The sequence below is a fragment of the Mesorhizobium comanense genome, assembly GCF_005503535.1.
GTDB lineage: Bacteria > Pseudomonadota > Alphaproteobacteria > Rhizobiales > Rhizobiaceae > Mesorhizobium > Mesorhizobium comanense.
In genome coordinates, this window is the sequence record NZ_SCNN01000003.1 from 224,757 (window position 1) to 278,770 (window position 54,014).

Annotated in this window: 59 protein-coding genes (2 of these 59 cut by a window edge); 28 read left to right on the forward strand and 31 right to left on the reverse strand. The window is 64.5% G+C overall.

Annotated elements, in window-relative coordinates:
- The 3 genes from FFS37_RS07670 to FFS37_RS07680 form a co-directional block, all read right to left on the reverse strand.
- Positions 1–442, reverse strand: the 5' portion of a protein-coding gene (locus tag FFS37_RS07670; protein ID WP_137930330.1) for a MarR family winged helix-turn-helix transcriptional regulator. It extends 14 nt beyond the left edge of the window; 442 of the gene's 456 nt are visible here — the first part of the coding sequence; its start codon is at positions 440–442; its stop codon lies off the left edge, out of view.
- On the reverse strand, positions 435–863 hold the full coding sequence (locus FFS37_RS07675; protein WP_137930331.1) for an SRPBCC family protein: 429 nt from the start codon (positions 861–863) through the stop codon (positions 435–437). Before FFS37_RS07675 ends, FFS37_RS07670 begins: the two co-directional genes overlap by 8 nt.
- A 155-nt stretch (positions 864–1,018) precedes the next feature.
- Positions 1,019–1,729 (reverse strand): DUF805 domain-containing protein, encoded by a 711-nt coding sequence (locus FFS37_RS07680; RefSeq protein ID WP_137930332.1) that lies wholly within the window; start codon positions 1,727–1,729, stop codon positions 1,019–1,021.
- Positions 1,730–1,867: 138 nt separating this feature from the next.
- On the opposite strand from FFS37_RS07680, the gene FFS37_RS07685 reads away from it, so the two are divergent.
- Complete coding sequence (locus FFS37_RS07685) at positions 1,868–3,286, forward strand: glycosyltransferase (RefSeq protein WP_137930333.1); 1,419 nt, start codon at positions 1,868–1,870, stop codon at positions 3,284–3,286.
- Between the two features lie 96 nt (positions 3,287–3,382).
- On the forward strand, positions 3,383–3,937 hold the full coding sequence (locus FFS37_RS07690; protein WP_137930334.1) for a DUF3291 domain-containing protein: 555 nt from the start codon (positions 3,383–3,385) through the stop codon (positions 3,935–3,937).
- 69 nt (positions 3,938–4,006) lie between these two features.
- On the opposite strand, the gene FFS37_RS07695 is transcribed toward FFS37_RS07690, so the two are convergent.
- Entirely contained in the window at positions 4,007–5,875 is a 1,869-nt protein-coding gene (locus tag FFS37_RS07695; protein ID WP_137930335.1) for a DEAD/DEAH box helicase, read from the reverse strand.
- Between the two features lie 589 nt (positions 5,876–6,464).
- Here FFS37_RS07695 and FFS37_RS07705 point away from each other — a divergent pair.
- Positions 6,465–7,499, forward strand: a complete 1,035-nt coding sequence (locus FFS37_RS07705) for an aspartate-semialdehyde dehydrogenase (protein WP_137930337.1) — start codon at positions 6,465–6,467, stop codon at positions 7,497–7,499.
- A gap of 194 nt (positions 7,500–7,693) precedes the next feature.
- Here the strand turns inward: FFS37_RS07705 and FFS37_RS07710 are convergent, their stop codons facing one another.
- A complete protein-coding gene (locus FFS37_RS07710; protein ID WP_137930338.1) occupies positions 7,694–8,098 on the reverse strand; it encodes an ACT domain-containing protein in 405 nt (134 codons plus the stop codon).
- A 184-nt stretch (positions 8,099–8,282) separates the two neighbouring features.
- Between FFS37_RS07710 and FFS37_RS07715 the strand changes: the two genes are divergently transcribed.
- The 4 genes from FFS37_RS07715 (at position 8,283) to FFS37_RS07730 (ending at position 10,763) form a co-directional block, all read left to right on the forward strand.
- The gene (locus FFS37_RS07715) at positions 8,283–9,188 is read left to right on the forward strand and encodes a bestrophin family protein (RefSeq protein ID WP_137930339.1); all 906 of its coding nucleotides are present in this window, start codon (positions 8,283–8,285) and stop codon (positions 9,186–9,188) included.
- 135 nt (positions 9,189–9,323) lie between these two features.
- Positions 9,324–9,734 (forward strand): DoxX family protein, encoded by a 411-nt coding sequence (locus tag FFS37_RS07720; RefSeq protein WP_137930340.1) that lies wholly within the window; start codon positions 9,324–9,326, stop codon positions 9,732–9,734.
- A gap of 122 nt (positions 9,735–9,856) precedes the next feature.
- Positions 9,857–10,384, forward strand: a complete 528-nt coding sequence (locus tag FFS37_RS07725; protein ID WP_137930341.1) for an SRPBCC family protein — start codon at positions 9,857–9,859, stop codon at positions 10,382–10,384.
- A gap of 118 nt (positions 10,385–10,502) precedes the next feature.
- Positions 10,503–10,763, forward strand: a complete 261-nt coding sequence (locus tag FFS37_RS07730; protein WP_137930342.1) for a glycine zipper domain-containing protein — start codon at positions 10,503–10,505, stop codon at positions 10,761–10,763.
- Positions 10,764–10,948: 185 nt separating this feature from the next.
- On the opposite strand, the gene FFS37_RS07735 is transcribed toward FFS37_RS07730, so the two are convergent.
- The 8 genes from FFS37_RS07735 to FFS37_RS07770 form a co-directional block, all read right to left on the reverse strand.
- The gene (locus FFS37_RS07735; RefSeq protein ID WP_137930343.1) at positions 10,949–11,347 is read right to left on the reverse strand and encodes a hypothetical protein; all 399 of its coding nucleotides are present in this window, start codon (positions 11,345–11,347) and stop codon (positions 10,949–10,951) included.
- Positions 11,348–11,490: 143 nt separating this feature from the next.
- A complete protein-coding gene (gene rpsP / locus FFS37_RS07740) occupies positions 11,491–11,889 on the reverse strand; it encodes a 30S ribosomal protein S16 (RefSeq protein WP_137930344.1) in 399 nt (132 codons plus the stop codon).
- 49 nt (positions 11,890–11,938) lie between these two features.
- Positions 11,939–12,265, reverse strand: coding sequence for a chorismate mutase (locus tag FFS37_RS07745; RefSeq protein ID WP_019862096.1), 327 nt, complete (start codon positions 12,263–12,265; stop codon positions 11,939–11,941).
- An 8-nt stretch (positions 12,266–12,273) separates the two neighbouring features.
- Positions 12,274–13,866: a signal recognition particle protein gene (gene ffh / locus FFS37_RS07750; RefSeq protein WP_137930345.1), complete on the reverse strand. Its 1,593-nt coding sequence runs from the start codon at positions 13,864–13,866 to the stop codon at positions 12,274–12,276.
- A gap of 348 nt (positions 13,867–14,214) precedes the next feature.
- On the reverse strand, positions 14,215–14,502 hold the full coding sequence (locus tag FFS37_RS07755; protein WP_137930346.1) for an addiction module antidote protein: 288 nt from the start codon (positions 14,500–14,502) through the stop codon (positions 14,215–14,217).
- A gap of 2 nt (positions 14,503–14,504) precedes the next feature.
- Positions 14,505–14,810: a type II toxin-antitoxin system RelE/ParE family toxin gene (locus FFS37_RS07760; RefSeq protein ID WP_332311470.1), complete on the reverse strand. Its 306-nt coding sequence runs from the start codon at positions 14,808–14,810 to the stop codon at positions 14,505–14,507.
- Positions 14,811–14,876: 66 nt separating this feature from the next.
- Positions 14,877–15,815 carry a CPBP family intramembrane glutamic endopeptidase gene (locus FFS37_RS07765; RefSeq protein ID WP_137930347.1) on the reverse strand — a complete coding sequence of 313 codons (939 nt, stop codon included), beginning with the start codon at positions 15,813–15,815 and terminating at the stop codon, positions 14,877–14,879.
- Between the two features lie 39 nt (positions 15,816–15,854).
- Entirely contained in the window at positions 15,855–16,913 is a 1,059-nt protein-coding gene (locus FFS37_RS07770) for a zinc-binding metallopeptidase family protein (RefSeq protein WP_137930348.1), read from the reverse strand.
- Positions 16,914–17,171: 258 nt separating this feature from the next.
- On the opposite strand from FFS37_RS07770, the gene FFS37_RS07775 reads away from it, so the two are divergent.
- The gene (locus FFS37_RS07775) at positions 17,172–17,969 is read left to right on the forward strand and encodes a lytic murein transglycosylase (RefSeq protein WP_137930349.1); all 798 of its coding nucleotides are present in this window, start codon (positions 17,172–17,174) and stop codon (positions 17,967–17,969) included.
- An 87-nt stretch (positions 17,970–18,056) separates the two neighbouring features.
- Here FFS37_RS07775 and FFS37_RS07780 read toward each other — a convergent pair whose 3' ends face one another.
- Together FFS37_RS07780 and FFS37_RS07785 are read right to left on the reverse strand one after the other, a co-directional pair.
- The gene (locus tag FFS37_RS07780; RefSeq protein ID WP_137930350.1) at positions 18,057–18,575 is read right to left on the reverse strand and encodes a hypothetical protein; all 519 of its coding nucleotides are present in this window, start codon (positions 18,573–18,575) and stop codon (positions 18,057–18,059) included.
- A gap of 2 nt (positions 18,576–18,577) precedes the next feature.
- Entirely contained in the window at positions 18,578–19,801 is a 1,224-nt protein-coding gene (locus FFS37_RS07785; protein ID WP_137930351.1) for an argininosuccinate synthase, read from the reverse strand.
- Between the two features lie 294 nt (positions 19,802–20,095).
- Between FFS37_RS07785 and FFS37_RS07790 the strand changes: the two genes are divergently transcribed.
- Positions 20,096–22,147, forward strand: coding sequence for a putative bifunctional diguanylate cyclase/phosphodiesterase (locus FFS37_RS07790; protein ID WP_137930352.1), 2,052 nt, complete (start codon positions 20,096–20,098; stop codon positions 22,145–22,147).
- 3 nt (positions 22,148–22,150) lie between these two features.
- On the opposite strand, the gene FFS37_RS07795 is transcribed toward FFS37_RS07790, so the two are convergent.
- Entirely contained in the window at positions 22,151–23,503 is a 1,353-nt protein-coding gene (locus FFS37_RS07795) for a hypothetical protein (protein WP_137930353.1), read from the reverse strand.
- Between the two features lie 432 nt (positions 23,504–23,935).
- Between FFS37_RS07795 and FFS37_RS07800 the strand changes: the two genes are divergently transcribed.
- The gene (locus FFS37_RS07800) at positions 23,936–24,577 is read left to right on the forward strand and encodes a LysE family translocator (RefSeq protein WP_027055181.1); all 642 of its coding nucleotides are present in this window, start codon (positions 23,936–23,938) and stop codon (positions 24,575–24,577) included.
- A gap of 42 nt (positions 24,578–24,619) precedes the next feature.
- Here the strand turns inward: FFS37_RS07800 and FFS37_RS07805 are convergent, their stop codons facing one another.
- The 4 genes from FFS37_RS07805 to rlmN are packed head-to-tail and all read right to left on the reverse strand — an operon-like array spanning position 24,620 to position 27,169.
- Complete coding sequence (locus tag FFS37_RS07805; RefSeq protein WP_137930354.1) at positions 24,620–25,072, reverse strand: hypothetical protein; 453 nt, start codon at positions 25,070–25,072, stop codon at positions 24,620–24,622.
- On the reverse strand, positions 25,069–25,518 hold the full coding sequence (locus FFS37_RS07810) for a hypothetical protein (RefSeq protein ID WP_137930355.1): 450 nt from the start codon (positions 25,516–25,518) through the stop codon (positions 25,069–25,071). Before FFS37_RS07810 ends, FFS37_RS07805 begins: the two co-directional genes overlap by 4 nt.
- On the reverse strand, positions 25,515–25,937 hold the full coding sequence (locus FFS37_RS07815) for a hypothetical protein (protein ID WP_137930356.1): 423 nt from the start codon (positions 25,935–25,937) through the stop codon (positions 25,515–25,517). The genes FFS37_RS07810 and FFS37_RS07815 overlap by 4 nt, the downstream gene beginning before the upstream one ends.
- Positions 25,934–27,169, reverse strand: coding sequence for a 23S rRNA (adenine(2503)-C(2))-methyltransferase RlmN (gene rlmN, locus FFS37_RS07820; RefSeq protein WP_137930357.1), 1,236 nt, complete (start codon positions 27,167–27,169; stop codon positions 25,934–25,936). The genes FFS37_RS07815 and rlmN overlap by 4 nt, the downstream gene beginning before the upstream one ends.
- Positions 27,170–27,471: 302 nt before the next feature.
- Here rlmN and FFS37_RS07825 point away from each other — a divergent pair, with 302 nt between their 5' ends.
- Positions 27,472–28,821, forward strand: a complete 1,350-nt coding sequence (locus FFS37_RS07825; protein WP_137930358.1) for a chloride channel protein — start codon at positions 27,472–27,474, stop codon at positions 28,819–28,821.
- A gap of 63 nt (positions 28,822–28,884) precedes the next feature.
- On the opposite strand, the gene FFS37_RS07830 is transcribed toward FFS37_RS07825, so the two are convergent.
- The 3 genes from FFS37_RS07830 to FFS37_RS07840 all read right to left on the reverse strand — a co-directional run bounded on the left by FFS37_RS07830 (position 28,885) and on the right by FFS37_RS07840 (position 30,462).
- The gene (locus tag FFS37_RS07830; RefSeq protein WP_137930359.1) at positions 28,885–29,388 is read right to left on the reverse strand and encodes an invasion associated locus B family protein; all 504 of its coding nucleotides are present in this window, start codon (positions 29,386–29,388) and stop codon (positions 28,885–28,887) included.
- A 273-nt stretch (positions 29,389–29,661) separates the two neighbouring features.
- Entirely contained in the window at positions 29,662–30,024 is a 363-nt protein-coding gene (locus FFS37_RS07835; protein WP_137930360.1) for a YkvA family protein, read from the reverse strand.
- 144 nt (positions 30,025–30,168) lie between these two features.
- A complete protein-coding gene (locus FFS37_RS07840) occupies positions 30,169–30,462 on the reverse strand; it encodes a 4a-hydroxytetrahydrobiopterin dehydratase (protein WP_137930361.1) in 294 nt (97 codons plus the stop codon).
- Between the two features lie 104 nt (positions 30,463–30,566).
- Between FFS37_RS07840 and FFS37_RS07845 the strand changes: the two genes are divergently transcribed.
- On the forward strand, positions 30,567–31,079 hold the full coding sequence (locus FFS37_RS07845) for a low molecular weight protein-tyrosine-phosphatase (RefSeq protein WP_137930362.1): 513 nt from the start codon (positions 30,567–30,569) through the stop codon (positions 31,077–31,079).
- Here FFS37_RS07845 and thpR read toward each other — a convergent pair.
- Complete coding sequence (gene thpR / locus FFS37_RS07850) at positions 30,989–31,579, reverse strand: RNA 2',3'-cyclic phosphodiesterase (RefSeq protein ID WP_137930363.1); 591 nt, start codon at positions 31,577–31,579, stop codon at positions 30,989–30,991. The genes FFS37_RS07845 and thpR overlap by 91 nt on opposite strands.
- A gap of 123 nt (positions 31,580–31,702) precedes the next feature.
- Positions 31,703–32,347, reverse strand: a complete 645-nt coding sequence (locus tag FFS37_RS07855) for an arylesterase (protein ID WP_137930364.1) — start codon at positions 32,345–32,347, stop codon at positions 31,703–31,705.
- A gap of 87 nt (positions 32,348–32,434) precedes the next feature.
- On the opposite strand from FFS37_RS07855, the gene FFS37_RS07860 reads away from it, so the two are divergent.
- The 4 genes from FFS37_RS07860 to FFS37_RS07875 all read left to right on the forward strand — a co-directional run bounded on the left by FFS37_RS07860 (position 32,435) and on the right by FFS37_RS07875 (position 37,373).
- The gene (locus FFS37_RS07860) at positions 32,435–33,130 is read left to right on the forward strand and encodes an ABC transporter ATP-binding protein (protein WP_137930365.1); all 696 of its coding nucleotides are present in this window, start codon (positions 32,435–32,437) and stop codon (positions 33,128–33,130) included.
- Positions 33,130–35,679: an ABC transporter permease gene (locus FFS37_RS07865; protein WP_137930366.1), complete on the forward strand. Its 2,550-nt coding sequence runs from the start codon at positions 33,130–33,132 to the stop codon at positions 35,677–35,679. Before FFS37_RS07860 ends, FFS37_RS07865 begins: the two co-directional genes overlap by 1 nt.
- Positions 35,680–35,909: 230 nt before the next feature.
- Positions 35,910–36,683: a Bax inhibitor-1/YccA family protein gene (locus tag FFS37_RS07870; protein WP_137930367.1), complete on the forward strand. Its 774-nt coding sequence runs from the start codon at positions 35,910–35,912 to the stop codon at positions 36,681–36,683.
- Positions 36,684–36,806: 123 nt separating this feature from the next.
- Positions 36,807–37,373: a GNAT family N-acetyltransferase gene (locus FFS37_RS07875; protein WP_137930368.1), complete on the forward strand. Its 567-nt coding sequence runs from the start codon at positions 36,807–36,809 to the stop codon at positions 37,371–37,373.
- Between the two features lie 81 nt (positions 37,374–37,454).
- Here the strand turns inward: FFS37_RS07875 and FFS37_RS07880 are convergent, their stop codons facing one another.
- Positions 37,455–37,841, reverse strand: coding sequence for a DUF2794 domain-containing protein (locus FFS37_RS07880; protein WP_137930369.1), 387 nt, complete (start codon positions 37,839–37,841; stop codon positions 37,455–37,457).
- Positions 37,842–38,372: 531 nt separating this feature from the next.
- Here FFS37_RS07880 and FFS37_RS07885 point away from each other — a divergent pair.
- From FFS37_RS07885 to FFS37_RS07910, 6 genes are all read left to right on the forward strand, one after another.
- A complete protein-coding gene (locus tag FFS37_RS07885; protein ID WP_137930370.1) occupies positions 38,373–39,050 on the forward strand; it encodes a helix-turn-helix domain-containing protein in 678 nt (225 codons plus the stop codon).
- A 35-nt stretch (positions 39,051–39,085) separates the two neighbouring features.
- Complete coding sequence (locus FFS37_RS07890) at positions 39,086–40,156, forward strand: extracellular solute-binding protein (protein WP_137930371.1); 1,071 nt, start codon at positions 39,086–39,088, stop codon at positions 40,154–40,156.
- Between the two features lie 23 nt (positions 40,157–40,179).
- On the forward strand, positions 40,180–41,049 hold the full coding sequence (locus FFS37_RS07895) for an ABC transporter permease (RefSeq protein WP_137930372.1): 870 nt from the start codon (positions 40,180–40,182) through the stop codon (positions 41,047–41,049).
- Positions 41,049–41,846 (forward strand): ABC transporter permease, encoded by a 798-nt coding sequence (locus tag FFS37_RS07900; RefSeq protein WP_137930373.1) that lies wholly within the window; start codon positions 41,049–41,051, stop codon positions 41,844–41,846. Before FFS37_RS07895 ends, FFS37_RS07900 begins: the two co-directional genes overlap by 1 nt.
- Positions 41,843–42,955, forward strand: a complete 1,113-nt coding sequence (locus FFS37_RS07905; RefSeq protein WP_137930374.1) for an ABC transporter ATP-binding protein — start codon at positions 41,843–41,845, stop codon at positions 42,953–42,955. Before FFS37_RS07900 ends, FFS37_RS07905 begins: the two co-directional genes overlap by 4 nt.
- A gap of 80 nt (positions 42,956–43,035) precedes the next feature.
- Positions 43,036–44,421: an NAD(P)/FAD-dependent oxidoreductase gene (locus FFS37_RS07910; RefSeq protein WP_137930375.1), complete on the forward strand. Its 1,386-nt coding sequence runs from the start codon at positions 43,036–43,038 to the stop codon at positions 44,419–44,421.
- Between the two features lie 15 nt (positions 44,422–44,436).
- On the opposite strand, the gene FFS37_RS07915 is transcribed toward FFS37_RS07910, so the two are convergent.
- The gene (locus FFS37_RS07915; protein ID WP_137930376.1) at positions 44,437–45,231 is read right to left on the reverse strand and encodes a DUF1223 domain-containing protein; all 795 of its coding nucleotides are present in this window, start codon (positions 45,229–45,231) and stop codon (positions 44,437–44,439) included.
- A gap of 180 nt (positions 45,232–45,411) precedes the next feature.
- Between FFS37_RS07915 and FFS37_RS07920 the strand changes: the two genes are divergently transcribed.
- Positions 45,412–46,077, forward strand: a complete 666-nt coding sequence (locus FFS37_RS07920) for a ceramidase domain-containing protein (RefSeq protein WP_137930545.1) — start codon at positions 45,412–45,414, stop codon at positions 46,075–46,077.
- Between the two features lie 69 nt (positions 46,078–46,146).
- On the opposite strand, the gene acnA is transcribed toward FFS37_RS07920, so the two are convergent.
- Entirely contained in the window at positions 46,147–48,837 is a 2,691-nt protein-coding gene (gene acnA, locus FFS37_RS07925; RefSeq protein WP_137930377.1) for an aconitate hydratase AcnA, read from the reverse strand.
- 285 nt (positions 48,838–49,122) lie between these two features.
- On the opposite strand from acnA, the gene ccmA reads away from it, so the two are divergent.
- From ccmA to FFS37_RS07945, 4 genes are all read left to right on the forward strand, one after another.
- A complete protein-coding gene (gene ccmA / locus FFS37_RS07930; RefSeq protein WP_137930378.1) occupies positions 49,123–49,785 on the forward strand; it encodes a heme ABC exporter ATP-binding protein CcmA in 663 nt (220 codons plus the stop codon).
- 61 nt (positions 49,786–49,846) lie between these two features.
- Positions 49,847–50,512 (forward strand): heme exporter protein CcmB, encoded by a 666-nt coding sequence (gene ccmB, locus FFS37_RS07935; protein ID WP_137930379.1) that lies wholly within the window; start codon positions 49,847–49,849, stop codon positions 50,510–50,512.
- 132 nt (positions 50,513–50,644) lie between these two features.
- The gene (gene ccmD / locus FFS37_RS07940; RefSeq protein WP_137930380.1) at positions 50,645–50,818 is read left to right on the forward strand and encodes a heme exporter protein CcmD; all 174 of its coding nucleotides are present in this window, start codon (positions 50,645–50,647) and stop codon (positions 50,816–50,818) included.
- Positions 50,815–51,393, forward strand: a complete 579-nt coding sequence (locus tag FFS37_RS07945) for a DsbE family thiol:disulfide interchange protein (protein ID WP_137930381.1) — start codon at positions 50,815–50,817, stop codon at positions 51,391–51,393. The genes ccmD and FFS37_RS07945 overlap by 4 nt, the downstream gene beginning before the upstream one ends.
- A 107-nt stretch (positions 51,394–51,500) precedes the next feature.
- On the opposite strand, the gene FFS37_RS07950 is transcribed toward FFS37_RS07945, so the two are convergent.
- Entirely contained in the window at positions 51,501–51,668 is a 168-nt protein-coding gene (locus FFS37_RS07950; RefSeq protein WP_137930382.1) for a hypothetical protein, read from the reverse strand.
- 265 nt (positions 51,669–51,933) lie between these two features.
- Between FFS37_RS07950 and FFS37_RS07955 the strand changes: the two genes are divergently transcribed.
- On the forward strand, positions 51,934–52,854 hold the full coding sequence (locus FFS37_RS07955) for an SMP-30/gluconolactonase/LRE family protein (protein ID WP_137930383.1): 921 nt from the start codon (positions 51,934–51,936) through the stop codon (positions 52,852–52,854).
- Positions 52,855–53,044: 190 nt separating this feature from the next.
- Here FFS37_RS07955 and FFS37_RS07960 read toward each other — a convergent pair whose 3' ends face one another.
- Positions 53,045–53,578 carry an NADPH-dependent FMN reductase gene (locus FFS37_RS07960; protein ID WP_137930384.1) on the reverse strand — a complete coding sequence of 178 codons (534 nt, stop codon included), beginning with the start codon at positions 53,576–53,578 and terminating at the stop codon, positions 53,045–53,047.
- 88 nt (positions 53,579–53,666) lie between these two features.
- Positions 53,667–54,014, reverse strand: partial view of a pyridoxamine 5'-phosphate oxidase family protein gene (locus tag FFS37_RS07965; RefSeq protein ID WP_137930385.1) — the 3' portion only. It continues 273 nt past the right edge of the window; 348 of the gene's 621 nt are visible here — the last part of the coding sequence; its start codon lies beyond the right edge, outside the window; its stop codon occupies positions 53,667–53,669.

Below are 54,014 nucleotides of genomic sequence, written 5' to 3' on the forward strand. Positions count from 1 at the left end.
CGGCAAGCTGTTGCAGCAGCCCGACGAGTTGCGCCTCGTCCACCGGCCCGAAGAAAGCCGCGTCGGCGGTCTCGACGGCGACGATGGCGCGCTGCGCCACCGCCGCTCCGGCTGGGGTGACGCGGATCACCTTGGCGCGGGAGTCCCTGGGATCGGTCTCCCGCGCGATCAATCCCTTCGCCTCGAGCCGGGCAACGACATCGGACGTCATCTTCACCTCGGTGCCGGCCTGGGCGGCGAGCTGCACCTGGTTCGGCGGCTCGCCATTGCGGCCGAGCCACATCGCCGAGGCCAGCAGCACGAACTGGACATGGGTCAGGTCGAGGGGTGCCAGCGCCGCCGTCATGACACGCTGCCAGCGCATGGTGGTTCGCCAGAGCAGCAAGCCGGGGCTCTCCGAAGGTCCGCTGAAGCGCGTGTTCAGATCCTGCCCGTCAGCCATTTTTCGCCAACGCCTCCGCCTGTTCGAACAGTTTGGCCATCGAGACGTCGAAATCGCCGCTGATCTGCGGTCCGAGTTCCGGTCCGACCTCGGCGGCCGAGGGCCCTGATATTTCCAGCCTGTGGGTCACCTGCGTGCCGCCCTCGACCGGCAACAGCGCATGCCGGAACAACAGTCTCGTGTCACCGAACGAGGTCTCGTCGGCGTAGGTGACGTTTTCGACGAGATCGACGATAACAGATTCGAACGTGTCCTGCCCGACCGGCGTCACCGAGACACGGGTGCCCTTGGCGAACGGGCCGTGCAGAACGAAGGTGTCCGATCCTTCATAGGCGAGGCGACCTTCATGCAACGCCTTCAACGCGTTCCAGATGGCCGCCACGGGAAGGGAGGAAATCGCGGTGTATTCATTCGTCCACATTGTCTGGGTTCCATTTATCCTGGTCGATCGACCGATTTGATCTGTGCGCAGATTATCTGTGTGCGGATCAAATTGCAAGCTAATCTCACCATAGCGCCTGTATGGCGCCAACCCTTTGTTTTCATGCAGCTTTAGACAGTGTGCTGCCGGAACCGCTATAGGCGGACGCCCGCCGGTACCGGGCCCCACTGGTTCTCGCGTGCCTGCGTCGGCATCAGCGCGAAGACCAGGATGATCAGGCTGCCGAACGTGGGGATGAAGATCACCAGATAGAGCCAGCCAGACAGGCCGATGTCATGCAGCCGGCGCACGGTCATGCCGAGGCCGGGCAGGAATGTCGCCAGCAGGAAGGTGCCGCAGAGGCCCACCGTGACCGCCGCCGAGACGTCGGAGTCGAAATTGCCGAGCGCGACATCGGTGAAAATGCCGATGCCGCCGACGATCAGCAGGCAGACCACCCAGAACAGGCAATAGCCCCAATATTCCTTGCGGCGCGCGCGGCCGGCGAAGTTGAAGTAGTTTTGCGTGAGGCCGCGCCAGAAATAGCCCCAGAGATCGGTGGGCTCGCCCGGTTCGGCCGACCGCCCGAAATGCTGTGCCTGCGCTGCCGCGGCCAGGGGCCTGGAGACGGCCTGGGCCGAAGGCGCGCCTGTGCCGGCATCGACGGCCGGGCCCGTGGGCTGGGCGGCGGTGGGAAAGACATCGCGCGCCTGGCCGCCACCGGCCTGGAATTCGACCGTTGTCCCGTTGGGCATCGGGGTCGGGCGGCGCAGGTTCTCGCGGGTGAAGGTGTAGCGGTTGCCGTCGGCTCCGGTGATGAAGCCGAAACCCTGATCCTCGTCATAGTGGAGCACTTCGCCGCGCATCACCCGCCCCCTTTGTCGCCGCGTCCGGCCAGATGTGGCACAGGCACAAGTCGGCGGGCAAGGCCTGCGGGCTACCATGTCGCCGACAAATCAAGCATAAGGCTCACCGAGTGCATCCATCCTCGCCAGAACGGGACAATGAAACCTGAACCCCTCCATCCCAACGCCGTGCCAGGGAGCGGAGGGCCGCCGTCGAAGCTGAAATCCCCTATCCTGGCCATCGACGCCACAGGCCTGATGTTCTGGCCGCCGCGCAAGGGTCTGGCCGGTATCCCCCGCGTGGAAAGCTTTCTGGTCAACGCGGCCCTCGCGGATCCCGACCCAAACGTGGAAGTCGTCGCGTTCAGGCCGGGAGAAGGCCGGTTCGAACGGCTTGCCCCTTATGAGCAGGACCATGTCGCGGCGGGCGAGATTCCACCGCACCGCGTCAAACGGTGGCCGGGGACACGCGCGGCGCTGGCGCAGGCGCTCGAGGCGGTGCGGCAGGGGCCATGGGGCAAGCGTGACACCGACCGTCATCTCGCCAAGACGGTGACCAACGGCCGCAAGGGGGTCACATACGAGGCAACGCGGCTGCTGATCCGCGCCTATCGCCTGTACCAGCGGGCAGGGATCAAGCTTGGCCTGCGCGAGGACGCCGTGCGCCAGCCGGTGGAGACTGGACAGGGTCTGGTGCTGATCAGCCATCATATCCAGACTCAGGAAGATCGGTCCGCCGTCTCCGGTCGCGCCGGCAAGCTTGCCTTCCTCTGCCACGATATCATCCCGGCATTGCGCCCGGATCTGCTTGGCGCGGGTACCAGTGAAGGGCGCTTCGGGTCCTATCTCGAGCACCTCGTGCGCTCGGGCGCGCCCGCCTTCTGCGCCTCCGACGAGGTCGGCGCGACGCTGACGGATCACATGCGCAAGGCGGGTATCGCCGCGCCTGTCGTCCACCGGTTTCCGATGCCCTCCATCCTGCACGAGACGGCTTCGCGCATGGGGACGACCTCGCGCATCGAGAGTGACGAACCGTTCGTGATCTACTGCTCGACCATCGAGGTGCGCAAGAACCACATCCTCCTGGCCAAGATCTGGCAGCAGGCGCGCGAGGAAGGGGTGAAGCTGCCGAGGCTGGTGTGCGCCGGGCGCTGGGGCTGGATGATCGAGCCGCTGCGCGCCTTCCTGAAGGAGCACCCCGAGGTGCTGGACCAGGTCACCTTCGCCGGCCTGGTCAGCGACGAACAGCTCATCCGCTATTATCGCAGCGCCACATTCGGGGTCTTTCCCTCGCATATAGAGGGCTGGGGCTATGGCGCCTCGGAATGCCTCGATTTCGGCGTCCCGGTCATCGTTTCGACCTCGCCGTCGCTGATCGAGGCGACCGGCGGGCTGATGCCGGCGATCGATTCCAACGACCAGGCGGGCTGGTATGCCGCTATCCGCAGGATGGCGGAAGACCATGACTGGCGCCACTCGCTGGCCGAGCGCATCGCCAGACAGCACCGGCCGACGCCGGCTTCCGCAAGCTGGGCCGCCATCAAGGCGGGGCTGCAGGCGTCGGCCTCACATGCTTGACCGAATTGGACCACCCGGCCGATCGGTTTGGACCCGTTACTGGCCTGGGACAATGAGGAAAAACCAAGTGGAACAGGGTTGTCTGGCGGAGGCAGAATGAAGAGCAAAAGACTTGCCCTGTACACGTTCGGCATATTCCGTGCGCCAGCCAGCGATGCCGTGAACCAAGGCTTTCATGACCGCAACGATCGCAATTTTCTGATTGCCGAAACGAGCGAGGGATTCATCGCCAGGTCGGGCTATGAGGAAGAACCCGGTCCGGAAAGCTGGGGCACGCAGGTTTTTCCGCGCTTTTACCTCGAGCAGGGGGACGGCTGGACGCCATCGACGCTGTCCCTGTGGAAGGACCTGGCGTCACCAATGGCATTCTCCTACGGCGGAATTCACATGGAGGCGATGCGGCATGGGCGAGAATGGTTTCTCAAGCCGGCATGGCCACCTTACGTGCTTTGGTGGGTCGAGTGGGACCATACACCCAGTTGGGCGGAGGCCGTGGTCAGACACGAATTTCTCCACGACCACAAGGCCAGCTCTTTTGCCTTCGATTTCAAGACCTGTTTCGATGAAGATGGCCGCCCGACGACAATCGACAGCCAATTGGTCAAACAGAATATGCGTTTGAATGAAAAGCGGCAGCAGCAACCAAGTTGATCCGACGCCAAGGCGGCAATCCGCCCTGGAGCTGGCGCAACGCTTGCGCCAGCAAGCCGCAGCCGTTTTCTACGATGGCCGCTTCTTCGTCTTCTTGTGCTCTGGCGGACCGGCATTGTCGAATTTCGGCTTGCCCGGCTTCTTCGCCCAAGGCTTTGCCTCATGCGCGGCTGCCGGGCGCTGGTCGGCCGCGGCCGGCGCACGCTTCTCGAATTTGCGCTTCGGCGCGTTCGGATCGAACGGCGCCTTGCCGCGATGCGGTTTCTTGTCCGGGCTTGGCGGCTGATAGCCGGCTCGCGACAGGTCCGGCGTGCCGTCCAGCCGCTTCACCACGATGTTGCCCTGCAATTTGCGGTCGGGGCCGATCGCCGCGGAAAACCGCTCGGCCCAGTCGGCCGATATCTGCACGAAGGTCTCTTCCGGCTGCATCTTGATGGCGCCGATCTCGCGCTTGGAAATGCTGCCGGCGCGGCAGAGCATCGGGATCAGCCAGCGCGGCTCGGCATTTTGCCGGCGTCCGACCGACAGCGAGAACCAGACGCTGGCGCCGAAATCGTCGCGCCGGCTGGGGGCCTCGTCGCGGGGCGCGAACTTTTCGCCCGCCGGCCTTTCACGCGACGGCGTGAAAGGTGCTACGTCCATCAGATCCTCGGGCGCCGAGCGGCTGGCGCGGCATTGGCGCACGAAGGCGGCGGCCACCTGCTCGGCGCCATGTTTGGCAAGCAGCGCCTCGATGAAGGCGCGCTCGTCATCCTTGACCGGTTCGTCGAAGGCGGCATCGGCAAGGATGCGCTCGTCGTCGCGCTTGATCACCTCGTCGGCCGAAGGCGGGCTTGCCCAGGTCGCCTTCAGCCCCGCACTCTGCAGCAGCCTCTCGGCACGCCGGCGGGCGCTGCCAGGCACGATCAGCGCGCTGACGCCCTTGCGCCCGGCCCGCCCGGTGCGGCCGCTGCGGTGCAGCAGCGTTTCGGGATTGGTCGGCAGGTCGGCGTGCACCACCAAGTCGAGATTGGGCAGGTCGATGCCGCGCGCGGCGACATCGGTGGCGATGCAGACCTTGGCGCGGCCATCGCGCATCGCCTGCAGCGCGTGGCTGCGCTCGTTCTGGCTGAGTTCGCCCGACAGCGCCACGACCGAAAAATTGCGGTTGTTGAAGCGCGCGGTAAGATGGTTGACGGCGGCGCGCGTGTTGCAGAACACCAGCGCGTTCTTGGCTTCGTAGTAGCGCAGCACGTTGATGATGGCGTTCTCGCGGTCGGCCTGGGCAACGCTGAGCGCCCGGTATTCGATGTCGAGATGCTGTTTTTCCTCGCCGGCCGCCGAGATGCGCACGGCGTCGCGCTGATAGCCCTGCGCCAGCGTGGCGATGGAACGTGGCACTGTGGCCGAGAACATCAGCGTGCGGCGGTCGGCCGGGGCGGCGTCGAGGATGAATTCGAGGTCCTCGCGAAAACCGAGATCGAGCATCTCGTCGGCTTCGTCGAGGACAACCGCCCTCAGCGCCGACATGTCGAGCGAATTTCGCGTGATGTGGTCGCGCAGGCGGCCGGGCGTGCCGACGACGATATGGGCGCCGCGTTCCAGCGCGCGCCGTTCGGTGCGCATGTCCATGCCGCCGACGCAGGAGGCCACGGTGGCGCCGGTCAATTCATAGAGCCATTCCAGTTCTCGCGTTACCTGGAGCGCGAGTTCGCGCGTCGGCGCCACGGCCAGGGCCAGCGGTGCCGAAGCGGCGTCAAAGCGCTCGGCGCCGGACAGAAGCGTCGGCGCCATGGCAAGGCCGAAGGCGACAGTCTTGCCCGAGCCGGTCTGGGCGGAGACCAGCGCATCGGCCTGGCCGAGTTCCAGCACCGCCTTCTGCACGGGCGTCAGTTCGGAATAGCCGCGTTTTTCCAGCGCCTTCGCCAGCGCGGGAACGATACGTTCGAAGTTGGACATTTTTCTCTTTCGGAATTCGGGGTTCTGCGCTCATCGTGGAGCACAAGGCCGGGGCCGGCAGCGCCAGCCAAACAATCTTGGCCGTTCGTACTTCCTGCCGCCGCACTTGTACAGGGCGAGCGGCGCTGCCTTCCCTTCTCCCCTTGTGGGAGAAGGTGTCGCCGAAGGCGACGGATGAGGGGTGTTCCAGGGAACGCCGACGCCTCACTCCGCTGGAACACCCCTCATCCGTCTCGCCGCTAACGCGCCGATCCACCTTCTCCCACAGGGGGAGAAGGAAAGCCGCGCCTCGTCCCGATTGACTCCTGCCGCAAACCGCGTAAAAGCCCGCTTCGAACGGGATCGTTTTTCGATGCGCGGCCTCTTGATGGCTCTTCTTGCATTCGATGCCCCCGGCCTCAATGCGAACCATTGGGCCGGGCGCTCAGACGCGTCCGTCCGTTCCAGCAAAACCATGGCCAAAACCACCACCAAAACGGTGTGATTCCCTTGGCCTAACCACCCTCTCCCGGGTTCGGCCCGGGGGACGGAACCCGCATCGGCCGGCGGGTTTTCTCCAACAACCAAGCGGAGAGGGACAGGAGATCTTATGAGTTTCAAGGTTGCGGTAGTCGGCGCCACGGGCAATGTGGGCCGCGAAATGCTCAACATTCTGGAAGAACGCGGCTTCCCGGTCAGCGAAGTGGTGGCGCTCGCCTCGCGACGCAGCCAGGGCACCGAAGTGTCCTTCGGCGACCGCACGCTGAAGGTCAGGGCACTCGACCAGTATGATTTTTCCGACACCGACATCTGCGTCATGTCGGCCGGCGGCAACGTTTCCAAGGAATGGTCGCCCAAGATCGGCAAGCAGGGCTGCGTCGTCATCGATAATTCCTCGGCCTTCCGCTATGATCAGGACGTGCCGCTCATCGTGCCGGAAGTGAACCCGGACGCGATCTCGCTGTTCACGCGCAAGAACATCATCGCCAACCCGAACTGCTCGACGGCGCAGCTTGTCGTGGCGCTGAAGCCGCTGCACGACGTCGCCACCATTAAGCGCGTCGTCGTCGCCACCTACCAGTCGGTGTCGGGCGCCGGCAAGGAAGGCATGGACGAGCTGTTCACGCAGACCCGCGCGGTGTTCGTCGCCGACAGCGTCGACGTCAAGAAGTTCACCAAGCGCATCGCCTTCAACGTCATCCCGCATATCGACGTCTTCCTCGACGACGGCTTCACCAAGGAAGAGTGGAAGATGGTCGCCGAGACCAAGAAGATGCTCGACCCCAAGATCAAGCTGACGGCGACCTGCGTGCGCGTGCCTGTCTTCATCGGCCATTCGGAAGCGGTCAACATCGAGTTCGAGAAGCCGATCACCGCCGATGAGGCGCGCGATATCCTGCGTGACGCCCCCGGCTGCCAGGTCTTGGACAAGCGCGAGGACGGCGGCTACATCACGCCGCTCGAATCGGCCGGCGAGGACGCGACCTTCATCTCGCGCATCCGCGAGGATTCGACCGTCGACAACGGTTTGTCGATGTGGGTCGTCTCCGACAATCTGCGCAAGGGCGCAGCGCTGAACGCCGTACAGATCGCCGAGCTGCTTATCGAGCGCGGCCTGATCCAGCCGAAGAAGAAGGCGGCCTGAGGGCTGTTTGTTTTCGCTCACGGGCCGTATCGCCGCTGCCGCGGCGGGCCCTCCGCGGGGGCGCCGGACGACCGGCGGCCCGCAGTCGCGGGCTCGGCCTTCGGCCGTTGGAGTTTCCTTCTCCCCGTTCACGGGGAGAAGGTACCCGAAGGGCGGATGAGGGGCGGCGCCAGCGTCTCAAAAAGCCAGTGTTGTCACCGGCTCTCTTTCGCCAATTCCATCAGCAACCCCATCGCTTCCTCCGCTCGGTCGGCCGGTACGAACAGGTGGTCGTGGTAGAAGGCCGAGACCGGATTGACGCCCATGCCGGCGGTGGCCAGCCGCGTGGTGATGGCGGCAAGGAAGCCGACTGCCTCCAGCGACGAATGGATGTTCAGCGTGATCATCCGGCAGCGGAAAGAGGCGGTCAGTCCCGCGGCGCCGGCCTGCTCCTCGGTCACGATCAGCGTCAGGCCCTCGCGCTCGCGGAACACCATCACCGGGTCGAGGTCCTCCGGCTGCGGAACGCCTGAGGCCAGCGTGGCGAAGACGTAGGTGCCGTCGAGCAGTTCCGGCGTCATCGACGCCAGCAATGTTTTGAGATCGGTCTCGCCGGCCATTTTTCCCGCCTGAACAAGGATGGGCCACGGCCCGCAGACCTTTCAATATCCGTCCCGGGCGGCCGCCGATAGTGTGCAGGCCGCGCGAACGACATGACGATGTCGCTGGCGACCGGGCTTGCGGACACGCCGCGTCGCACAATAGAGGAACTGAGGGCCGGCGCCGGTCCCTGAAAGGCCTTCGATGATCGTCCGTCCGCGCCCCACATTCCTGCAGCTGTTCTTCATCATGCGCGGCTCCGTGGTGCCGCGCATCCTGCCGCAGATCTTCGGCTTCGCCATCTATTCGGCCGTGATCCTTGCCCTGGCGCGCTGGTTCCAGCTCGATCTCGGCGTCTTCAACATCACGCCGTTCGGCCTGGTGGGGGTGACGCTGTCGATCTATCTCTCGTTCCGCAACAATGCCGCCTACGACCGCTGGTGGGAGGCGCGCAAGCTGTGGGGGGCGCTGGTCTTCGAAATCCGCAACCTGGCGCGCGCCACGACGAGCCTCATCGACGATCGGGGCGAACAGCGCGCTTTGCTCATGGAGGCGCTTGCCTTCTGCCATTTCCTGCGCGGACAGTTGCGCAAGATCGACAGCAGAAAGGACGCCAGCGCGTTCATCGCCACCGAGGCGGATACGGCGGCAGGCTTCGCCAACCCGGCCGATGAAATGGTCAGGCGCATGGGCCGCCGCGCCAATGCGCGGCGCCGGACCGGCGATGTCGACCCGATCGGCTTCCGCATCCTGGATGAAAGGCTGGCGGCCATCACCGCCATCCAGGCGGGCTGCGAGCGGATCGCCGGCACGCCGCTGCCTTTCGCCTACACGCTTCTGGTGCATCGCACGGCCTATATCGTTTGCCTGCTGCTGCCGATCGGGCTGATCTCGACCACCGGCTGGGCAACGCCGCTGTTCACGGCGCTGATCGCCTATACGTTCTTCGGCCTCGACGCGCTCTCGGAAGAGCTCGAGGATCCGTTCGGCACCGAGGCCAACGACCTTGCGCTCGATGGCTTGTGCCGCGTCTGCGAAATCTCGGTGTTCGAGGCGCTGGGCGAGACGCCGCCGAAAATGCTGCCGGCGGAGAAGTTCTATTTTTCGTAAGAGCGCAGGATCGGACAGCGCTGTCCCAGCCAACGATTTTTGCCCTAAAAGAACCCTGTCCTGTAGGATTTCCGCTTCACCGCACGTCCTTGGTCTGACCCCCGATGAAGGGGCGAACCATCTGGAGGGACAACAATGAGTATTTCCGAAACCGCGCCCATTTCTTCGGGCGCCCTGTGGACCGGCCGCGTGCTCAGCGGTCTCATCGTGCTGTTCATGATCTTCGACGGCGCCATCAAGCTGCCGCCGCTCGACGTGGTGACCCAGACCATGGTGCCGCTCGGCTGGCCCGCAGATCCCGGCGTGGCGCGCATGCTGGGCGTCATCGGCCTGATCGCGACGGCACTCTATGCGCTGCCGCGCAGTTCGGTGCTCGGCGCCATCCTGCTCACCGCCTACATGGGCGGCGCCATCGCCACCAATGCGCGGATCGGCAATCCGCTGTTTTCGCACACGCTGTTCGGCGTCTATCTCGGCATCATCCTGTGGGGCGGCCTCTATCTGCGCGATCCCAGGCTGCGCGCCCTGATCCCGTTCAGCCGATAGAGCGTTACCGGCGAAAACGGAATCGCCGGCAATGCTCTATCTTTTTGTTTTTCAAGCAATTTCCGGACGCAAAACCGCTTCGCACTTTTGCTGGAATTGCTCTAGGCACGAGGGAGAGAAACATGTTCAGCACCATCCTCATCATCCTGCTCGTCATCGTCGCGGCGGTCCTCATCTATGCCGCGACGCGGCCAAATGATTTCGTCACCACGCGCACGGCCACCATCAAGGCCCGGCCGGAAGCCATTTTTCCGCTGATCAACGATTTCAGGCGGTGGCCGGAATGGTCGCCATACGAGAAACTCGATCCCGGCATGCGGCGCACGCTGTCGGGTTCCGAAAGCGGCCAGGGCGCCGCCTATTCCTGGGAAGGCAACGGCAAGGCCGGCAAGGGGCGCATGGAGATCGTCAAATCGGTGCCGTCCTCGCTGGTGGCGCTCAAGCTCGACTTCGAAAAGCCGTTCCGGGCCAACAACAGCGTCGACTTCACCTTGACGCCGTCGGGCGACGGCACCGCCGTCTCCTGGGCAATGCGTGGCAGCCGGCCCTTCATTGCCAAGCTGATGGGCCTGTTCATGAATTTCGACACGCTGATCGGCAGGGATTTCGAGGCCGGGCTCGCCAATCTGAAGCGCCTCACCGAGGCATGATCGCCACGGACCATTCGTCAGCTTCCATTTCTATTGTCGTCGATCGGGATCAAATCAGCCGTTCGGGAGTTAAGCACGAGGCGGCGAAACGGCCATGCCTTGTGTGAGAGGAACGACAATGAAGAAAATCATGACCATTCTGGTGCTGGCGACGGCTCTGGGCGCGTGCTCGCAGACCGAAAAAGGCGCGGCTGTCGGCGGACTCGGCGGTGCCGCGATCGGCGCCGCAGTTGCCGGAGATCCCGTCCAGGGAGCCGTGGTCGGCGGCGCGGTCGGCGCTATCGCCGGGGCGTTGATCGGCCGCGCGAACGAACCTGGCGAATGCCGCTACCGTCGCCATGGCCGCGTCTACATCGATCGCTGTCCGAGCGGCTACTGACCGGCGGACGGGAGAAAAAAACGGCGGGCCTGTGCCCGCCGTTTTTCTGTGCCGGGCGCTAGTCTAGAGGAGCTTGCCCGCCGGCTCCGGCAGGCATTTCGCATCGCCACCCGACTTGTCCCCGCCTCAGCGAGGTGTGATCGTCCGGGACCTGCCCGCGCGGAACCGCGCTACATCAGGCCAAATCATGGAATGCTGAAGGGCGCCGAGTCCACAACCGTTCCGTCGATGGCCAGATCGACACGATAGGTGCCAACCGGCCACCCCGCCGTGGGCTTGCTGAGTTGCGTATCCGCCTCGGTGTTCTCTCCGACAGGGAGGTCAACCTTGTCGATCGTATAGTTGGCTGGCGCAGCGCCATGAGAATCGATCGAAATCCAGGAGAATGTGATCGTCGACGTGGCGGGGATGTCCACCAGGTCCGCCGACAAATAGATGACCGGTGTGTCCGCGGGGAATTCGTTTTGGGGCTCGCCCCCCTTCGTCGCTGAAACGACGATGTTGTCGAACCCGGCCGCCTGGGCCGGCATGGCAAGGGTTAGCGCCGCGATGGCCGCGATGGCCAGAACCAGAACTGATTTCAAGACTCACACCTCTCTGAGGCCGGCAGAAAATCAACGTCGGGGTGCTTCGTCAAGTGGGGCGCAGGCGATGCCGGGGCGAGATAGGCTGAACAGCAAAACGGCGGGCACAGGCCCGCCGTTTCGTCGGTGCGATGAAGCAATATTTACTCGGCGGAGGCGGCTTCCTCGGCCGGGGCCGCGGCAGCGGCCGCAACGGCTGCTGCTGCGTCGTCCTGCGCCTTCTTCAGAAGCGCGGCGCGTTCCTGCGCCTTCTTGCCCGGCTCGGCCTTCTTCGGGTTGGAGCGGGCGTCGCGCTTGGCAAGGCCGGCCTCGTCGAGGAAGCGCAGCACGCGGTCGGTCGGCTGGGCGCCGTGCGACAGCCAATGCTTGACGCGGTCGGCGTCGACCTTGACGCGCTCGCCGTCCTTCGGCAGCAGCGGGTTCCAGGAACCGAGCGCCTCGATGAAGCGGCCGTCGCGGGGCGAACGGGCGTCGGCGACGACGACGTGGTAGTAGGGACGCTTCTTCGAGCCCGCACGGGCCAGTCTGATCTTCAGTGCCATTCTTTTTCTCCTAAAAGCTCTGATTCCGTTGATTGATCTCGGTTGGGTCTCAACCGGTTTTCGTCACGCCGTTTGCAGCGGCGATCTGTTCGTGGTGGCGGATCACTTCGCGGACGACGAAGTTCAGGAACTTCTCCGCGAAATCGGGGTCGAGATGCGCGTCCTTGGCCAGCTGGCGCAGACGGGCGATCTGCTGCTGCTCGCGCGCCGGATCGGCAGGCGGCAGGCCATGCTCGGCCTTCAGCACGCCCACAGCCTTGGTGCAGCGGAAGCGCTCGGCCAGCATGTGGATGAGGGCTGCGTCGATGTTGTCGATCGAAGCGCGGTAGCCGGCCAGGATGGTGCGGGCGTCGGCCATGTCCTTTTCTTCGTTCATGCGTTTTCTCACTTCTTCTTGCCAAGGCCGGGCAGTCCGCCGCCGCCCAGGCCGGGAAGCCCCGGAAGTTTCATGCCGCCGGGCAGGCCCGGCAGTCCGCCGCCGCCGGGAAGCCCGCCGGGCAAGCCCTTCATGCCGCCCAGACCCGCGGCCTGCGCCTGCTTCTGCAGGGCTTCCAGCTGCTTGGGGTCCATCTTCGAGAGATCAGGCATGCCGCCCATGCCACCCGGCATCATGCCGCCGAGGCCCATCTTCGAGGCGAGGCCGCCCATCATGCCGCGCATGAGGCCGCCGCCTTTGCCCTTGCCGCCCATCGCCTTCATCATGTCGGCCATGCCGCGATGCATCTTCAGGAGCTTGTTGATCTCGGCGGCGTCGGTGCCGGAGCCGGCTGCAATGCGCTTCTTGCGCGAATGCTTGAGCATGTCGGGGTTGGCGCGCTCGGCCTTGGTCATCGAGGAGATGATGGCGAGCTGGCGACCGAACATCTTGTCGTCGAGGCCGGCGGCGGCCATCTGGTCCTTCATCTTGCCCATGCCGGGCATCATGCCCATGATGCCGCCCATGCCGCCCATTTTCGACATCTGCTGAAGCTGCTGGGCGAGATCGTTCAGGTCGAACTTGCCCGACTGCATCTTCTTGGCCATCGCCGCCGCCTGCTCGGCGTCGATGTTCTCGGCGGCCTTCTCGACCAGCGAGACGATGTCGCCCATGCCCAGGATGCGGTCGGCGATGCGCTTGGGGTGGAATTCTTCCAGCCCGTCCATCTTTTCGCCGGTGCCGATCAGCTTGATCGGCTTGCCGGTGACGGCGCGCATCGAAAGCGCGGCACCGCCACGGCCGTCGCCGTCCATGCGGGTCAGCACAAGGCCGGTGATGCCGACGCGCTCGTCGAAGCTTTTCGCCAGATTGACGGCGTCCTGGCCGGTCAGCGAATCCGCGACCAGCAGGATTTCGTGCGGGCTCGACACCTTCTTGATGTCGGCCATCTCGACCATCAGCGGCTCGTCGATATGGGTGCGGCCGGCGGTGTCGAGGATGACGACGTCATGGCCGCCCAGCTTGGCCGCCTGGACGGCGCGCTTGGCGATATCGACCGGGCTCTGGCCAGCGATGATCGGCAGCGTCGCGACCTTGGTCTGCTCGCCGAGCTGGCGCAACTGCTCCTGCGCGGCGGGACGCCGCGTGTCGAGCGAGGCCATCAGGACCTTCTTGTTCTGGCGCTCGGTCAGCCGCTTGGCGATCTTGGCAGAGGTCGTCGTCTTGCCGGAGCCCTGCAGGCCGACCATCATGACGACGACAGGCGCCGGCGCGTTGAGGTCGATGGCGACGCCTTCGGCGCCCAGCATGTCAACCAGCTCGTCATGGACGATCTTGACGACCATCTGGCCGGGCTTGATCGACTTCAGGACGGCGGCGCCAACAGCCTTCTCGCGCACCTTGTCGGTGAAGGACCGCACCACTTCCAGCGCCACGTCGGCCTCGAGCAGCGCACGGCGCACCTCGCGCAACGCCGCCGAGACATCAGCCTCCGACAGCGCGCCGCGGCCGGTGAGGCCGTTCAGGATGGAGCCAAGGCGCTCCTGCAGCGATTCAAACATCTATCGTCCTTCGATCTCGGTTCGGGTTCGATCCGAGAGGTAATGCGTTCGCGCCAAGTGTCCAAGCAAAAGCAAAGCCCAAAACCAAAAAGCACCCGGGGGCGCTCAGCGCTGCCGGGTGTTGGCCTCCAGGATCTCTTTACAGCACCTGCCTCAAAAAGGCTTCGGCGTCCTGGTCGGCTTGCTCGGAGGAGTACTCGTCGCGGAATTCGGGGCGTGTAGACAGGAAATCGGCGGAAGAGTCAAGGCAAGCGCCAAGCGCCAAGGCGTGCGACCCTTGTGTCGGTGGTCTGCTTTGCGCCGTTTCAAGGCAAATTCACCTTGGAAGATCGTCTCCAAGGGGCAGCATCAGTTGGCCGGCTCTGCCGTGATCTTCATCCCGAGCGCTTTCGTGACCCCCAGGAGCGTCGAAAGGCGTGGATCGCCGTCGGGCCTCAGTGCCTTGTAGAGAGCTTCACGCGTGACGCCCGCTTCCTTTGCAACCGCGGTCATGCCACGCGCCCGGGCAACGATGCCAAGCGCGTTGGCGATATAGCTGGGATCGCCGGTCGCAAAGGCATCAGCCAGCAGTTCGGCCTGTCCTTCGGCGCCGCCAAGATGTTCGGCTGGATCAAAGGGGACGGTTTCGATTGCCATGATCATAACTCCTTGGCCATCTGGATGGCCTTCTTGATGTCGCGACCCTGGCTGGACTTGTCGCCTCCGCAAAGCAGGATAATGATTTCGTTGCCGCGTCTGACGAAATAGAGCCGGTATCCCGGCCCAACATCCAGCCGAACTTCGCCGATGCCATCGAAGTACTTCACGTCACCCATGAGCCCGGACTGGATACGGGCAATGCGGATTGCAATCTTTTCGACGGCTCGCTTGTCTCTCAAGCTACCTAGCCAATCACGAAAGTCAGGGGTTTGGCGGACCTCAATCACCTGTGAACTATAGTTCACATGGCTGATGTGTCAAGCTGTGTGTGAAAAATAGTTTACAGACGGTCGCCCTTCATTTGGGCATGCTTACGGAAGTTTGGCGCCGACCCTGAGCGGCGAGCGCGGATGCAGCAGCAGGGCGATCGTCAGCAGGCTGCAGCCGATACCAATCAGGGCGATGAGGAATGCATCCCAGCTCGTCCAGCCCGGTCCCTCCAATGGCTTGGCGGTGAAGAGGGCGAAGGAATTGTAGCTCTCCTGATGCGAGATGATCAGAAAGCCGGTCAGATTGTTGGCCAGATGGGCGCCAAGTGCCGCGCCGAGATTGCCGGTGGCATGGACCACCAGCGTCAGAAGCAGCGCGAAGGCGGCGATCGAGGCAAGCACGCAGGCATTGATTGCGGCGCTCGAACTGGTGCTCCAGTGCAGCGAGGTGAACAGCAGGCCGGGCAGCAGCGCCCAGATGACGGGGCTCCTGAACCGGCTGGCGAGGCCGCGCAGCAGGTAACCGCGAAACAGCACCTCCTCCGAGGATGTCTGCAAGAAGGTGAGCAAGACGATCGGGATCAGGAACAGCAGCCAGGACGACAGGCTGATCGGGCCGCGCTCGATCCCGGGCTGCAGCGCATAGAGCAGGATTTCGGAGACGAGCGAGGTGATCAGAACCGCGATCAGCCCTTTCAGGAAATCCGGCCATGACACATGCCGGCTCGCGCCAAGCAGCGCAGACAGTTTCTCGCCATGCACCCAGCGCATGGCGACCCAAAGACCAACCCAGATGCCGGCGAAGGAGGCGAGCGCGCTGAGGATGCCGATCGGCGAGGCGAGGAACCCTTGCATGGCGTATGGCGAAGCGGCCGCTTGCTGCCAGGCGAAATAGACATAGGTGCCGCCGAAAAGCACGATCGCCGTCGTCAGGGCCCAGAACACCACGACAATCACCGTGCCCGCGAGCAGGCGCGGCAAGGTTGTCCTGGCATTCGGCGAGCGCCGATAGCGTTCGAAGGCGTCGTCGTCGGTCGTCACGCAGGCTCCCCGGCAGAATCCATCGGCTCGCCGGCACCCTTATCGCGGTCTGGTCAACAGATCGTGCACGAAGGCGAGCTTGCCGGCCGTCACGTCGGAAATGACGAAAGGGTAGAGATCTGGCAGGCCCATGCAGCGGTTGATCGAATTGGAGGCTTCGGACAGCACCAGCCAGCGGGCGAGAATCCTGTCGAAGGGCTCAGGCGTGTTCGCCGGCTCCGAAGGCGCCGCCTGCAGCCCGCCGCCTGTATCGCCTTGCGGCAAATCATCAGCCTCCACCGTCTCCAGCCGGCCGAGCGGGAAGTTCAGGGCATAAACCATCTCGAGCGTGTCGGTGATGTGCAGGTGATGGGCCCAGGTTTCCGCCCAGTCCTCCCAGGGGTGCGAGGTGGCGTAGGCCGAGATGTGGCTCTGCTGCCAGTCAGGCGCCGCGCCATTGGCATAGTAGGTCTTCAGCGCCTGTTCGTAATCGGCGCGTTCGTCGCCGAACAAGGCGCGGAACGCGGCAAGCCTGTCCGGATCGTCGCGAATCAGCCGGTCCCAGTAGTAATGGCCGAGCTCGTGGCGGAAGTGGCCGAGCAGCGTGCGATAGTTCTCACCCATCTCGACGCGGCGTTTCTCGCGTTCGGCCGAATCGGCCTCGGCGACGTTGAGCGTGATCAGGCCATTGTCGTGACCGGTGAGGATGCGCTCGCCGCCCGGACCGCCGCCGATCGGATCAGCCAGGAAGTCGAAGGCCAGGCCGACCTCGTCCGTGGGGTTCTGCTTGGGTGCGACCGGCAGGCCGAAGGCGAGCAGCGAATAGATGGCGCGCTTCTTCGCCGCCTCGACGCGGATCCAGCGCCGGCGGTTGCCGTCGACGGAAAGATCGGGGATCAGCTGGTTGAGCGCGCAGGCGCGGCAGAAAGCCTGCCCCGGCTCTGCCATCCAGTTGCAGGCGCACTCATCGGCATTGGTGCACGCCAGGACGCCGTCCGCTCCCGACAGCGCGAAGCGCGCATGGTCGGGGTCGTAAAGAACGAGGCTGGAACAGTTCAGGCACTGCGCGTTCTCGAAATAGAGGCGGTGGCCGCAGTTCGGGCAGTCGAAGAGCTTCATGTCGGTTTCGGACCATCGCGCTATGGGAAAGGACGTCGCCTCGGAAACGCCGGCCTTCGCGTGTCGTTCCCGCGGTGACGCCGATCGGCAACACGGCGGATGGATTGGCCAAGGCTTGTCTCATTTGCCACAATAATCACTTGATCGTAGGCAAATTCCCTCTCATTGGCCAGCTTGGCGCGGGGGACGGTGACAAGAGCGTGTTTCGCTGGCAAATTCGGCGTCAGGGACGTGAATCAGGCAACTCAGGAGAACAACATGGCATTTCTTGCCAAGGGTAGGATTTTAGCGGCCGCTGTCATCGCGGTGCTTGGGCTGGCGACGGGGGCCCAGGCCGCCGGCAGCTGCGGCAAGAACGGCGCGGGCTTTGATGCCTGGAAGCAGGAATTTGCCGCGGACGCCAAGGCCGAGGGTGTCGGCTCGAGGGGGCTGGCCGCTCTGGCCGGCGCGACCTACGCGACGCGCACGATCGCCGCCGACCGCGCCATCCACAAGGCGTTCAGCGGCTCGGTGGAGGATTTCATGAAGCGTCGCGGCGCGTCGGCGATCATTTCCAAGGGCCGCTCGCTTAAGAAGTCGAACGCGGCGCTGTTCAACCAGATCGAGAGCAATTACGGCGTCTCGCCGGGCGTGCTGCTGGCCATCTGGGGCATGGAAACCGGCTTCGGCGCCTCCATGGGCAACCAGAACACGGTCTCGGCCATTGTGACGCTTGCCTATGATTGCCGCCGCCCCGACTATTTCCACCCGCATGCGATCGCGGCCCTGAAGCTGGTCGATCGCGGAGCGCTGACCTCCTCGTCGGTCGGCGCCATGCATGGCGAGATCGGCCACACGCAGTTCCTGCCCGGAAACGTCCTGAAATACGGCGTGGGCAATGGCAATCTGCGCGACAAGGCCACAGCCCTGGCTTCGACCGCCAACTTCCTCAAGGGCCATGGCTGGCGGGCCGGCGCCAGCGCGCAGCAGAACATGGGCGCGATCGCCGGCTGGAACGCGGCCAATGTCTATCAGCAGGCCATCGCCCGCATCGCCACGGCGATCGACGCCCCCTGATCGAGGCCTTCTGTGCGGACAACAAAAGCCCGGCCATGCGCCGGGCTTTTTCGTTGATGCGGTGGAGATCAGACCTCCGGCCGGGACTTATTTCACATCCAGCGCGTAGGAGCAGCCGGCCAGCGTCTGGCCGGGGTGGGACTCCACGGTCGAGACGTTGAGTGTGATGCGGGTAACGAGGCTCACGCCGCCCGTGTCGTCCGTGCTTTCGGCCACGACCTTCTCGCCCAGGAATTTGCCTGATGTCGAGATCGTCGCCGGGACGTCGAGCTGCCAGGCGAGGTCCGGCGCGGAAACATCGTCGAAAACGGCCATCGGCCCGGTGGCGGTAAAGACGATTGTCTGCGCCTCGCGTCCGAAAACATGGACCGCGGCGGGCAGCCGATACTGGCTGAGGAAAGGATTGCCTGATGCAACCTCCTTCCAGCCCAGCTTCTGCGCCGCGCCGGGCTCGCCGGTCAGCCAAAGGGCAAAGCCGTTATAGGCCGGCACGTCGACCCTGCACTCGATCAGCGCGGCAAGGTCGAGCGAGCCGGGGTCGAAATTCCCGGCCATGGTCGGCGCCGCCAGAAGGACCAGCGGCACCAGGTGGCCGAGACGGCGCATGCCTATTTGCCGCGATTGCGCGCCGCTAGCGTCCTCAGCCTCAGTGCGTTGAGGCGGATGAAGCCGGCGGCGTCCTTCTGGTCGTAAGCGCCGCGATCATCCTCGAAGGTGACCAGCGCGTCCGAATAGAGCGTCTTCCTGGACTTGCGGCCGGTGACCATGACATTGCCCTTGTAGAGCTTCAGCCGCACCGTGCCTTCGACGTCTTCCTGGCTCTTGTCGATCATCGCCTGCAGCATCTGCCGCTCGGGCGAGAACCAGAAGCCGTTGTAGATGAGTTCCGCATAACGCGGCATGAACTCGTCCTTGAGGTGGGCCGCGCCGCGATCGAGCGTGATCGATTCGATGGCGCGGTGGGCGACGATCAGGATGGCGCCGCCCGGGGTCTCGTAGACGCCACGCGATTTCATGCCGACGAAACGGTTCTCGACCAGGTCCAGCCGGCCGATGCCATTGTCGCGGCCGAGATCGTTGAGGGCGGCCAGCATGGTCGCCGGTGACAGTTTCTTGCCGTTGAGCGCGACCGGATCGCCCTTCAGGAACTCGATCTCGATCTCGGTGACGGCGTCCGGCGCGTCCATGGGCGAAACGGTGCGCTGGTGGACGAATTCCGGCGGCTCGCTCCACGGGTCTTCCAGCACCTTGCCCTCGGACGAGGAGTGCAGGAGGTTGGCGTCGACCGAGAACGGCGCCTCGCCCCTCTTGTCCTTGGCCACCGGGATCTGGTGCTGTTCGGCGAAGTTGATCAGGTCGGTGCGCGACTTGAACGACCAGTCGCGCCACGGGGCGATGACCTTGATGTCGGGGTTCAACGCATAGGCCGAAAGTTCGAAGCGGACCTGGTCGTTGCCCTTGCCGGTGGCGCCATGCGCGATGGCGTCGGCGCCGGTCTCCCTGGCGATCTCGACCAGATGCTTGGAGATCAGCGGCCGGGCGATCGAGGTGCCGAGCAGGTAGGTGCCTTCGTAAACGGTGTTGGCGCGAAACATCGGGAAGACGAAATCCGAGACGAATTCTTCGCGCACGTCGACGATGCGGATGTCCTTGATGCCCATCATCTCGGCTTTCTTGCGCGCCGGCTCCAGTTCGCCGCCCTGGCCGAGATCGGCGGTGAAGGTGACGACTTCGGCGCCGAGCTCGGTCTGCAGCCATTTCAGGATGATGGAGGTGTCGAGGCCCCCGGAATAGGCGAGCACGACCTTCTTGACGTCTTTGGCCTTGGACATTTCTGCTCCGTCTGTGGCGGACGCCGCAGGCGCGGGCGTCACGGATTGTCGGAGCGCCTTTTAGCAGGAACGGCAAAGCGAGCAAGCGCGCGGGCCGCCAGACTGCTGATCCAGCGCGCGGCGGCGCTGGGGAAACAACCCGCTACAATCATGAGCTGCATTTGTGCCGGGGATTTAAGTAAGTTTTCATGCCCTGCCGCTAAACAAGCAAGACAGGGCTGAGGCGGCCGCCTGTGCGCGCCGAAGCAGCCTTTCCCGTCCGTCGCGGGCATACTCGGGCTTGGGCCGTTCTTGATGCGCGTCATATCATGTATCGTCACGGAGCATAATCTGTGGCTCGTCCTGCTGGCGGCACTGATGTGCGTCACCGGTTGCTGGGTAACGATCGGCCTTCTCGATCGCGCGCGGAAAACCGTCGGCCTGCAGATGCGGGGATGGCTGTTCCTGACGGCGGTCGCTGCCGGATCCTCGATCTGGTGCACGCATTTCATCGCCATGCTCGCCTATCAGCCCGGCGCGCCGATCACCTTTGACCCGGCGCTGACCATGATATCCTTGGTCATCGCCATGGCAGGAACCGGGGCCGGCTTCGCCCTCGCGCTGGACAAGCGCCAACGCGTGGCGCCGGAATGGGGCGGGGCGGCTGTGGGTCTCGCCATCTCGGCCATGCACTATACCGGCATGATGGCCTATCACGTGGCGGGCATCGTCGAGTGGGACGTTGCCTATGTCGCGGCCTCGGTGCTGATCTCGATGGCCTTCGGCGCCTTGGCCATCGGCCAGGCGGTGCGCCGGCCCTATCGCTGGTCGCAATATCAGGCCATCGGCCTCTTCGTGCTCGCCATCGTCGGATTGCATTTCACCGCCATGACCGCGGTGGCGGTAACGCCATTGTCCTTCATCACCACCGGCACCAATCCCGATATCCTCGAAGCGATGGCCGTCGCGGTCGCCGTCGTCGGCCTGATCGTCGCGGCCACCGGCTTTGCCAGTTACCTGATCGACGAACGCGGCCGGATGGAGAGTTTCGAGCGGCTCCAGCATCTGGCGCTCAACGACGCGCTGACCGGCCTTGCCAATCGTGTTTCCTTCAACGACCGCCTCGACCACGAGATCGAGCGGGTGGCCGAGGACCAGGAAACGATGACGGCCGTCATCGTCATCGATCTCGACCGCTTCAAGGAGATCAACGATCTCAGGGGGCATGCGGCCGGCGACCAGGCGCTCAAGATCGTGGCGCGCCGGTTGGCCAAGCTTACCGGCGACGGCGAATTCGTCGCGCGGCTGGGCGGCGACGAGTTTGCCGCCATCAAGCGTTTCAAGGACCAGAACGACCTGCTCGGGTTTGTTTCCCGGCTGGAGAAGTCCCTGTTCGAGCCGCTGCGGATCGACGATTTCGAGATCGTCACCGGCGCCAGCATCGGCATTGCCGTCCATCCGCGCGACGGCGTGGACCGCGAGCGGCTGGTCAGCAATGCCGACCTGGCCATGTACCGGGCCAAGAACGATGTGACGCGTGCTGTCTGCTTCTACGAATCGACCATGGACGAGACGGCGCGGGCTCGCCGCGCGCTGGCCACGGACCTGCGCCGGGCGATCGATCGCGGCGAGCTTTCGCTCCACTATCAGGTGCAGACCTCGGTTCCGACCGGCGCCACCTGCGGCTACGAGGCGTTGCTCCGCTGGACCCATCCTGTGCACGGCATGATCGCGCCCACAGAATTCATTCCGATCGCCGAGGAGAACGGCTCCATCCTGGCCATCGGCGAATGGGTGCTGCGCACCGCTTGCCGGCAAGCGGCGTCCTGGGACAAGGCCCACAAGATCGCGGTCAACCTGTCGCCGGTGCAGTTCGCCCATGCCGATCTCGCCAAACTCATCCACCAGATCCTGGTCGAAACCGGCCTGTCGCCGAAGCGGCTGGAGCTCGAGCTGACCGAATCGACCATCGTCGCCGACAAGGCGCGCACGCTGCATGTGCTGCGCCAGATCAAGGCGCTGGGCGTGACGATCGCCATCGATGATTTCGGCACCGGCTACTCATCGCTCGACACGCTGCGCTCCTTCCCCTTCGACAAGATCAAGCTCGACCGCTCCTTCATGGCCGATGTCGAGCGCAGCCCGCAGGCCAAGGCAATCATCCGCGCCGTGCTGACGCTGGGCCGCAGCCTCGACATTCCGGTGCTCGCCGAAGGCGTCGAGACGCATGTCCAACTCACCATCCTGCAGGTGGAGGGCTGCAACGAGGCGCAGGGCTATTTCCTTGGCCGGCCAAAGCCGATCGACCAGATCCTGCAGCCGGCGCCGGTTCTCAAACTGCCAGAAATGGACCAGTCGGCGGCTTGACCGTCACGCCCCCGGCTTGGCCAGGACAAGCTCCAGGAACATGCGCACGAAACGGGTCTGCACGAACGCGTTGTGGACCGCCGCGCTGGTCTTCTTGTCGCATCCCTCCCGGCCGTCATCGACCTTTGGAAGGCAATCATTGGTCGCGTCGGACGTGTTGATGCCGACTTTGTCGGTGCGGATATTCCACATCCATCTCGGCATTCCGGGATAGTCCTGCCTCGGCGGGACGGACTTGAGATCCACGAAGTAGAACCGGGAATCGCATTGGGTGGTTTTGCCGAGGTAAAATAGCCGAGAGACTTTTTCCTGTTTGCCGGAATCGATCCGATACCATTGCGTCTGCCGGATGTCGGCGCCAGCCGCTGCAAAATATGCCTGCCATTTCTTCTCGAGGTTCGAGATGAAGCAGCCCTGAAATTCAAAACAGCCACTGGTATCGGTACATTTTTTGGCTGCTCGGACGTAGGGCATCTCCAGCCTATGCGTCAGATATGGATCGTAGTGCCCGATCGACCTGTAGGCGCTTGACGAGAAAACCTTGTCGGTGATGCCGATCTCGAAGCCGACCGCCCGGCCAAGTGACGCTGCAACGGGCAGCACTATGCCGGTGGCCCAGTCGTCAGCGGACGTGACATTGATCCAATACGGCAGATCGGGGCCGTCCTGGTGTCCTGCGCGCATCAAGTCGTCAAACGCATCCGCGCCGATCGCCGGGTTGACGGTCGCTACCAGGCCCCTTGGGCCGAAGGGCTGAACCGGCCCTTTGGCCTTCTCTACCTGCTTCAGCATGTAGCGCGACAACAACCGGCCTCCGAATGAATGGCCGATCGCCAGCACGGGGGTGATGACGCCGCCTGGCGGGTTCACCGCCAGATTGATCCGCTTCATGTCGGCCGCAAAGTCCTCGGAAGCGCCGATCCGGTCGGCTGCCCGGCCAATCCTGGCGGCGTTCAGGTAACTGCTCGCCGGGCCTCCATTCCAGCCGATGTAAATTCCAAAGACCGTTCGAGGAGGCTCCCCCTGAGCTCGGGATTCGTAATTGGCCTTGGCCAGAATGTGTTTGAAGGCCAGCAGGTTGAGGTTCTGGTTGTAGGGCCGGTCGCCTGTTGCCTCGATGTTGTCCGCTTTGGCCGGGTCGTGGTTTTCATAAGCATTGTGGTGCCAGCCATGCGCGAAGATGACGAGCAGGATTGGTCTGTGCTGCCCCACCAGTTCATTCAGCCGCCCGACGATCGCGTCGGCTTGCCGCGTATCGAAAAGCTTGCCGGCCTGAGGTCCGTTGGAACGATACTCCAGCGTTGCGTATTCGAATGGTTGCGGCTCCAGGCTACTGTTGTTCTTCCAGCCATCCATGCGAAGAGTGTCCCAGCCATCGTTGCCGACGCCAAAACACCTGTCCCTATCGACCTTATCCTCGGTACACCTGTCTCTGTGCTGCACATAGGCCGAAAGTGGAACACAGCCGACTTCGCCGGTAGTGTTGCATATCGGGTGATAATTTATGTCTGGTCCCGAATAGGATGCTTTTGAGGAAAGGATTAAAAAGAGCGGCAAAATCCAGGCGGCAGCAACAAGCCATCTCCGCAACCTGCTCTTCATAGCTGTCCACCTCCGGATGCCATCCCTCGACACAAAACGTACAGAGGAATTGGTAGCAGGTAAATGCAATACCGAAGCTATTGTTTGGAAGTATTGAAGCCATGAAGAACGGGCGGAACCCGGCCAGCTATTGACGAATGGCGAGAATGGCAGAATGGTCCGGCTCGCCAAAAAGCAGGAACCCCCATGTCCTTCATCCCCGACACAGCCACGCTGATCCAGTTCGCCATCGCCACGGTCATCCTGGCGATCACGCCCGGTCCCGACATGACGCTGTTCGTGTCGCGCACGCTGAGCCAGGGGCGCGCCACCGGCTTTGCCTCCATGGCGGGCGCGTTGTGCGGAACGCTGATCCACACCACGCTGGTCGTGGTCGGCGTTTCGGCGCTGATCGTCGCCTCGCCGATGGCTTTCTTCGTGCTGAAGATTTTTGGCGCCGGCTATCTCGTCTTCCTGGCCTGGCAGGCGATCGCCAAGGGCTCGGCGTTTTCGCCGGAGAAGAAGACAGGGCCGCAGATCTCGCTGTTGCGTAGCTGGGCGGCGGGGCTCGGCGTCAACCTGCTCAACCCCAAGATCATCCTGTTCTTCATGACCTTCCTGCCGCAGTTCGTCTCCGCGCACGATCCGCACGCGCAGGGCAAGCTGTTCTTCCTCGGCGCCATGTTCATCGTGCTGTCCATTCCCGTGACGGCGCCGATGGTGCTGGCGGCCGAGAAATTCTCGGCGGCGATGAAGGCGAGCCCGCGCGTCACGCGGGTGGTGGATTATCTTTTCGCCGGCGTCTTCTCAGCCTTCGCGCTCAAAATCCTGACGGCGCAGGCGAAATAAGCTTCCATACTTCCTTCGCGTTCACCGATCTCCGGTCCGCAATCACGGATCGCTGCGCCACCAGCTTCCGGCCCACCGGCCGGCGGCGAGCCAGTAAAAGATGCCGCCGACCATGCCGCCGCCGAACACCGCCATGATGGCGCTGGTGCCGGTGACCGCGAAGGTCGTGTCGTCGGCATGGTCGACAAGGCCGAGGAAAACGCCCGCCACCACAGCGCCCGCCAGGGCGTAGAACAACCAGTCGCGGCGGCCGAGGAGTTCGGCGACCAGGATGACGACTATAGACGGCATGAAGGCGAAATAGGCGACGAACAGGGCCACGAAGGGGATCGAGAAAAGCAGCGAAGCCGGCACGGCATGCGGCGCTTCCGGTGCCATCAATCCGCTGGAGGCGAGGAAGAGGATGTTGAGGAAGGCGCTCGCCGCCAGCGAAGCCACAACATAGCCGAACAGGATGATGGCGAACCGCACGACATAGGCGACGAAGCGGGTCATTGCGCGTCACCGCCGGTGAGGGAACCGGAACTGCGCCCGGCCAGCAGCCAGTAGACCCAGCCGGCAGCCGTGCCCGCCGTGGCCAGAAAGCCGAGAAAGCCCGGATTGAAGACAAATCCGCCAGCCGAGCCTGGAACCAGGACGCCAAAGGCGATGGAGGTGACCGCGCCGGTGACGGCGAAATAGAACCAGCCGCGAAGCGCACGCCGTTCGGCGACGAAGATGGCCGGGCCGACGATCAGCAGCGCGCAAACCATCACCGCCAGGACGGCGAGCGGGAAGGAGACCAGCCAGTCGAATTCGAAAACCATCGACCAGTTTCCATATTCGATGCCTTCGAGCAGCACGATCAGCAACACGGGCACCAGGATCGAGGTCAGCACGGCGGCGACATAGCCGACCGCTATCGTGATGAAGCGCTTCGACCGGGCCATGAGACGGTTCATGCGGATTGTCTGGACGCTTGTGTGAGCCTGCCCTCGACGGAGTAATAGACAAATCCCGCGAAGCCGGCAGCGACAATCGAACGCACCAGTTGGGCCGTGCCGGGGGTTTGTCCGAAGGGATAGGCGACCCTCAGGGCGAACACGCAAATCCCGACCAACATCCCGCCCAGCACGAAATGGGTCCAGCGCCTTGTCTCGAGCATCTGCGAGGCGACGATCATGGGAATCGCCGGAAGGGCGGCATACTGGCCCAGGATGACGGTCTCCAGCGCCATCACCTGCAGCCCCTGGATGCCCAGCAGCGAGGCCGGACCGTGACCGCCGATCAGCCGTCCGGAGACGAGGTAGACCAGGCTCATCGCCCATGCGGCCACCCCATAGCAGAACAAGATTGTCGCCAGCCGCCTGATGGAGATCACGCCTCGCCGTGCCCCGCGATCATCATGGCTTCCAGCGCCAGCCGGTCGACCTTGCGCATGCGCTCCGATTCCGACTTGAGCTGGCCGCAGGCGGCCAGAATGTCGCGGCCGCGCGGGGTGCGGATCGGCGAGGCATAGCCGGCATTGTTGATGTAGTCGGCGAATTTCTCGATCGTCTCCCAGTCCGAGCACTGGTAATTGGTGCCCGGCCACGGGTTGAACGGGATCAGGTTGATCTTGGCCGGAATGCCCTTGAGCAGCTTGATCAGCGCCCTTGCGTCGTCGAGGGAATCGTTGACGTCCTTCAGCATCACATATTCGAAAGTGATGCGCTTGGCGTTGGAGAGGCCCGGATAGGCCTTGCAGGCCGCGATCAGGTCTTTCAGCGGGAATTTCTTGTTGATCGGCACCAGCAGGTCGCGCAGATCGTCATTGGTGGCGTGCAGCGAGATCGCCAGCATGACGCCGATCTCCTCGCCGGTGCGGGTGATCTCGGGCACCACGCCCGAGGTGGAGAGCGTGATGCGGCGCTTCGACAGCGACAGGCCGTCGCCGTCGGAAGCAATCAGCAGCGCCTTCTTCACGGCCTCGAAATTATAGAGCGGTTCGCCCATGCCCATCATGACGATGTTGGACACTTTGCGGCCCTCGGCCGGCACGATGGCGCCGTCGGGCGTGTCCCGGTCGGGGAAGTCGCCGAGGCGGTCGCGCGCGGTGAGCAACTGCGCCAGGATTTCTTCCGCCGTCAGGTTGCGCACCAGCTTCTGCGTACCGGTGTGGCAGAACGAGCAGGTCAGCGTGCAGCCGACCTGCGAGGAGATGCAGAGCGTGCCGCGCCCTTCCTCGGGGATGTAGACGGTTTCGATCTCGACCGGACGGCCTGCGCCGCGCGGCGGAAAGCGGAACAGCCACTTTCGCGTGCCGTCGGCGGAAATCTGCTCCTCGACGATCTCGGGCCGGGCGACGGTGAAATGCTTGTCGAGCTCGGCGCGCAGATCCTTGGAGATGTTGAACATGCCGGCAAAGTCGGAGACGCCGCGCACATACATCCAGTGCCAGAGCTGCTGGGCGCGCATCTTGGCCTGGCGCTCCGGCACGATGCCGGAATCCACGAGGGCGGCGGCGAGCTCGGCGCGCGTCAGGCCGATCAACGACGGCTTTTCGGCCGTCATGGCGCGGGCGCGCAACGCGTCGCGGGCACCCTCGGTGGTGAGGTCGAGTGAAAGGGTCATGGTCGCACAGATATAAGCGGTTTGCGGCCGATTTCATCCATCGTGCCGGTCATGGTGCCGGGCGCATAGCACAGGTTGAGGCCGGAGTCATGCGGCGCTTCTTCCTTCTCCCCTTGTGGGAGAAGGTGTCGCCGAAGGCGACGGATGAGGGGTGTTCCAGGAAAAGCCAACGTCTCACTCCGCTGGAACACCCCTCATCCGTCTCGGCGCTGCGCGCCGATCCACCTTCTCCCACAAGGGGAGAAGGGAAGACGCGCCATCTTGGCTATGTTAGAGCGGAACACCCCATTCCGAGGACAGACATGGCCCCCCAATCGCGAAAATACCCGTTCCTGCGGCGTTCGCGCGCCATGTGGGGGTCGCGGCGCGTCTGGCAGCCGCGCTTGGTGTTCTGGGCGGGAGCCATTTCGATCGGCGTCATCAGCGTCCTGTTCGCGGTGCTGGCCGACAAGGCGCAGGCGCTGTTCCATGCCATGACCGGCACCGGTGGCGGCTGGCGTTTCTATCTGCCGCTCGTGATCACGCCGCTCGGCTTCGTGCTCTGCGCGTGGCTGGCGCACGCCTTTTTCCCGGCCTCGCAAGGCAGCGGCATTCCGCAGGCAATCGCCGCGCGGCATCTGCGGGACGACGAGGACCGCAACCATCTGCTGTCGCTGCGCCTGGCGGCCGGCAAGATCGCGCTCACCGTCGTCGGCCTGTTTTGCGGCGCCTCGATCGGCCGCGAGGGGCCGACGGTGCAGGTCGGCGCCTCGCTGATGCTGCAGGCGGCGCGCTGGGGCGGCATGGCGCAGGCGCGGGGCCTCATCCTGGCCGGTTCGGCCGCCGGCATCGCCGCCGCCTTCAACACGCCGCTCGCCGGCATCGTCTTCGCCATCGAGGAAATGGGCCGCACCTATGAGGCGCGCACCAACGGGCTGGTGCTGACGGCGGTGATCCTGGCCGGCATAGCCTCGCTCGGCCTGCTCGGCAACTATACCTATTTCGGCGTTTCGAAGGACACGATCGCCTTTGCCGCCGACTGGCCGCTGGTGCTTGGCTGCGGCGTCATCGGCGGCGGCTTCGGCGCGCTGTTTTCGCTGCTGGCCCTGAAGACGACGCGGCGGATCCGGCGCTGGAACGCGCTGCAGCCGCTGTGGCGCGCGCTGCTGGTGGCCGGCGTCTGCGGGCTTGCCGTGGCGGTGATCGGCATCGGCTCCGGCGGGCTGACCTTCGGGACGGGCTACGCCCAGGCGCGCGGCGCCGTCGAAGGCACGCCGCTGCCCTGGTTCTTCTTCGCCGAAAAGTTCCTGGCCGGCCTGCTGTCGATGGTGTCGGGCATTCCAGGCGGCATTTTCGCACCGTCGCTGGCGGTCGGCGCCGGCATCGGCAGTTCGCTCGGCCTGCTCTTCGGCGCCAGCACCGGGGCTGCGGCGCTGCTCGGCATGGCCGGCTATTTCGCCGGTGTCGTGCAGGCGCCGATGACCGCCTTCGTCATCATCCTGGAGATGACCGGCAACCACGACAATGTCATCGCCCTGATGCTGGCCTCGATGCTGGGCTACGGCACGGCGCGCATGATCTCGCACGAGCCGCTCTATCACGCGCTGTCGCGTGTCTTCATCGCCGAGGCGATCCGGCGGCGGCGGGCGGAGGCGGTGCCGGCGCAGGGCTGAAACGCAAAAGGCCGGACTTGCGGCCCGGCCTTGCGTTTCAAAAACGAGTTTTGCCTGTTTTGGCTACTTGCACTTCGCGATCGAGGCGAGCGCGGCCGAGATGCCCTTGAGCGAGAAGACGTAGGAGGTCGGATTGCCGCGGCCGGACTTGGCCGTCACCTTCATGTCGGTGCCGGTCTTCATGGCGGCGATCAGGACGGGCTCCTCGGCGGCGTTCTCGACCCAGGCCGACTTGCCGCGGGTGAACATCGAGAAGGACTTCTTGTCGATGGTGACGGTGGCTTTGGAGCCTTCCTGGAAATTGTAGCCGGCGATGAACTGCGGCTCGTAGGACACCTGCTGGCCGGGACGCTGGCTGACGAAGAAGAACATGTCGCCATGGTCGAGCGTCGTCGGCTGCTTGTCGGTCGGCACGGTCAGCACGTAGCAGACCTTGCCGCCCTGGGCCTGATAGCTGTAGGTGCCCCAGGCATTGTGCTGGCCGATCTTGGTCGCCTGCTGCGCCATTGCCGGCACCGCCGAGGCCGCCAGGACCAGGCTCGAAACTATAGCTATCAATCCGCGCATCGTTTTTCCCGTATTCCCAAATGGTGCGGAGGCGGGCCGCCTTGCGTCCTGCCGTCGCTTCATTTTGATTTAATCTGGGTTACCAAACGGTGAATTTCCTTCGAGAAATGGACCTTCACCCCAGGAAACCGCCGCCATATCCGCGCCGCCGCCCTTCAAGCGGCCGGCACGACGTCCCTTCGGCGACTTGGAGGCCACGAAAACGGCAAGAGTTTGACTTTCGCCTCGGCTGAACGCCAGCATCCGGCCGGCCGCGCGAAGCAAGCCGGCTGATCAGCTTTTGTCGGCGATCGCATCCCTGGCGGCCTGGCGGTGGGCCGGCGTGATGTGGGCGCTGACGGCGGTGATCGCGGCGGTCAGCACGGCGATGTCGTCGGTGAAGCCAAGCCCGACGACGAAGTCGGGGATGAGGTCGATCGGCAGCACGAAATAGCCGAGCGCGGCGATCAGGATGCCCTTGGCGCGCAGCGGCGTGTTCTTGTCCATGGCGCAGTAATAGGCGGCCACGACATCTTCCATGAACGGAATCTGCCGCGCGGCTTTCTTCGCCGTGCGCCAGAATTTCTCGCGCACCTCGCCCTCGCCGCCGAGCTTGTCGCCAAAGCCGAAGAAATCAAAACCGGATTCTTGCGCCATCAACATCTCCTCGCGGGCTTTTGCGCGCAATGACGCACGCCCGCGGGCAAAATGTGGTGAAAGCAGAACCCGGGTACAAGAGTTCATGCGTTGCCCCGGCCTGAAAATCGGACATCGCCGCCAAGGCGAGCAGGCGGCAGCGTGCTACTCGAAATAGCGGTTCATCTTTTTGGCAAGTTCGATGTCGAGCGCGGTGACGCCGCCGGCGTCGTGGGTGTTCAGCGTCACGTCGACGGTCTTGTAGACATTCGACCAGTCGGGGTGGTGGTCCATCTTCTCCGCGGCAAGCGCGACGCGGGTCATGAAGGCGAAGGCTTCGGAAAAATTCCTGAAGACGAAGCTGCGCCTGATCGAGGCGCCGTCCGTGGCGAGCGACCAGCCGCCGAGTTCGGCAAGGGCTGCGGTGATGGCGTCCTTGCTGAGTTTTTCTCTCGTCATGATGATTTCCCGTGCTATCTCGGATTTGACCCCCACCATAATGCAAGTCGCCCAAGAGTGCTTTGCGGTTTTGGGGGCTCCAATGCACGAATGGCGCATACCGAATGAGCAAAAAGCCCATAAATTCCATTCTCTTCGTCTGCCTCGGCAATATCTGCCGCTCACCGCTGGCCGAAGGCGTTTTCGGCGACGTCTGGGCGGCGCGCGAGGAGGGGCGCCATATCCTGCTCGATTCGGCGGCGACCAGCGGCTGGGAGGTCGGGTCCGCGCCCGATCCGCGCTCGATGGCGATCGCGGCGCATCACGGCATCGATATTTCCCGGCAGCGGGCGCGCAAGGTAACGCCGCAGGATTTTCATCGCTTCGACCTGATCCTCGGCATGGACCGATCGAATGTGGCCGACCTCAAGGCAGCGGCTCCGGCCACCATGCGCGACCGCGTGCATCTGTTCCTGGAGTTCGCGCAGGGCAAGGCGGGCGATGTGCCGGACCCTTACTATGACGGACCGGAAGCCTTCGCCGAGGTCTACCGCATGATCCGAGAAGCGTCGGAGGCGCTGGCGACACGGCTGGCGGCGCGCGCATCCGACAGCGGCCAGGCCTCCTCGACGATGTAAGGCCCGCCGCCGACCGAATCACGCGACGACATCAGCACGAAGCGGCCGATGCGGAAGGGCAGCGTCGAGAAATTGCCGCGCGCCGACAGATACTGGGCGACATCCAGCGGGCTCGAATTGCGCAGCCGCGCCAGCGTCACATGCGGCATGAACTTGCGGGGATCTGCGGGAATGCCGAGCCGCTGGCAGATGCGCTCGATCTCGGCCTGCAGGGCCGCAAGGTCCGGCGAGGGGGCCGCGCCCGCCCATACCGCGTGCGGCTTCTTCTGGCCGAAAGCGCCCACACCCGACAGGGTCAGCGAGAAGGACGGGCGGTGGACGCGGTCCAGCGCGTTGGCGATCTCGTCGGCCACGTGACCGGGGACATCGCCGATGAAGCGCAGTGTCAGATGGTAGTTTTCGACATCGATCCAGCGGGCCCCGGGCAGGCCGCCCCTGAGCAGGGACAGCGAAAGGGCGGCGTCACGCGGAATTTCGAGGGCGGTGAAAAGACGCGGCATGAAGAGCCTCCCTTCCTCGAATCGAACTGTAGCCATAGCGAATCATCGATAGGCTGATGGAGCAAGAGGTTTATTGGTCACAGGGTTTGCTAAAAGTTTCCCTTGGGGAAAGCCACCTTGGGCTCAGGATCCTCCCGGCGCGGCGGCGATGGCCTTTTCCACTGAGGGCAGGATGCGCTCGACCATCTGGTCGACGCCCTTGGCGTTCGGGTGCATGCCGTCCTCCAGTTGCAGGCCCGGCTGGCCGGCGACGCCGTCGAGGAAGAACGGGTAGAGCGCGACATCGTATTTCTTCGCCAGTTCGGGATAGATGGCGTCGAAGGCGGTCTGATAGTCGGCGCCGAGATTGGGCGCGGCGCGCATGCCGGCGAGCAGAACGGGAATCCCGCGCTGCTTGAGCCTGCCCAGCATCTGGTCGAGGTTTTTCCTGGTGATGTCGGGCGCGACGCCGCGCAGCATGTCGTTGGCGCCAAGTTCAAGGATGACCAACTGCGTGCCGTCCGGCACCGACCAGTCGAGCCGCGCAAGGCCGCCGCTGGAGGTGTCGCCCGAGACGCCGGCGTTGGCGACCGTCACGTCGCGACCCCTGGAGCGGAGCGCGGCCTGGAGCCTGTCGGTGAAACCCTCGTCGGGCCCGAGCCCAAAACCCGCCATCAGGCTGTCACCGAAGCCGACGATCTTGAAGGGCTCCGCGCCGGCCGACGAAATGGCGCCGCAAATGACAAGGAAAAGGGTGAGCCCTGCGGCAATCAGGCGTTTGAAAGACATGTTGCAGGCCCCATATGACCAAGGATTCTTCCGGGCGACGGCTTCCGGCCAGCGGAGCCATCATTCTCCATATAGGACGCTTTGATTTTGACAGAAGCCGTGATCGCGCTGAAAGACGTATCCCTGACGCTCGGCGAGGGCGCCTCGTCGGTCCATGTCCTCAAGGGCGTCAGCCTTGAAGTGGCGCGCGGCGAGGCCACCGGTATCGTCGGCCCTTCCGGTTCAGGCAAGTCCACCCTGCTGATGGTGCTGGCCGGACTGGAACGGGTCGATTCGGGCACGGTACGAATAGCCGGCGAGTTGCTCAACGGAAAAAGCGAGGACCAGGTTGCCTCGTTTCGTGGCCGAAACATTGGCATCGTGTTTCAGTCCTTTCATCTCATCCCCAATATGACGGCGCTCGAAAATGTCGCGGTACCGCTGGAACTGGCGGGCCACGCCGATCCGTTTGCGGTGGCGGCGCGCGAACTCGCGGCCGTCGGCCTGAGCGACCGCGTCACGCACTATCCCGGCGAGTTGTCGGGCGGCGAGCAGCAGCGCGTGGCGATCGCACGGGCGCTGGCGCCCTCGCCGCGCATCCTGATCGCCGACGAGCCGACCGGCAATCTCGACCAGGCGACGGGCCGGCAGGTCGCCGACCTCCTGTTCGCCAAGGCGGCCGAACGCGGCATGACGCTGGTGCTGGTCACGCATGATCCGGCGCTCGCGGCGCGCTGCTCGCGTCAGGTTTCGATGCGTTCGGGCCGGATCGAGGCGCCGGCGCCGGTCAAGGTCATCGCCTGATGCCGCTGGCGCAGACGCTGAAGCTCGCCGTCCGCTTTTCGCTGCGCGAGATGCGTGGCGGCCTGTCGGGCTTTGCCATCTTCCTGGCCTGCATCGCGCTTGGCGTCGCGGCCATCGGCGGCGTCAATTCGGTGGCCCGCTCGATCAGCGCGGGCGTTGCCAGCCAGGGTCAGACGCTGCTTGGCGGCGATCTGCGCTTCCAGATCAACCAGCGCGACGCCAGCGAGGCCGAACGCGGCTTCCTCGAGGGGCTCGGCGTCGTCTCGCGTACCGCCAGCATGCGTTCGATGGCGCGCCTGGCCGACGGGTCAGACCAGGCGCTGGTCGAGGCCAAGGCGGTCGACGACGCCTACCCGCTCTACGGGACGCTGGAAACCGAACCGGTGCTGTCGAAACAGGAACTGTTCGCGGAGCAGGCCGGCGTTTTCGGCGCGGCGGCGCCGGATCTTCTGTTCGAACGGCTTCATCTCAAGCCCGGCGACCGGCTGAAACTGGGCAGCGCCACCTTCGAACTGCGCGCCAGGCTGGTCACCGAGCCGGATGCCGTGTCCGACGGATTCGGCTTCGCGCCCAGGCTGCTGATCTCGACCGAGGGCCTCGCGGCCACCGGGCTGGTGCAGCCGGGCAGCCTGGTCGAGAACGCCTACAAGGTCCGGCTGCCCGCCGATGCCGGCGAGGCGCGGCTCAAGGCCATCCAGGACCAGGCAGCGCGGGATTTCCCGGAGGCCGGCTGGTCGATCCGGACGCGCGAGAACGCGGCGCCCGCGCTTTCGGCCAACATAGACCGCTTTTCGCAGTTCCTGACTCTGGTCGGGCTGACGGCGCTGGTGGTCGGCGGCGTCGGCGTGGCGAACGCGGTGCGCGCCTATCTCGACGGCAAGCGCGGCGTCATCGCCACCTTCAAGAGCCTCGGCGCGTCGGGCGGTTTCGTCTTTGTCGTCTATCTCGTGCAGATCCTGATCATCGCGGCGCTCGGCATCGCCGTCGGCCTGGTGCTCGGGGCGCTGATGCCGTTCGCGGCGAGTGCGGCGCTTCAATCGGTCATTCCGGTGCCGGCGCAAGGCGGCTTCTATCCCGGCGCGCTCGCCATGGCGGCGCTGTTCGGCCTATTGGTGACGCTGGCCTTCGCGCTCTTGCCGCTCGGCCGCGCGCGCGACGTGCCGGCGACGGCGCTGTTCAGGGAGATGGGCCTGGAAGGTCGCGGCTTTCCGCGTCCGGTCTATGTCGCATTCGCCCTCGGCATCGCGCTGGTGCTGGCGGCGCTGGCCATCCTGTTCTCGGGCGACCAGCGCATCGCCTCGATCTTCGTGGCCGCCACGGTCTTCGCCTTCCTGGTGCTGCGCCTCGTCGGGGCGCTGGTGCAATGGGCTGCGAGGAAGAGCCCGCGCGTGCGCTCCGTGGCGCTCCGGCTTGCCGTCGGCAACATCCACCGGCCAGGCGCGCTGACGCCCTCGGTGGTGCTGTCGCTGGGGCTTGGACTGACGCTGCTGGTGACGCTGGCGCTGATCGATGGGAACCTGCGGCAACAGATTTCCGGCAGCTTGCCCGAACGGGCACCGAACTTCTTCTTCGTCGACATCCAGAGCAGCGATGTCGATGCGTTCTCGGCGCTGATCGGCAAGGAGGCGCCGCAGGCGACATTCGCCAAGGTGCCGATGCTGCGCGGCCGGGTGATGGCGCTGAATGGCATCGACGTCGACAAGGTCAAGGTTCCGGCGGAAGGCGCCTGGGTGCTGAAAGGCGATCGCGGCCTGACCTATGACGCTGCAAAGCCTGAAAACGCGACGCTGACCGAAGGCAGCTGGTGGCCAGCCGATTATTCCGGCGAGCCTCTGGTGTCGTTCGCGGCGCAGGAAGGCAAGGAGATCGGGCTGAAGCTCGGCGACACCGTCACCGTCAATGTGCTCGGCCGCAACGTGACCGCCAGGATCGCCAATTTCCGCCAGGTCCAGTGGGAGACGATGGGCATCAACTTCGTCATGGTGTTCTCGCCTAACACCTTCACTGGGGCGCCGCATGGCTGGATGGCGACGCTGACCGAGAAGAACGCCACGACGGCCGACGACGCCCGCATCCTCAATGCCGTGACGCGAGCCTTTCCGGCGGTGACGACGGTGCGTGTCAAGGACGCGCTCGATGTCGTCAACCGGCTGGTCGGCCAGCTCGGCACGGCGATCCGGGCGGCGGCCGGCGTGGCGCTGATCGCCTCGGTGCTGGTGCTGGCCGGGGCGCTCGCCGCCGGCAACCGCGCGCGCGTCCACGACGCGGTGGTGCTGAAGACGCTGGGAGCCACGAGGCGAACGCTGATCACGGCGTTCTCGCTCGAGTACATGCTGATCGGACTGGCGACCGCGGTGTTCGCGCTGGCGGCCGGCGGGGTCGCGGCCTGGTATATCGTGGCACGCATCATGACGCTGCCCTCGCATTTCATGCCCGAGGTGGCGGTGGCGACCATCGTCTTCGCACTGGTGATCACGGTCGGCATCGGGCTTGCCGGCACTTGGCGCGTGCTTGGCCAGAAGGCGGCTCCGGTGCTGCGCGATCTCTGAGTTGGCGGGCTTCAGACCGCCTCCGTCGATTAAATCTTGGTAAGGATGCCGTCCGGAAAGCCCGGGAATCGGCGGTTTGCCCTCTCACGAACCGTTACATCCCGTTACGGTCTTGTTCTTGACGCGAATAACCATCATATTTCGCCACAGGCATGCTGGAGCCCCGCCAGCGGCGCCTGGGTCCGTAAGAGGCCCGACACCGGACGGGGCAGTAGCAACAGAGGTTTCCAATGGCTGATCCCATTCGCAATTATCAGACGTCGGCGGTGCCCGGCGTCCGTGCTGACATCGATCAGGGCCTGCGCGCCTATATGATCCGTGTCTACAATCTGATGGGGCTTGGCCTCCTCATCACCGGCCTTGCCGCGATCGGCACGATCATGCTGGCCACCACCACCGATCCGGCCTCGGCTGTCGCAACGCTGCCGAGCGGCGAGATGCTGACGTCGTTCGGCTACGCGATCTTCGGGTCGCCGCTGCGCTGGGTCGTCATGCTCGCCCCGCTGGCCGCCGTGCTGTTCCTGTCGTTCCGCGTCCAGTCGATGAGCGTATCGGCGGCGCAGACGACGTTCTGGGTCTATGCCGGCCTGGTCGGCCTGTCGCTGTCGTCGATCTTCCTGGTCTACACCACGGCAAGCATCTCGCAGACCTTCTTCGCCACCGCCGCCGCCTTCGGCGCGCTGTCGCTGTTCGGCTACACCACCAAGCGCGACCTGACGGCCATGGGCTCGTTCCTGATCATGGGCGTGTTCGGCATCATCATCGCGTCGGTGATCAACATCTTCCTGCAGTCGTCGGCGCTGTCCTTCGCCGTGTCGGCGATCGGCGTGCTGGTCTTCGCCGGCCTCACCGCCTACGACACGCAGAAGATCAAGGAGATGTATTTCGAGGGCGACGCTTCCGATGTCGCCGGCCGCAAGGCCATCATGGGCGCGCTGACGCTCTACCTCGACTTCATCAACCTGTTCATGTTCCTGCTGCAGTTCATGGGCGACCGCCGCTAAGGCCTGGTCTCTGCCATGGTCTGACTGGACCATCGGGTTTGGAAAGGGCGGCCCAAGGGCCGCCCTTTTCTTTTTCGACATCCTTTGCTCTTATCGTCAGCAGATAAGAGGGTTGCATAAATAATGAGCAGTATCGTGATACGCGCGGCTATCCCGGCTGACCTCGACGCCATCACCGAGATCTATGCCGACGCGGTGCGGAACGGCACGGCAAGCTACGAGCTGGAGCCGCCAGGCCGCGCCGAAATGGGCGCGCGGTTCGAAACGCTCGCCGGCGGCGGCTTTCCCTATCTGACAGCTGAAAGGGACGGAGCTGTGCTCGGCTATGCCTATGCCGGTCCCTTCCGGCCGCGCCCGGCCTATCGCTTCATCGTTGAGGATTCGGTCTATGTCGCGCCTGAAGCCAAGGGCCAGGGCGTCGGCCTGATGCTGATGCGGGCATTGATCGCGGCGGCGGAAGCGGCGGGCTTCCGCCAGATCGTCGCCGTGATCGGTGACGGCCGTCCCGACAGCGCTTCGGTGCGGCTACACGAAAAACTCGGCTTCCGTCACTCAGGTCGGCTCGAAGGCTCCGGCTACAAGCACGGGCGCTGGCTCGACACGGTGTTCATGCAGCTGGCGCTGAACGGCGGTGCGTCGCTGCCGCCCGATCCGGACTCGTTGCCGGAGAGGAAGTTTCGCGGGACCTGAGAGAAAATGGGGAATTGAGGAAGACACTCGGCCTTTCGGCCAGTCGTGTTTATTCCTCAATTCTCCAATCCAATTGTCCGCTCAAGCCTCCACGACCCTGAGCTTGCTGTCGAAGACGCCGAGCACGCGGCCGAGCTCCTGGCCGCGCTTGAGGATGCGGCCGCCTGCCGCGATGACGGCGAAAGCGCCCTGCTTGCGGGCCAATTTCGGGTCCTTGACGATCTGGAACAGCGGCACCTCGCTGGCGCGGCGGAAGACCGAAAACACAGCCCGGTCGGTAAGATGATCGATGGCGTAGTCGCGCCATTCATTGGCGGCGACCATGCGCCCGTAGAGCCTGAGGATCTGGTCGAGTTCACGCCGGTCGAAGCGCACGGGCTGGTCGAGGCGTGCGTTGCGCGCCTCGTGCAGCGGGATCAATATTGCGGATGCGTCACCATCCCCCGTCCCGCCGCTGTCGTCCGTCATGCCTCGATCCCTCGAAAATGAATCTTTGCCAACCAAAGTTGGCCCCTTCGCGGGGCAATTGCAAGAGCCGGCGAAGCGAAGGCGGCAGTGCGCCCTTTCGGTGACGTCCAGTCACTTTTGTAACGTTGCGTGTTGGAATTGGTGATGCTTCGCCACATTCTCGCCATTTTTTATCCGCGCTCATGCCCCAATGTCCGACGAATTTACCGGCGTTGCCTGAGACGGTTCGGTCCGGCACCGGCTCGTAAACCCCAAGCCCCCCGCCCACGGGTCTGCGTCGGATCGAACCAACCTCGGTTTTTCCTTGGAAAAATCGGGTGCGACGATCCCAAAACCTGAATGACCGACGTCAGAAGCAAGCTGACGTCGGTTTTTTCATGGCTGCTTCCAACCCATTTCCGTAATCTTCCGGGAAAGCGTCGCGCTTTTCCCGTAGAAGCCGTTTCACGCTTTCCTGGATCTGTTCCGGCGAAGCCCCGCTTGCCATTCCCGTTTCCACTTAATAAGGTGTTAAGTGAGATGGGAACGATAATGCCACGAGCTTCGAACTCCACGGCAAAAGAATTGGACAGTGCTGCCACCGGCGCGCAACAGGCAACCGGCCAGGAAACGGGCGGTGTCGGCGCGCGCATCAAGGCGCTGCGCACCGCAAGGCGTGTTTCGCTGCGCCAGCTCGCCGACATGACAGGCACGACCGCCAGCTTCATCAGCCAGCTCGAGCGCAATTTGTGCGGCGCCAATACCGGGACGCTGCTTAAGATCGCGGCCGCTCTCGACCTCGGCATCAACGACCTGTTCGAAGATGCCAGCCGTCCCCTTCACAAGGTCCTGAAAAGCGCGGACCGGCCGGTGCTGCCGGTCGGCGTGCACGGCCGCAAGATGCTATTGTCGCGGCGTCCGATCCGCCAGTTCGAGGTCTATGCCGGACATTTCGAGGCCGGCGGCTCCACCGGCGACGAGGCCTATGTGCACAGCGGCGAGCACGAGATGTTCGTGGTGCTCAAGGGCATGGTCGAGCTGACGCTGGGCGACGAGCGCCACCTGATGCGCGAAGGCGACAGCGTCGAATACGCGACCACGGTGCCGCATCGCACGGTCAATGTCGGCACCACGCCGGCGGAAGTGCTCTGGATCATCGCGCCGCCGACCGCGGGTGCGCTCGAACTCGATCAATACAAGCCCGGGAACCGCTCGCAACCGGGTGAATGACAACATATGCGGGTTGTGAAATGGGAGAATTGACCATGAGACTGAAACTTGGACACACGGCCTGCGTCGCCATGCTTCTGGCGGCAACGGCGGCGTTCGCGCAATCGAAGCCGGTGGCCGGAGAGGTTGCCGAAGGCTCGCTGAAGGGCAAGACGCTGACGCTCGTCTCCTATGGCGGCATCTATCAGGACGGCCAGGCGGCGGCGCTCAAGGAGTTCGTCGATAAATCCGGCGTCAAGTTGCTCAATGACGGACCGACCGAGATCGCCAAACTGCAGGCGCAGGTCGAGTCCGGCAACGTGACCTGGGACGTCGTCGATACCGACGACCTGCCGCCCTATGTCTATTGTGGCAAGCTGTTCCAGAAGCTGGATCTCACCAAGCTCGACGTCTCGAAGATTCCCGAGGGGCAGGTCGGTGAATGCTCCGTTCCGGCGATGAATTACGGCGTCGTGCTGATGTACAACAAGGAGAAGTACAAGGATAACCCGCCCAAGAGCTGGGCCGACTTCTTCGACACGCAGAAATTCCCCGGCGTGCGCGGCATCGACGGTTCAGGCAGCCCGACCGGCGGCCTGCTGGAACAGGCGTTCAAGGTTTCCGGCGGCGACCCGAAAGCGATGACGGTGGCCGATATCGACAAGGCCATCGACGTGGTCCGCAAGCTCGGCCCCGATACCATTTTCTGGAAGACGGGCGCCGAATCGCAGCAGCTTGCCGAATCCGGCGAAGCCGACATGCTGATGATGTGGACAGGCCGCGCCATGACCGCGGTCAAGAACGGCGCCAAATACGCACCGGCCTGGCAGGACTGGCTGGTGGTGATGGACCAGATGACAATCCCGGTCGGCGTCAAGGACACCGATGCATCCTACGCACTGATCAATGCCTATCTCGGCAAGCAGTCGCAGGAAATCCTGGCGGAGAAGACATCCTACACGCCGATCAACAGCGAAGCGCAGCCCAAGGTCGACGCTTCCGTTTCCGCCTTCCTGACCAACTCACCCGAACGCCAGGCGCAGGGCTACAAGCAGAACTTCAAGTTCTGGGTGCCGAACTTCGCGGTGGCGCAGGAGAAGTGGTCCGCGCTGATGGCCGGCAACTGATCGGCTGACGGAAAGGCAAGGCAGTGAGCGCGCTCGAACCGACGACGCCTTCGGTCCCGAAACGGGCCGGCTGGGCATGGCGGCCGTTCGCGCTCACGCTGCCGGCGCTTCTGCTGCTGGTAGCGGTCATCGGCTACCCGCTTTTCACCATCGTGCTGCGCAGCCTTTCGGAGCCGCAATGGGGGGCGCAAAACTATGTCTGGTTCTTCGGCACGCCGGTCAATCTGACGGTGCTTCAACGCACCTTCGTCATCTCGGCCTGGGTGACGCTGGTCTGCGTGGTCTGTGCCTATCCCTATGCCTACCTGATGACCGCCGTCGGCCCGCGCGTCCGGCTGGCGCTGGTGCTTTGCGTGCTCATCCCGTTCTGGGTGAGCGGCGTGGTTCGCACGCTGTCCTGGGTGATCCTGCTACAGGATTCCGGCGTCATCAATTCAGTGCTGCGGTCGGTCGGCCTTGACGGCGTCAGGCTGATCCGCACCCAGACCGGCGTGGTGATCGGCATGGCGCAGGTGCTGCTGCCGTTCATGATCCTGCCGCTCTATTCGGTGATGAGGGGCATCGACCTCAGGCTGATGCGGGCGGCGCAAAGCCTGGGTGCGCGGCCGTTCCGCGCGTTCTTCACCGTCTACCTGCCGTTGTCGCTGCCGGGCGTCTATGCCGGCGCGATCATCGTCTTCATCCTGGCGCTGGGCTTCTACATCACGCCGGCGCTGCTCGGCGGGCCGCGCTCGACCATGTTGTCGACGCTGGTGCAGACGCAGGTGCTGAGCCTGCTGCAATGGGGCCGCGGCGGCGCCATGGGCGTGGTGCTTCTGGTCACCACCTTCGTGCTTCTGGCGCTGGCGGCGCCGGTGATGCGCTCGCGCCATCGCGAAGCGGGACGGCGCTGATGGAGATGAAGCCGCTCACCCGTGTCATCCTCGGCCTCGTCTGCCTGCTGGTGGCGATATGGCTGGTGGCACCGACGCTGGTCGTCGTGCCGATGTCGTTCAACGAGAACAAGTCGCTGGCGTTTCCGCCGCAGGGCTTTTCCTGGCAGTGGTACCAGAATTTCTTCACCAATCCCGACTGGACGTCGAGCTTCCTGAACTCGCTGAAGGTCGCCTCGATCGTGGCGGTGCTGGCGACGGTGCTGGGCACGCTCGCGGCCTTCGGTCTCGACCGCATGCGGGCCCGCCCGGCCAATGTGCTGCGCATGCTCATGCTGACGCCGATGGTGGTGCCGGGCGTGGTGCTGGCGATCGGCATTTACGCGGTTTATCTCGACGCCCATCTGGTCGGGACACTGACCGGCTTCGTGCTCGCCCACACCATACTGGCGCTGCCCTTCGTGCTGATCGCGGTGTCGGCCAATCTGGAGGTCTTCGACAAGCGGCTGGAGACGGCGGCGGCAAGCCTGGGCGCCGGCGCGCTGACGACATTCCGCACGGTGACTTTGCCGCTGATCCTGCCCGGCATGCTGTCTGGCCTGCTGTTCGCCTTCGCCACGTCCTTCGACGAGATCGTGGTGTCGCTGTTCATCACCAACCCCTATCTGAAGACATTGCCGGTGCAGATCTTTTCCTCGATCACGCGCGACGCCGACCCGACGGTCGCGGCCGTCGGCACCATCCTGTTGTGCGCCACCACATTGCTTATCGGAGGCGGCATGCTTCTCCTTGGCCGCGAGCGGAAGGGACGCCCATGAATCCGAGACCGGAAAATCGCGGCGCTGCGATCGATCTCGATACGGTCAGCAAGGACTATGGGAGCTTCAAGGCGCTCGACGCCGTGTCGCTGCATATCAAGCCAGGCGAGTTCATGACGCTGCTGGGGCCGAGCGGCTCGGGCAAGACGACGACGCTGAACGTGATCGCCGGCTTCACCGACGCCACCAGCGGCAAGCTGCTGGTCGGCGGCAAAAGCGTCGTCGGCGTGCCGGCGCACAAGCGCAATATCGGCGTGGTGTTCCAGCATTATGCGCTGTTTCCGCACATGACGGTCGGCCGCAATGTGGCCTACCCGCTGGCGCTGCGCGGCGTCACCGGGGCGGAGCGCGAACGCCGCGTCCGCCAGGCGCTGGACATGGTCAAGATGGCCGATTTCGCCCATCGCTATCCGAGCGAGCTTTCGGGCGGGCAGCAGCAGCGCGTGGCGCTGGCGCGCGCCATCGTGTTCGATCCGCCGCTGCTGTTGATGGACGAGCCGCTGGGCGCGCTGGACAAGAAATTGCGCGAATGGCTGCAGCTCGAGATCAAGCGCATCCATCGCGAACTCGGCACCACCTTCGTCTATGTGACGCACGACCAGGAGGAGGCGCTGGTGCTCTCCGACCGCATCGCGGTGTTCAACCGCGGCAGCATCGAACAGATCGGCACCGGACGCGAGCTCTATGATGAACCGGCGACGCTGTTCGTCGGCAAGTTCATTGGCGATTCGACCGTGTTGCGCGGACAGGCCGCCACTTCGGCCGGCGAAACCGCGATCGTGATATCGGGCCAGACCGTCGTGACGGACAAGCGGCTTGCCGATGGCGGCAGCCCGGTCATGCTCCTGCGCCCTGAAAAGCTGGCGCTTGCCCCGCGCGGCGCCGCCGATGCAGGCCGGAACCGGCTGGCCGGCCGCGTCGGCGAAGCGATCTATCTCGGCTCCGGCTCGAAATACGAGGTCGTGCTGGCGGACGGGTCGAAGGCCATCGTGCGCTCGGCGCTGGAGGCGCAATCCTTCGCCATCGGCGACGAGGTCGATGTGCTGTTTGCCGGCCGCGACGTCAAGCTATTGGCCGATGACGACAAGGCCGACCTGACACTGACCTGAACCCACCCCGTCCACGCAATTCCGCACGGAAGCCGCTCGGCGCCTTTTCCCGGAATTGGCACTTTGAAAGCAAGTTCACCATGCAGGCCAAGCGCAATGGCGATGTCTCGTTCTGGTATGCCGACATAGGCGGCGTCCCGGCCTATCGGCCTCCCTTGCCGGGCGACATCGAGGCCGATGTCTGCATCGTCGGCGCCGGCTACACGGGATTGTGGACGGCCTACTACCTGAAGAAGGCGCAGCCTTCGCTGCGCATCGCCATCGTCGAGAAGGAATTCGCCGGCTACGGCGCCTCGGGCCGCAATGGCGGCTGGCTGTCGGGCGGGTTCAGCTGGTCGCGCGAGAAATACGCCAAGACCTCGTCGCGCGGCGCGGTCATCGATATGCAACGCGCCATGTTCGGCAGCGTCGACGAAGTTATCTCGGTGACGCAGGCAGAAGGCATCGATGCCGATATCCGCCGCGTCGACAACATGACCGTCGCCACCAACGCCGCGCAGTTGCAGCGCGCCAGGGCCGAATATGAGGAGCTGCTCGCCTGGGACATGCCGCCCGAGCGGCTCGCCTTCCTCGACGCCCGGGAGGCGCGGCAGCGCATCGCGATCGACAAGGCGCTTGGCGGCTTCGTCGTGCGCAACGTTGCCCGCGTGCAGCCGGCCAAGCTGGTGCAGGGCCTGGCGGCTGCGGTGGTGCGGCTCGGCGTGGCGATCCACGAGCAGACCCAGGTGCTGGCGATCGAGAAAGGCAAGGTCACCACCAACCGCGGCATCGTGCGCGCCGAAAAGATCATTCGCGCCACCGAAGGGTTCACCGCCGGCATTCCCGGATACAAGCGGCTGTGGCTGCCGCTGAACAGCGCCATCGTGGTCACCGAACCGCTGCCGCAGGCGCTGTGGGACCAGATCGGCTGGAGCGGCTACGAGGTGCTGGGCGACGCTGCGCACACCTATTGCTATGCGCAGCGCACCCGGGAAGGGCGGATCGCCATGGGCGGCCGTGGGGTGCCCTACCGCTTCGGCTCGCGCACCGATGTGCGCGGCCAGACCCAGCAGGCGACGATCGACCAGCTGCACGATGTGCTGACCAGGCTGCTGCCGCAGACCAGGGGCCTGCGCCTCGACCATGCCTGGTGCGGTACGCTCGGCGTGCCGCGCGACTGGTGCACCACCTCGGGTTTCGATCGCGAGACCGGCATCGGCTGGGCCGGCGGCTATGTCGGGCTCGGCGTCTCGAGCTCCAACCTGTCGGGCCGCACCTTGCGCGACCTCGTGCTCGGCCACGACACCGAACTGACGCGGCTTCCCTGGGTCAACCGCACGGTCAAGAAATGGGAGCCGGAGCCGCTGCGCTGGCTCGGCGTGCATTCCATGTACCAGCTCTACCGCATCGCCGACCAGCGCGAGGCCAAGGGGCTTGGGCGGACATCGCGATTGGCCGCCTTCGCCGACCGGCTGACCGGGCATTGAACTTTCAGCGATCGATCAGGGCTTGTGGATGAAGGCGGCGCCGAGGATCGGGCCGGGCATGCCGTCCTTGCCGACGGATTGCAGAAACACGGCGCAACCGCCCTTCTTGGTGATCTCGCTCATCGGCAATTCGTAGCGTTGGGCCTTGCCGTGCCACATGCCGGCGGTCTGGATGCCGGTGACGGCGTTCCAATAGGTCATCTTGCGGCCGGAGTTCTCGCCCTGGGCGATCTTGACCGTTTGCGGCGCGTCGAAATAGACGATCACGACATGGGCGTCGCTCGGGCCCGTTCCGGCATCGCCGGCATCGATGATCACGCGGTCGCTGGTGCGGCTGACCCTGATCGGAACACGCATGCCTTCGCCTGACCGGGCCATGCGGGTGAGAGCTCCGTCGACCTCGCCGCGATTGGCGCCGTTGACGTGGACACGGCCATTGATGACCGCCTGCGGCGTATAGACCGAGCGGCTGCCGAAGGCGCGCATGTAATCATACTGCCGCTCGGTATTCTCCTTGTGGCTGAGCGTGTCCTTCCAGCCGAGATAATCCCAGTAGTCGACGTGATAGGACAGCGCGACGATATCCTGCCGGTTGGCAAGCTCGGCGAAGAAGGCATCGGCGGGAGGGCAGGAACTGCAGCCTTGGCTGGTGAAAAGTTCGACCACGCCGAGCGGCTTGTCAGGCGAGGAAGGCTGGGATCCTGAGGGTGGAATCCTTTCGGCCTCGCCGGCATGGCCAGCGCTGACAACCGCCGAGAAGGCCAGCGCGAAGGCTGCCAGCCACAGAAATCTTCGCGAGGCCATGACCATTCCGAATTCCCGCCGGTGATGCCGGCTTTGTTCTGATTGCTAAAATATGTGGCAGAACCGCAAGTCAATCGGAAGTCACGTTGCGGTGAAATTTTCCCCATTGCAACCGCGGCCAAGGCGGCAATAGGACTAGCCACTGCATTTTACAGAGTGGTTCGATTTGGCGGCGGCATCATGACCATATGGCAAACTCTCCTGATACCGGTCGATCTCTATTGTGAGCGGACGGGCCCTGGACTGTGGGCAGAGCCGGCTAATGCTTTGACCAATCTTGCCTTCATCGCGGCGGGACTGTGGGGCGTGCGGGAGGTAAGGCGTTGCCGGACCGGCACTTTCGCGGAGGTTCTGGCCTGGTGGGTGGTCGCGATCGGCATCGGCTCGGCCATCTTCCACACCTACGCCACCAAGGGCACGGTCTGGGTCGACGTGCTGCCGATCGCCGGCTTCACGCTTGCCTACACGCTGTTCAACCTGCGCCGTTTCCTGGGCCTGGGATGGGGCAAGGCGATCGCGGTTTTCGTCGTCTTCTACGTGGTGGCCGGCGCGATAACCTTCGCGGTGCCGGATTGGCTGCGCCAGGCGTCAAACGGCACGACAGGCTACCTGCCGCCGTTCCTGGCTCTGGCTTTCTTCGGTGTCTGGGTGGCCGCCAGCGGCAACAGGGCCGGCTGGTACAATCTGGCTGGGTCGGCGATATTCGTTGTGTCCGTGATCTGCCGCATGATCGATCCGCTGGTCTGCGCCAGCTTCCCGCTCGGCACGCATTTCCTGTGGCACATCCTCAACGGGCTGATGCTGGGCGTGCTGCTGGCGGCGACGGCGCGGTTCGGGCGGGGCAGGCAGTAGTGAGTAGTGAGTAGTGAGTAGTGAGACTGGTTTCCCTATTCACTACTTCCTACTCACTACTCCCTATCTTTATGCCGCCAGATCGCGCAGCACGTATTGCAGGATGCCGCCGTTCTTGAAGTAGTCGAGCTCATCCAGCGTATCGATGCGGCAGATGATCGGCACGTTCTTCACCGTGCCGTCGCCATAGGTGACCTTGGCGGTCATCGTCTGGCGCGGCTTGATGGCGTCCAGGCCATCGATCTCGACCAGTTCGTCGCCCTTGAGGTTGAGCGAGGCCCAGGACGTGCCTTCCTCGAAGACGAAGGGGATGACGCCCATGCCGACCAGGTTCGAGCGATGGATGCGCTCGAAGGACTGGGCGATGACGGCGCGGACACCAAGCAGGTTGGTGCCCTTGGCCGCCCAGTCGCGCGACGAGCCGTTGCCGTACTCGACGCCGGCGAAGATGACCAGCGGCACGCCTTCCTTCTTGTATTCCATCGCCGCGTCGTAGATCGATTCCTCTTCCTTCGAGGGGTAATGGATGGTGTAGCCGCCCTCGCGGCCGTTCTCGCCCAGCATGTGGTTGCGGATGCGGATGTTGGCGAAGGTGCCGCGCATCATCACCTCATGATTGCCGCGCCGCGTGCCGTACTGGTTGAAGTCGGCGACGCCGACACCATGGTCGGTGAGGTACTTGCCCGCCGGCGAGGCGGCCTTGATCGAACCTGCGGGCGAGATGTGGTCGGTGGTGATCTTGTCGCCGAACAGGCCGAGCACGCGAGCGCCCTTGATGTCGCCGATCTTGCCGAAGCCGGATGTCATGCCGGCGAAGTAGGGCGGGTTCTGCACATAGGTCGAATTGTCGTCCCAGGCGTAGGTCTGGCCTTCCGGCGCCTTGACGTTCTGCCAGTATTCGTCGCCCTTGAAGACGTCGGCATATTTGCGGGCGAACAGCTCGCGCGTGACGTTCTTCTCGATGAACTCCTGGATCTCGGCCGAGCTTGGCCAGATGTCCTTGAGATAGACCGGCTTGCCGTTCCTGTCCTCGCCGAGCGGCTCTGACGTAAGGTCTTTCGTCACCGTGCCGGCCAGCGCATGCGCCACGACCAGCGGCGGCGAGGCGAGATAGTTGGCCTGCACGTCGGGCGAGACGCGGCCCTCGAAGTTGCGGTTGCCGGACAGCACCGCGGCAGCGATCAGACCTTTATCGTTGATGGTCTTGGAGATCGGCGCCGGCAGCGGGCCGGAATTGCCGATGCAGGTGGTGCAGCCGAAGCCGACCAGGTTGAAGCCGATCTGGTCGAGCTCCTTCTGCAGGCCGGACTTTTCCAGATATTCGGCGACCACCTGGCTGCCGGGAGCGAGCGAGGTCTTCACCCAGGGCTTCTGCTTGAGGCCGAGGCGATTGGCGTTGCGCGCCAGGAGACCGGCGCCGATCAGCACGCTCGGATTGGAGGTGTTGGTGCAGGAGGTGATGGCGGCGATGACGACGTCGCCATGGCCGAGGTCGTGCGAGGTGCCTTCGACCGCATAGCGCTTGGAAATCTCGGCGGCCTTCTTGTACTCGGTCTCCATCGCCTTGGCGAAGCCGGCCGGAATGCCTTCCAACGCGACACGTCCTTCCGGACGCTTGGGGCCGGCCATGGACGGCACGACATCGCCGAGGTCGAGCTCGAGCAGGTCGGTGAAGACGGGGTCGGCGGAACCCGCCTCGCGCCACATGCCTTGCGCCTTGGAATAGGCTTCGACCAGCGCGATGCGGTTCTCCTCGCGGCCCGACATGGTCAGATAGCGGATGGTTTCCGAATCGACCGGGAAGAAGCCGCAGGTGGCGCCATATTCCGGCGCCATGTTGCCGATGGTGGCACGGTCGGCCAGCGTCATGTTGGAGAGGCCAGGGCCAAAGAATTCGACGAACTTGCCGACGACACCCTTCTTGCGCAGCATCTGGGTGACGGTGAGCACGAGGTCGGTGGCGGTGACGCCCTCCTTCAGCTTGCCGGTCAGGCGGAAGCCGATGACCTCGGGCAACAGCATGGAGACGGGCTGGCCGAGCATGGCCGCCTCGGCCTCGATGCCGCCGACGCCCCAGCCGAGAACGCCAAGGCCGTTGATCATCGTGGTATGCGAATCGGTGCCGACGCAGGTGTCCGGATAGGCCGTGGTTTCGCCGTCCTCGCTGTTGGTCCAAACGACCTGGCCGAGATATTCGAGGTTGACCTGGTGGCAGATGCCGGTACCGGGCGGCACGACGCGGAAGTTGCGGAATGCCTGCTGGCCCCATTTCAGGAACTTGTAGCGTTCCTCGTTGCGCTCATATTCGAGCTCGACGTTGCGGGCGAAGGCCATCGGCGTGCCGAACTCGTCGACAATGACGGAATGGTCGATGACGAGGTCGACCGGGACCAGCGGGTTGATCTTCTGCGGGTCGCCGCCGAGCGAGGCCATCGCGTCGCGCATGGCGGCGAGATCGACAACGGCGGGAACGCCGGTGAAGTCCTGCATCAGCACGCGGGCCGGACGATAGGCGATCTCGACGCCGGCCGTGCCCTTGTCGGTGAGCCAGCCGGCGACCGCCTGGATCGATTCCTTGGTGACCGAGCGGCCGTCCTCGTTGCGCAGCAGGTTCTCCAGCAGCACCTTCATCGAATAGGGCAGCTGGGCGATGCCGGTGAGGCCGTTCTTCTCGGCCTCAACGAGGTTGAAATAGACATACTCCGCGCCACCCACGGTCAGGGTGCGGCGGCAATTGAAACTATCGAGGGATTTTGACACGTGCGATCCGTCCTTGTCTGTTCAGCCTGAAAGGGAACGGACGCCGATGGCATGCAATCACGCGCAAAGGTGCGGGTACGGCCATTTCCGCTGTCCGCTCCCAAGCAACCCGAGCCGTTCAAGGCGGCGCGTGCGCTGGTTCGGCGCAAATACTGTTCCCGCGCCGACCGCTGGCACGGATGCACCGCATATAGAGAATTTCCTGGAATAGTTCTAGACAGTTGGCGAGCAAATTTGTGCGATGCGGAAGCGCTCGCGAAACATTGTTTTCAAGGCAGGCGAGGGATGCGGCTTATCGCCGAAAATCTGGGCGGCGAACGCGGCGGCGAGGCGGTTTTCTCCGGCATCGGCTTTGCGCTTGGCAAGGGCGAGGCGGTGGTCGTGACCGGGCCGAACGGATCGGGCAAGTCGACCTTGCTCAGGGTGATCGCCGGGCTGCTGCCGAAGGCTGAGGGTCGGCTGCTGCTGGAAGGCTGCGGCGAGCCGTTTCCCTCGATCGCGTCCGCCTGCCACTATCTCGGCCATCAGAACGCGATGAAGACGGCGCTCAGCGTGGCCGAGAACCTGCGCTTCTGGCGCGATTTCAATGGCGAAGGCCGTCTCGGCGTCGACGAGGCGCTGGAAACGGTCGGACTGGGCGGCCTCGGCCACCTGCCGTTCGGCTATCTGTCGACGGGGCAGAGGCGGAGGGCGGCGATCGGCAAGCTGCTGGTCAGCCACAGGCCGCTATGGCTGCTCGACGAGCCGACGGCGGGATTGGACAAGGCTTCGGAGGAGCGATTCGCGGGGTTGATGGCAAGGCATTGCGCGGAAGGCGGGATGATCGTGGCGGCGACGCATCTGCCGCTGGGGATCGGGGGGGCGACGGAATTGAGGATGGGCACCTCACCCTCCCCCTTGTGGGGAGGGTCGATCCGCGAAGCGGAGCGGGGTGGGGGTCCCTCATGATGACCGCCGCTCCCCCACCCCGGCGCTGCGCGCCGACCCTCCCCACAAGGGGGAGGGTGAGGTGCTAGCCCTCTTCGCCCGCGACATCCGCCTCAGCATCCGCGCCGGCGGCGGCGCGCTGACCGGCGTCATCTTTTTCCTTGCGGTCATCGCCACCATCCCGTTCGGCGTCGGCCCGGACCTGAAGCTGCTTTCGCGCATCGGTCCGGCGATCCTGTGGATCGGCGCGCTGCTTGCCTGCCTGCTCGGGCTCGACCGGCTGTTCCAGGCCGACCGCGAGGACGGTTCTCTCGATCTGCTGGTGCTTGGGCATGACCGGCACATGCTGGCGCTGACGGTGCTGGTGAAATGCCTGGCGCATTGGGCGGGCAGCGTGCTGCCGCTGGTCATCGCCGCGCCCCTGCTCGGCCTGTTCATGAACATGGAGCCGCTCGGTATCGGCGCCACGGCGCTGACGCTGCTGGTCGGCACGCCGGCCATCACCTTCATCGGCGCGGCGGGCGCGGCGGTGGCGGTGGCGTTGCCGCGCGGCGGGCTGCTGATTTCGGTGCTGGTCCTGCCGTTGACCATTCCGGTGCTGATCTTCGGCGTTTCGGCGAGCTATGGTGCGACGGGGGATCCGGCACCGTTTGTCCAGCCGTTCCTCATTCTTGCCGCGCTGACGCTGTTTCTTGCCGTTCTGGGTCCGGTTTCAGCGGCCCTGGCCCTGCGCCATGGGTCGGATTGATGTGCCGGACAGGTTGCAAGACTGCGGCGCGGCGGCCAATTGCGAAGCCGCCGGCGCCCGTTTAAGGGAAGGCATGACCCAGAGAGGCAAGAGAACAGGGCTGGTAGGCGACGCGGCGATGAGGCGGCCCGCATGAGCGCGCACGCGCTCTATGTCAGCGCCGCCTACGGCATCACGGCGATCGTGCTGGCCGGGCTGATCGGCTGGATCCTGCTCGACCAGCGGGCGCGCAAGCGCGAACTCGCCGAGCTGGACGCGGCCGGCGTGCGGCGGCGTTCCGACAAGGGCGGGACGGCAAAGCCATGAGCAGCGAAACCGAAACGCCGCCGCCCACGCGCCGCCTGTTCGTGCTCCTGCCGCTGCTGGTCTTCCTCGGTCTGGCCGGCCTGTTCCTGTCGCAGCTGTTGTCGGGACGCGACGTCTCGGAAGTGCCTTCGGCCCTTATCGGACTGCCGGCGCCGCAGACCAGCCTGCCGGCGCTGGAGGGCTCAAACCTGCCCGGGCTCGATTCCAAGGCGTTTGCCGGCAAGGTCACGCTGGTCAACGTCTTCGCGTCCTGGTGCGCGCCGTGCCGGGAAGAACATCCGGTGCTGCTGGCGCTGTCGCAGGACAAGCGGTTCGTGATGGCGGCGCTGAACTACAAGGATAGGCAGGAAAATGCCCGACGCTTCCTCGGCGACCTCGGCAATCCGTTCCAGGCAATCGGCGTCGACGAAGCCGGCCGCACGGCAATCGACTGGGGTGTCTATGGCGTGCCGGAGACCTTCGTCATCGGCAAGGATGGCAAGATCGCCTACAAGCATGTCGGACCGCTGACGGCGGAGTCGGCGCGGGAGCTCCTACTGCCGCAAATCGAAAAGGCGCTGGCGGCGCCGGGGTAGGCGCTGGCGCCAGGCCCCCTCATCCGGCCGCTACGCGGCCACCTTCTCCCCGCCGGGGAGAAGAGGAAGGCGCCGACGCGAGTGAGGGGGATTCCCTCCAGCCAGACTCAGCCGTAGATCTGCTTGTGGATCTGGTAGAGCATTTCCGAGCGATCGGCGCGCATGTCGGCGAGGTCACGGCTGGAGAAGCTGTCGATTTCGGCGACGAGGCGGTTGTAGTGCTTGCGCTTGGCGATGCTGGTGCGAGCGCGGTTCATGAGATCGTTGAAGATCATGGCAAGGGTTCCTTCTACGCCGCATTTTCGGCGGCCGGTTCTTCCTCCCTTGGTCAATACGGAACATGACATAGGATTGGTGCATTGCAAAAAGAAGATGTTGCAATGCACCATTGCGCTGGGCGCATAGCCGGTTAACGCTGTCCTAAGCGACGCCCGCGCCCGGTTGCCGGCGGTTTTGTCTTACAAATTGCGAAGCGCCCGTCTTGCCATATTGATCGCGGGCTGGCTTGATCCGGCATCAGCTGATGCCGGGAGGAAATGCATGGCGGCCGCCGACCATTACGAAGTTCTCGACCCACGCTTCGCGCGCCTGTTCAACGGCAACGCGCAGGTGGAAAGGCTGTTCACGGGATGCCGATGGTCGGAAGGGCCGGCCTGGTTCGCCGCCGGACGCTATGTCGTGTGGTCGGACATCCCGAACAATCGCATGCTGCGCTACGACGAGACGGACGGCAGCGTCAGCGTGTTCCGGCAACCGTCGGGAAATTCCAACGGCAACACCGTCGACCGGGAGGGCCGCTTGCTGAGTTGCGAGCATTCGGGCCGCCGTGTCAGCCGCACCGAGCATGACGGCTCGGTCACCACCATCGCGGCGAGTTACAAGGGCAAGCGGCTGAACTCGCCCAACGATCTGGTGGTGAAGTCCGACGGTTCGATCTGGTTCACCGATCCGACCTACGGCATCGACACCGACTATGAGGGCGACAAGGCCGAGAGCGAGATCGGCGCCTGTTACGTCTACCGGGTCGATCCCGACAGCGGCGAGATCGAGGCCGTCATCACCGATATGGTGAGGCCGAACGGCCTTGCCTTCTCGCCCGATGAAAGCCTGCTCTACGTCGCCGACACGGGCCGCACGCATGGCGCGCAGAATCCGGCGCATATTCGTGTGTTCACCGTCGGCAAGCACGGCAGGAAAGTGTCGGGCGGCAAAGTGTTCGCCGACTGCACATCAGGACTGTTCGACGGCTTCCGGCTCGACGCCGACGGGCGTATCTGGACAAGTGCGGCCGACGGCATCCATTGCTACGACCCGGACGGGACATTGATTGGCAAGGTCAAGGTGCCGGAGGTGACCGCCAATTGCGTGTTCGGCGGCGCCAAGCTGAACTGCCTCTACATCGCCGGCACCACCTCGCTCTATTCGGTGCGGCTGATGGTGAACGGAGCCAAGACCTATTGAACCTGCTGGAGACCGGACATCTCCCCCACTTGGGAGAAGATCGGCAGCTTCGCCGTTCTGCTTGTTTTTCAACGTTGGAGATTTGGCGAAGGCAACGATGACAGCCGATCTCCCTCCTTGTGGGGGAGATGTCCGGCAGGACAGAGGGGGCGTGAAGGATCGCCGCGTCTGCTTCACTTGGAAGACAGCATCAACGTGAGCGGATGAACTCTGCAAATGCCGAGAGCGCATCATGCATAGCCTGCCGGCTCGTCTGCTCAGCCAAAATCACCTCCACCTCCGGCGGCTTCTTGCCCAACAGCGCAATCTCCAGCATCCGCTCCTCATGCATCGCAAACGACATCGTCCGCATGATCTCGGCCAAGGCGGCGCGGGCAAACAGCGAGCGCGGCGAGGCGTGGACCAGCATGGCGGGTTTGGCGACGGCGGCGTCGCGTGAGACCAGCCAGTCGAGCGCGTTCTTCAGTCCGCCGGGCACGCCATGGGCATATTCGGGACAGGAGACGATGACGCCGTCGGCGCGCATCACCGCGTCTATAAGTGCGGCCGCGGCATGCGGCGTGCGTTCGCCCTCGTCGTCGGGATTGAAGATCGGCAAGCCGCCGAGCCCGTCATAGACGGTGATGCGGCAGCCCTCGGGCGCGTTGCGCGCCAGCGCGGCCACCAGGGCCGAATTGGTGGAAGCGGCCCGCAAGCTGCCTGACATGGCGAGGATGTTGAGCAAGGGTGAGGCCCGGACGAATCGTGTCTATTTTTCTGACGCAATTCCGGACGGAAAACCGCTTCACACTTTTCCTGGAATTGCTCTAAGCCTACCACATCGTCTGCTTGTACTCTCCGTCCAGCCAGCGGTCGGTCGCCTCGGCGGACTCGGCCAGCGCCAGCTGGTCGCGCAGGATCTGCCCGAGCGTCGGCAGCGTCGTGCGGTCGTACCAGCTCTCCGGCTTCCAGAGGTCGGAGCGCATGAAGGCCTTTGCACAATGCATGTAGGTCGCCTTGACGGTGACGACGATGACGCTCTGCGGCTCCCTGCCGTCGACCGCCAGCCGTTCGCGCAACGTCGCGTCGGCGGTGATGCGGGCATCGCCATTGACGCGCAGCGTCTCGTTCATGCCGGGGATCAGGAACAGCAGACCGACCGAGGGATTGCGGATGATGTT

Bases quoted from the DNA above. Each gene is read 5' to 3' on its own strand.
- FFS37_RS07775 (WP_137930349.1), top strand. From the start codon at position 17,172: ATGGCATTTCTTGCCAAGGGTAGGATTTTAGCGGCCGCTGTCATCGCG.
- FFS37_RS07710 (WP_137930338.1), bottom strand. From the start codon at position 8,098: ATGGCCGGCGAGACCGATCTCAAAACATTGCTGGCGTCGATGACGCCG.
- FFS37_RS07955 (WP_137930383.1), top strand. From the start codon at position 51,934: ATGGCGGCCGCCGACCATTACGAAGTTCTCGACCCACGCTTCGCGCGC.
- FFS37_RS07810 (WP_137930355.1), bottom strand. From the start codon at position 25,518: ATGAACCGTCTCATGGCCCGGTCGAAGCGCTTCATCACGATAGCGGTC.
- FFS37_RS07690 (WP_137930334.1), top strand. From the start codon at position 3,383: ATGAAGAGCAAAAGACTTGCCCTGTACACGTTCGGCATATTCCGTGCG.
- FFS37_RS07780 (WP_137930350.1), bottom strand. From the start codon at position 18,575: ATGCGCCGTCTCGGCCACCTGGTGCCGCTGGTCCTTCTGGCGGCGCCG.
- FFS37_RS07695 (WP_137930335.1), bottom strand. From the start codon at position 5,875: ATGTCCAACTTCGAACGTATCGTTCCCGCGCTGGCGAAGGCGCTGGAA.
- FFS37_RS07680 (WP_137930332.1), bottom strand. From the start codon at position 1,729: ATGCGCGGCGAAGTGCTCCACTATGACGAGGATCAGGGTTTCGGCTTC.
- FFS37_RS07870 (WP_137930367.1), top strand. From the start codon at position 35,910: ATGGCTGATCCCATTCGCAATTATCAGACGTCGGCGGTGCCCGGCGTC.
- rpsP (WP_137930344.1), bottom strand. From the start codon at position 11,889: ATGGCACTGAAGATCAGACTGGCCCGTGCGGGCTCGAAGAAGCGTCCC.
- FFS37_RS07890 (WP_137930371.1), top strand. From the start codon at position 39,086: ATGAGACTGAAACTTGGACACACGGCCTGCGTCGCCATGCTTCTGGCG.
- FFS37_RS07840 (WP_137930361.1), bottom strand. From the start codon at position 30,462: ATGACGAGAGAAAAACTCAGCAAGGACGCCATCACCGCAGCCCTTGCC.
- rlmN (WP_137930357.1), bottom strand. From the start codon at position 27,169: ATGACCCTTTCACTCGACCTCACCACCGAGGGTGCCCGCGACGCGTTG.
- FFS37_RS07945 (WP_137930381.1), top strand. From the start codon at position 50,815: ATGAGCAGCGAAACCGAAACGCCGCCGCCCACGCGCCGCCTGTTCGTG.
- FFS37_RS07885 (WP_137930370.1), top strand. From the start codon at position 38,373: ATGCCACGAGCTTCGAACTCCACGGCAAAAGAATTGGACAGTGCTGCC.
- FFS37_RS07745 (WP_019862096.1), bottom strand. From the start codon at position 12,265: ATGAACGAAGAAAAGGACATGGCCGACGCCCGCACCATCCTGGCCGGC.
- FFS37_RS07835 (WP_137930360.1), bottom strand. From the start codon at position 30,024: ATGGCGCAAGAATCCGGTTTTGATTTCTTCGGCTTTGGCGACAAGCTC.
- FFS37_RS07705 (WP_137930337.1), top strand. From the start codon at position 6,465: ATGAGTTTCAAGGTTGCGGTAGTCGGCGCCACGGGCAATGTGGGCCGC.
- FFS37_RS07675 (WP_137930331.1), bottom strand. From the start codon at position 863: ATGTGGACGAATGAATACACCGCGATTTCCTCCCTTCCCGTGGCGGCC.
- FFS37_RS07910 (WP_137930375.1), top strand. From the start codon at position 43,036: ATGCAGGCCAAGCGCAATGGCGATGTCTCGTTCTGGTATGCCGACATA.
- FFS37_RS07785 (WP_137930351.1), bottom strand. From the start codon at position 19,801: ATGTCCAAGGCCAAAGACGTCAAGAAGGTCGTGCTCGCCTATTCCGGG.
- ccmA (WP_137930378.1), top strand. From the start codon at position 49,123: ATGCGGCTTATCGCCGAAAATCTGGGCGGCGAACGCGGCGGCGAGGCG.
- FFS37_RS07770 (WP_137930348.1), bottom strand. From the start codon at position 16,913: ATGAAGCTCTTCGACTGCCCGAACTGCGGCCACCGCCTCTATTTCGAG.
- thpR (WP_137930363.1), bottom strand. From the start codon at position 31,579: ATGCCGCGTCTTTTCACCGCCCTCGAAATTCCGCGTGACGCCGCCCTT.
- FFS37_RS07900 (WP_137930373.1), top strand. From the start codon at position 41,049: ATGGAGATGAAGCCGCTCACCCGTGTCATCCTCGGCCTCGTCTGCCTG.
- FFS37_RS07825 (WP_137930358.1), top strand. From the start codon at position 27,472: ATGGCCCCCCAATCGCGAAAATACCCGTTCCTGCGGCGTTCGCGCGCC.
- FFS37_RS07755 (WP_137930346.1), bottom strand. From the start codon at position 14,502: ATGGCAATCGAAACCGTCCCCTTTGATCCAGCCGAACATCTTGGCGGC.
- FFS37_RS07800 (WP_027055181.1), top strand. From the start codon at position 23,936: ATGTCCTTCATCCCCGACACAGCCACGCTGATCCAGTTCGCCATCGCC.
- FFS37_RS07790 (WP_137930352.1), top strand. From the start codon at position 20,096: ATGCGCGTCATATCATGTATCGTCACGGAGCATAATCTGTGGCTCGTC.
- ffh (WP_137930345.1), bottom strand. From the start codon at position 13,866: ATGTTTGAATCGCTGCAGGAGCGCCTTGGCTCCATCCTGAACGGCCTC.
- FFS37_RS07830 (WP_137930359.1), bottom strand. From the start codon at position 29,388: ATGCGCGGATTGATAGCTATAGTTTCGAGCCTGGTCCTGGCGGCCTCG.
- FFS37_RS07905 (WP_137930374.1), top strand. From the start codon at position 41,843: ATGAATCCGAGACCGGAAAATCGCGGCGCTGCGATCGATCTCGATACG.
- FFS37_RS07725 (WP_137930341.1), top strand. From the start codon at position 9,857: ATGTTCAGCACCATCCTCATCATCCTGCTCGTCATCGTCGCGGCGGTC.
- FFS37_RS07865 (WP_137930366.1), top strand. From the start codon at position 33,130: ATGCCGCTGGCGCAGACGCTGAAGCTCGCCGTCCGCTTTTCGCTGCGC.
- FFS37_RS07685 (WP_137930333.1), top strand. From the start codon at position 1,868: ATGAAACCTGAACCCCTCCATCCCAACGCCGTGCCAGGGAGCGGAGGG.
- FFS37_RS07805 (WP_137930354.1), bottom strand. From the start codon at position 25,072: ATGACCCGCTTCGTCGCCTATGTCGTGCGGTTCGCCATCATCCTGTTC.
- FFS37_RS07720 (WP_137930340.1), top strand. From the start codon at position 9,324: ATGAGTATTTCCGAAACCGCGCCCATTTCTTCGGGCGCCCTGTGGACC.
- FFS37_RS07875 (WP_137930368.1), top strand. From the start codon at position 36,807: ATGAGCAGTATCGTGATACGCGCGGCTATCCCGGCTGACCTCGACGCC.
- FFS37_RS07915 (WP_137930376.1), bottom strand. From the start codon at position 45,231: ATGGTCATGGCCTCGCGAAGATTTCTGTGGCTGGCAGCCTTCGCGCTG.
- FFS37_RS07855 (WP_137930364.1), bottom strand. From the start codon at position 32,347: ATGTCTTTCAAACGCCTGATTGCCGCAGGGCTCACCCTTTTCCTTGTC.
- FFS37_RS07715 (WP_137930339.1), top strand. From the start codon at position 8,283: ATGATCGTCCGTCCGCGCCCCACATTCCTGCAGCTGTTCTTCATCATG.
- FFS37_RS07950 (WP_137930382.1), bottom strand. From the start codon at position 51,668: ATGATCTTCAACGATCTCATGAACCGCGCTCGCACCAGCATCGCCAAG.
- FFS37_RS07730 (WP_137930342.1), top strand. From the start codon at position 10,503: ATGAAGAAAATCATGACCATTCTGGTGCTGGCGACGGCTCTGGGCGCG.
- FFS37_RS07795 (WP_137930353.1), bottom strand. From the start codon at position 23,503: ATGGATGGCTGGAAGAACAACAGTAGCCTGGAGCCGCAACCATTCGAA.
- FFS37_RS07880 (WP_137930369.1), bottom strand. From the start codon at position 37,841: ATGACGGACGACAGCGGCGGGACGGGGGATGGTGACGCATCCGCAATA.
- FFS37_RS07845 (WP_137930362.1), top strand. From the start codon at position 30,567: ATGAGCAAAAAGCCCATAAATTCCATTCTCTTCGTCTGCCTCGGCAAT.
- ccmD (WP_137930380.1), top strand. From the start codon at position 50,645: ATGAGCGCGCACGCGCTCTATGTCAGCGCCGCCTACGGCATCACGGCG.